The 55,790-nt window shown below is 68.5% G+C and carries 58 protein-coding genes (1 of these 58 running past the window's edge); 32 read left to right on the top strand and 26 right to left on the bottom strand.

Annotated features, from left to right (window positions below; genetic code table 11):
* Nucleotides 1-65: 65 nt before the first annotated feature.
* The 3 genes from ABZW96_RS20045 to ABZW96_RS20035 all read left to right on the top strand — a co-directional run bounded on the left by ABZW96_RS20045 (nt 66) and on the right by ABZW96_RS20035 (nt 3,053).
* Complete coding sequence (locus ABZW96_RS20045) at nt 66-1,673, top strand: carboxylesterase family protein (protein ID WP_355076595.1); 1,608 nt, start codon at nt 66-68, stop codon at nt 1,671-1,673.
* Between the two features lie 231 nt (nt 1,674-1,904).
* A complete protein-coding gene (locus ABZW96_RS20040) occupies nt 1,905-2,156 on the top strand; it encodes a S1 RNA-binding domain-containing protein (RefSeq protein WP_355076594.1) in 252 nt (83 codons plus the stop codon).
* A gap of 210 nt (nt 2,157-2,366) precedes the next feature.
* Nucleotides 2,367-3,053 (top strand): PAS and ANTAR domain-containing protein, encoded by a 687-nt coding sequence (locus tag ABZW96_RS20035; protein WP_355076592.1) that lies wholly within the window; start codon nt 2,367-2,369, stop codon nt 3,051-3,053.
* A 9-nt stretch (nt 3,054-3,062) separates the two neighbouring features.
* Here the strand turns inward: ABZW96_RS20035 and ABZW96_RS20030 are convergent, their stop codons facing one another.
* Nucleotides 3,063-4,139, bottom strand: a complete 1,077-nt coding sequence (locus ABZW96_RS20030) for a hypothetical protein (protein WP_355076591.1) — start codon at nt 4,137-4,139, stop codon at nt 3,063-3,065.
* Nucleotides 4,140-4,886: 747 nt separating this feature from the next.
* Here ABZW96_RS20030 and ABZW96_RS20025 point away from each other — a divergent pair.
* A complete protein-coding gene (locus tag ABZW96_RS20025; protein ID WP_355076589.1) occupies nt 4,887-5,045 on the top strand; it encodes a hypothetical protein in 159 nt (52 codons plus the stop codon).
* A 466-nt stretch (nt 5,046-5,511) separates the two neighbouring features.
* On the opposite strand, the gene ABZW96_RS20020 is transcribed toward ABZW96_RS20025, so the two are convergent.
* Nucleotides 5,512-6,987: an MFS transporter gene (locus ABZW96_RS20020; protein ID WP_355076587.1), complete on the bottom strand. Its 1,476-nt coding sequence runs from the start codon at nt 6,985-6,987 to the stop codon at nt 5,512-5,514.
* A gap of 113 nt (nt 6,988-7,100) precedes the next feature.
* Here ABZW96_RS20020 and ABZW96_RS20015 point away from each other — a divergent pair, with 113 nt between their 5' ends.
* Nucleotides 7,101-7,757: an EthD domain-containing protein gene (locus tag ABZW96_RS20015; RefSeq protein ID WP_355076585.1), complete on the top strand. Its 657-nt coding sequence runs from the start codon at nt 7,101-7,103 to the stop codon at nt 7,755-7,757.
* Nucleotides 7,758-7,761: 4 nt separating this feature from the next.
* Here ABZW96_RS20015 and ABZW96_RS20010 read toward each other — a convergent pair whose 3' ends face one another.
* Nucleotides 7,762-8,637, bottom strand: a complete 876-nt coding sequence (locus ABZW96_RS20010; protein WP_355076584.1) for a LysR substrate-binding domain-containing protein — start codon at nt 8,635-8,637, stop codon at nt 7,762-7,764.
* Nucleotides 8,638-8,708: 71 nt separating this feature from the next.
* Here ABZW96_RS20010 and dapA point away from each other — a divergent pair, with 71 nt between their 5' ends.
* The gene (gene dapA, locus ABZW96_RS20005; protein WP_355076582.1) at nt 8,709-9,644 is read left to right on the top strand and encodes a 4-hydroxy-tetrahydrodipicolinate synthase; all 936 of its coding nucleotides are present in this window, start codon (nt 8,709-8,711) and stop codon (nt 9,642-9,644) included.
* Nucleotides 9,641-11,179, top strand: coding sequence for a DHA2 family efflux MFS transporter permease subunit (locus tag ABZW96_RS20000; RefSeq protein ID WP_355076580.1), 1,539 nt, complete (start codon nt 9,641-9,643; stop codon nt 11,177-11,179). The genes dapA and ABZW96_RS20000 overlap by 4 nt, the downstream gene beginning before the upstream one ends.
* 75 nt (nt 11,180-11,254) lie before the next feature.
* Here ABZW96_RS20000 and ABZW96_RS19995 read toward each other — a convergent pair whose 3' ends face one another.
* Nucleotides 11,255-12,073: an alpha/beta fold hydrolase gene (locus ABZW96_RS19995; RefSeq protein ID WP_355076578.1), complete on the bottom strand. Its 819-nt coding sequence runs from the start codon at nt 12,071-12,073 to the stop codon at nt 11,255-11,257.
* A 19-nt stretch (nt 12,074-12,092) separates the two neighbouring features.
* Nucleotides 12,093-12,647: a helix-turn-helix domain-containing protein gene (locus ABZW96_RS19990; RefSeq protein WP_355076577.1), complete on the bottom strand. Its 555-nt coding sequence runs from the start codon at nt 12,645-12,647 to the stop codon at nt 12,093-12,095.
* 85 nt (nt 12,648-12,732) lie between these two features.
* Here ABZW96_RS19990 and ABZW96_RS19985 point away from each other — a divergent pair, with 85 nt between their 5' ends.
* Nucleotides 12,733-13,449, top strand: a complete 717-nt coding sequence (locus ABZW96_RS19985; RefSeq protein WP_355076575.1) for an SDR family NAD(P)-dependent oxidoreductase — start codon at nt 12,733-12,735, stop codon at nt 13,447-13,449.
* A 9-nt stretch (nt 13,450-13,458) separates the two neighbouring features.
* On the opposite strand, the gene ABZW96_RS19980 is transcribed toward ABZW96_RS19985, so the two are convergent.
* On the bottom strand, nt 13,459-13,890 hold the full coding sequence (locus ABZW96_RS19980) for an SRPBCC family protein (RefSeq protein WP_355076573.1): 432 nt from the start codon (nt 13,888-13,890) through the stop codon (nt 13,459-13,461).
* Nucleotides 13,891-14,538: 648 nt separating this feature from the next.
* On the opposite strand from ABZW96_RS19980, the gene ABZW96_RS19975 reads away from it, so the two are divergent.
* The 9 genes from ABZW96_RS19975 to ABZW96_RS19935 all read left to right on the top strand — a co-directional run bounded on the left by ABZW96_RS19975 (nt 14,539) and on the right by ABZW96_RS19935 (nt 24,125).
* Nucleotides 14,539-15,891 (top strand): sensor histidine kinase, encoded by a 1,353-nt coding sequence (locus ABZW96_RS19975; RefSeq protein ID WP_355076571.1) that lies wholly within the window; start codon nt 14,539-14,541, stop codon nt 15,889-15,891.
* Nucleotides 15,891-16,316, top strand: coding sequence for a roadblock/LC7 domain-containing protein (locus ABZW96_RS19970; protein WP_355076570.1), 426 nt, complete (start codon nt 15,891-15,893; stop codon nt 16,314-16,316). Before ABZW96_RS19975 ends, ABZW96_RS19970 begins: the two co-directional genes overlap by 1 nt.
* A gap of 73 nt (nt 16,317-16,389) precedes the next feature.
* Nucleotides 16,390-16,740, top strand: a complete 351-nt coding sequence (locus ABZW96_RS19965; protein WP_039805398.1) for a DUF742 domain-containing protein — start codon at nt 16,390-16,392, stop codon at nt 16,738-16,740.
* The gene (locus ABZW96_RS19960) at nt 16,715-17,320 is read left to right on the top strand and encodes an ATP/GTP-binding protein (RefSeq protein WP_355076568.1); all 606 of its coding nucleotides are present in this window, start codon (nt 16,715-16,717) and stop codon (nt 17,318-17,320) included. The genes ABZW96_RS19965 and ABZW96_RS19960 overlap by 26 nt, the downstream gene beginning before the upstream one ends.
* Before the next feature lie 71 nt (nt 17,321-17,391).
* Entirely contained in the window at nt 17,392-18,588 is a 1,197-nt protein-coding gene (locus ABZW96_RS19955; protein ID WP_355076712.1) for a cytochrome P450, read from the top strand.
* Between the two features lie 13 nt (nt 18,589-18,601).
* Nucleotides 18,602-19,831 (top strand): cytochrome P450, encoded by a 1,230-nt coding sequence (locus tag ABZW96_RS19950; protein ID WP_355076567.1) that lies wholly within the window; start codon nt 18,602-18,604, stop codon nt 19,829-19,831.
* A 298-nt stretch (nt 19,832-20,129) separates the two neighbouring features.
* Entirely contained in the window at nt 20,130-21,422 is a 1,293-nt protein-coding gene (locus ABZW96_RS19945) for a cytochrome P450 (protein WP_355076565.1), read from the top strand.
* A gap of 203 nt (nt 21,423-21,625) precedes the next feature.
* A complete protein-coding gene (locus ABZW96_RS19940) occupies nt 21,626-22,888 on the top strand; it encodes a cytochrome P450 (RefSeq protein ID WP_355076564.1) in 1,263 nt (420 codons plus the stop codon).
* 10 nt (nt 22,889-22,898) lie between these two features.
* Nucleotides 22,899-24,125: a cytochrome P450 gene (locus ABZW96_RS19935; RefSeq protein WP_355076562.1), complete on the top strand. Its 1,227-nt coding sequence runs from the start codon at nt 22,899-22,901 to the stop codon at nt 24,123-24,125.
* A gap of 38 nt (nt 24,126-24,163) precedes the next feature.
* Here the strand turns inward: ABZW96_RS19935 and ABZW96_RS19930 are convergent, their stop codons facing one another.
* Nucleotides 24,164-25,111 carry a hypothetical protein gene (locus ABZW96_RS19930; protein ID WP_355076560.1) on the bottom strand — a complete coding sequence of 316 codons (948 nt, stop codon included), beginning with the start codon at nt 25,109-25,111 and terminating at the stop codon, nt 24,164-24,166.
* A gap of 60 nt (nt 25,112-25,171) precedes the next feature.
* Here ABZW96_RS19930 and ABZW96_RS19925 point away from each other — a divergent pair, with 60 nt between their 5' ends.
* Nucleotides 25,172-26,500, top strand: a complete 1,329-nt coding sequence (locus ABZW96_RS19925; protein WP_355076559.1) for an MFS transporter — start codon at nt 25,172-25,174, stop codon at nt 26,498-26,500.
* A gap of 360 nt (nt 26,501-26,860) precedes the next feature.
* A complete protein-coding gene (locus ABZW96_RS19920; protein ID WP_355076557.1) occupies nt 26,861-27,361 on the top strand; it encodes a flavin reductase family protein in 501 nt (166 codons plus the stop codon).
* A 32-nt stretch (nt 27,362-27,393) separates the two neighbouring features.
* On the opposite strand, the gene ABZW96_RS19915 is transcribed toward ABZW96_RS19920, so the two are convergent.
* Complete coding sequence (locus ABZW96_RS19915; RefSeq protein WP_355076555.1) at nt 27,394-28,257, bottom strand: TIGR03619 family F420-dependent LLM class oxidoreductase; 864 nt, start codon at nt 28,255-28,257, stop codon at nt 27,394-27,396.
* Nucleotides 28,254-28,628 (bottom strand): MerR family transcriptional regulator, encoded by a 375-nt coding sequence (locus ABZW96_RS19910; protein ID WP_355076553.1) that lies wholly within the window; start codon nt 28,626-28,628, stop codon nt 28,254-28,256. The genes ABZW96_RS19915 and ABZW96_RS19910 overlap by 4 nt, the downstream gene beginning before the upstream one ends.
* A 137-nt stretch (nt 28,629-28,765) precedes the next feature.
* On the opposite strand from ABZW96_RS19910, the gene ABZW96_RS19905 reads away from it, so the two are divergent.
* Nucleotides 28,766-29,893 (top strand): acyl-CoA dehydrogenase family protein, encoded by a 1,128-nt coding sequence (locus tag ABZW96_RS19905; RefSeq protein WP_355076551.1) that lies wholly within the window; start codon nt 28,766-28,768, stop codon nt 29,891-29,893.
* 10 nt (nt 29,894-29,903) lie between these two features.
* On the opposite strand, the gene ABZW96_RS19900 is transcribed toward ABZW96_RS19905, so the two are convergent.
* Entirely contained in the window at nt 29,904-30,773 is an 870-nt protein-coding gene (locus ABZW96_RS19900) for an alpha/beta hydrolase (protein ID WP_355076549.1), read from the bottom strand.
* 64 nt (nt 30,774-30,837) lie between these two features.
* On the opposite strand from ABZW96_RS19900, the gene ABZW96_RS19895 reads away from it, so the two are divergent.
* Nucleotides 30,838-31,446: a TetR/AcrR family transcriptional regulator gene (locus tag ABZW96_RS19895; RefSeq protein WP_355076547.1), complete on the top strand. Its 609-nt coding sequence runs from the start codon at nt 30,838-30,840 to the stop codon at nt 31,444-31,446.
* On the opposite strand, the gene ABZW96_RS19890 is transcribed toward ABZW96_RS19895, so the two are convergent.
* From ABZW96_RS19890 to ABZW96_RS19875, 4 genes are all read right to left on the bottom strand, one after another.
* On the bottom strand, nt 31,447-32,508 hold the full coding sequence (locus ABZW96_RS19890; protein ID WP_355076545.1) for an NAD-dependent epimerase/dehydratase family protein: 1,062 nt from the start codon (nt 32,506-32,508) through the stop codon (nt 31,447-31,449).
* 240 nt (nt 32,509-32,748) lie between these two features.
* Nucleotides 32,749-32,991, bottom strand: coding sequence for a hypothetical protein (locus ABZW96_RS19885; RefSeq protein ID WP_355076543.1), 243 nt, complete (start codon nt 32,989-32,991; stop codon nt 32,749-32,751).
* A 42-nt stretch (nt 32,992-33,033) separates the two neighbouring features.
* Nucleotides 33,034-33,360, bottom strand: a complete 327-nt coding sequence (locus ABZW96_RS19880) for a plasmid stabilization protein (RefSeq protein ID WP_355076542.1) — start codon at nt 33,358-33,360, stop codon at nt 33,034-33,036.
* Nucleotides 33,361-33,495: 135 nt separating this feature from the next.
* Nucleotides 33,496-34,656, bottom strand: a complete 1,161-nt coding sequence (locus ABZW96_RS19875) for a lipase family protein (protein ID WP_355076540.1) — start codon at nt 34,654-34,656, stop codon at nt 33,496-33,498.
* Nucleotides 34,657-35,139: 483 nt separating this feature from the next.
* On the opposite strand from ABZW96_RS19875, the gene ABZW96_RS19870 reads away from it, so the two are divergent.
* Entirely contained in the window at nt 35,140-35,544 is a 405-nt protein-coding gene (locus tag ABZW96_RS19870) for a hypothetical protein (protein ID WP_355076538.1), read from the top strand.
* A gap of 29 nt (nt 35,545-35,573) precedes the next feature.
* Here the strand turns inward: ABZW96_RS19870 and ABZW96_RS19865 are convergent, their stop codons facing one another.
* Nucleotides 35,574-36,605: a DUF2293 domain-containing protein gene (locus ABZW96_RS19865; RefSeq protein WP_355076536.1), complete on the bottom strand. Its 1,032-nt coding sequence runs from the start codon at nt 36,603-36,605 to the stop codon at nt 35,574-35,576.
* A 176-nt stretch (nt 36,606-36,781) separates the two neighbouring features.
* Between ABZW96_RS19865 and ABZW96_RS19860 the strand changes: the two genes are divergently transcribed.
* On the top strand, nt 36,782-37,249 hold the full coding sequence (locus ABZW96_RS19860; RefSeq protein ID WP_355076534.1) for a PaaI family thioesterase: 468 nt from the start codon (nt 36,782-36,784) through the stop codon (nt 37,247-37,249).
* A gap of 61 nt (nt 37,250-37,310) precedes the next feature.
* Here ABZW96_RS19860 and ABZW96_RS19855 read toward each other — a convergent pair whose 3' ends face one another.
* Genes ABZW96_RS19855 through ABZW96_RS19830 form a run of 6 tightly spaced genes read right to left on the bottom strand, consistent with a single transcriptional unit; the run spans nt 37,311 to nt 42,319 of the window.
* Complete coding sequence (locus ABZW96_RS19855; RefSeq protein WP_355076532.1) at nt 37,311-38,153, bottom strand: acyl-ACP desaturase; 843 nt, start codon at nt 38,151-38,153, stop codon at nt 37,311-37,313.
* Nucleotides 38,154-38,169: 16 nt separating this feature from the next.
* Entirely contained in the window at nt 38,170-39,018 is an 849-nt protein-coding gene (locus ABZW96_RS19850) for a class I SAM-dependent methyltransferase (protein ID WP_355076530.1), read from the bottom strand.
* The gene (locus ABZW96_RS19845; RefSeq protein ID WP_355076528.1) at nt 39,015-39,281 is read right to left on the bottom strand and encodes an acyl carrier protein; all 267 of its coding nucleotides are present in this window, start codon (nt 39,279-39,281) and stop codon (nt 39,015-39,017) included. Before ABZW96_RS19845 ends, ABZW96_RS19850 begins: the two co-directional genes overlap by 4 nt.
* Nucleotides 39,278-39,844 (bottom strand): PaaI family thioesterase, encoded by a 567-nt coding sequence (locus tag ABZW96_RS19840; RefSeq protein WP_355076526.1) that lies wholly within the window; start codon nt 39,842-39,844, stop codon nt 39,278-39,280. The genes ABZW96_RS19845 and ABZW96_RS19840 overlap by 4 nt, the downstream gene beginning before the upstream one ends.
* 4 nt (nt 39,845-39,848) lie before the next feature.
* Nucleotides 39,849-40,637: a ferritin-like domain-containing protein gene (locus ABZW96_RS19835; protein ID WP_355076524.1), complete on the bottom strand. Its 789-nt coding sequence runs from the start codon at nt 40,635-40,637 to the stop codon at nt 39,849-39,851.
* A 23-nt stretch (nt 40,638-40,660) separates the two neighbouring features.
* Nucleotides 40,661-42,319 carry a fatty acyl-AMP ligase gene (locus ABZW96_RS19830; protein ID WP_355076522.1) on the bottom strand — a complete coding sequence of 553 codons (1,659 nt, stop codon included), beginning with the start codon at nt 42,317-42,319 and terminating at the stop codon, nt 40,661-40,663.
* A 270-nt stretch (nt 42,320-42,589) separates the two neighbouring features.
* Between ABZW96_RS19830 and ABZW96_RS19825 the strand changes: the two genes are divergently transcribed.
* The 4 genes from ABZW96_RS19825 to ABZW96_RS19810 all read left to right on the top strand — a co-directional run bounded on the left by ABZW96_RS19825 (nt 42,590) and on the right by ABZW96_RS19810 (nt 47,777).
* Nucleotides 42,590-43,828, top strand: coding sequence for a cytochrome P450 (locus tag ABZW96_RS19825; protein ID WP_355076520.1), 1,239 nt, complete (start codon nt 42,590-42,592; stop codon nt 43,826-43,828).
* On the top strand, nt 43,825-45,048 hold the full coding sequence (locus ABZW96_RS19820) for a cytochrome P450 (RefSeq protein ID WP_355076518.1): 1,224 nt from the start codon (nt 43,825-43,827) through the stop codon (nt 45,046-45,048). The genes ABZW96_RS19825 and ABZW96_RS19820 overlap by 4 nt, the downstream gene beginning before the upstream one ends.
* Nucleotides 45,045-46,445 (top strand): FAD-dependent monooxygenase, encoded by a 1,401-nt coding sequence (locus tag ABZW96_RS19815; RefSeq protein WP_355076516.1) that lies wholly within the window; start codon nt 45,045-45,047, stop codon nt 46,443-46,445. The genes ABZW96_RS19820 and ABZW96_RS19815 overlap by 4 nt, the downstream gene beginning before the upstream one ends.
* 63 nt (nt 46,446-46,508) lie before the next feature.
* Nucleotides 46,509-47,777 (top strand): cytochrome P450, encoded by a 1,269-nt coding sequence (locus ABZW96_RS19810; RefSeq protein ID WP_355076514.1) that lies wholly within the window; start codon nt 46,509-46,511, stop codon nt 47,775-47,777.
* A gap of 42 nt (nt 47,778-47,819) precedes the next feature.
* Here the strand turns inward: ABZW96_RS19810 and ABZW96_RS19805 are convergent, their stop codons facing one another.
* A complete protein-coding gene (locus tag ABZW96_RS19805; RefSeq protein ID WP_355076512.1) occupies nt 47,820-48,341 on the bottom strand; it encodes an OmpA family protein in 522 nt (173 codons plus the stop codon).
* 365 nt (nt 48,342-48,706) lie between these two features.
* On the opposite strand from ABZW96_RS19805, the gene ABZW96_RS19800 reads away from it, so the two are divergent.
* On the top strand, nt 48,707-49,582 hold the full coding sequence (locus ABZW96_RS19800) for a hypothetical protein (protein ID WP_355076511.1): 876 nt from the start codon (nt 48,707-48,709) through the stop codon (nt 49,580-49,582).
* A gap of 57 nt (nt 49,583-49,639) precedes the next feature.
* Here the strand turns inward: ABZW96_RS19800 and ABZW96_RS19795 are convergent, their stop codons facing one another.
* Nucleotides 49,640-50,038 carry an NUDIX domain-containing protein gene (locus ABZW96_RS19795; RefSeq protein ID WP_355076509.1) on the bottom strand — a complete coding sequence of 133 codons (399 nt, stop codon included), beginning with the start codon at nt 50,036-50,038 and terminating at the stop codon, nt 49,640-49,642.
* Between the two features lie 62 nt (nt 50,039-50,100).
* Complete coding sequence (locus ABZW96_RS19790) at nt 50,101-50,697, bottom strand: helix-turn-helix domain-containing protein (protein ID WP_355076507.1); 597 nt, start codon at nt 50,695-50,697, stop codon at nt 50,101-50,103.
* A gap of 229 nt (nt 50,698-50,926) precedes the next feature.
* On the opposite strand from ABZW96_RS19790, the gene ABZW96_RS19785 reads away from it, so the two are divergent.
* Nucleotides 50,927-51,919, top strand: coding sequence for an NAD-dependent epimerase/dehydratase family protein (locus ABZW96_RS19785; protein ID WP_355076505.1), 993 nt, complete (start codon nt 50,927-50,929; stop codon nt 51,917-51,919).
* A gap of 57 nt (nt 51,920-51,976) precedes the next feature.
* Here ABZW96_RS19785 and ABZW96_RS19780 read toward each other — a convergent pair whose 3' ends face one another.
* Nucleotides 51,977-52,330 (bottom strand): RidA family protein, encoded by a 354-nt coding sequence (locus ABZW96_RS19780; protein ID WP_355076710.1) that lies wholly within the window; start codon nt 52,328-52,330, stop codon nt 51,977-51,979.
* Nucleotides 52,331-52,505: 175 nt separating this feature from the next.
* Between ABZW96_RS19780 and ABZW96_RS19775 the strand changes: the two genes are divergently transcribed.
* Nucleotides 52,506-53,480, top strand: a complete 975-nt coding sequence (locus ABZW96_RS19775; protein WP_355076503.1) for a WYL domain-containing protein — start codon at nt 52,506-52,508, stop codon at nt 53,478-53,480.
* A 357-nt stretch (nt 53,481-53,837) separates the two neighbouring features.
* On the opposite strand, the gene ABZW96_RS19770 is transcribed toward ABZW96_RS19775, so the two are convergent.
* Nucleotides 53,838-55,031 carry a helix-turn-helix transcriptional regulator gene (locus tag ABZW96_RS19770; RefSeq protein WP_355076501.1) on the bottom strand — a complete coding sequence of 398 codons (1,194 nt, stop codon included), beginning with the start codon at nt 55,029-55,031 and terminating at the stop codon, nt 53,838-53,840.
* Between the two features lie 236 nt (nt 55,032-55,267).
* Between ABZW96_RS19770 and ABZW96_RS19765 the strand changes: the two genes are divergently transcribed.
* Complete coding sequence (locus ABZW96_RS19765) at nt 55,268-55,756, top strand: DNA-directed RNA polymerase subunit beta (RefSeq protein ID WP_355076499.1); 489 nt, start codon at nt 55,268-55,270, stop codon at nt 55,754-55,756.
* Nucleotides 55,749-55,790, top strand: partial view of a hypothetical protein gene (locus ABZW96_RS19760; RefSeq protein ID WP_355076497.1) — the beginning only. It continues 288 nt past the right edge of the window; only the first 42 of its 330 coding nucleotides appear in the window; the start codon lies at nt 55,749-55,751; its stop codon lies off the right edge, out of view. The genes ABZW96_RS19765 and ABZW96_RS19760 overlap by 8 nt, the downstream gene beginning before the upstream one ends.

Genomic DNA, 55,790 nt, shown 5'->3' with positions numbered 1-55,790 from the left:
GCGGTGGACGAGGCCGCCTGCCTCGCCGCCGACCGTAGCGCTCGCATCGGAGGTAGGGCACAGCCATGATTCGCTCGATCGTGCGAACCGCGACCGCTCTGACGGTCGCCGCCGGTACGTGGTTCGCGGGTGCTCCGGCGCCCGTGGTCGCGTCGCCGCCGCTGGATGTGGTGGTGACCGGCGGCGCGATCTCCGGCCGCGCCGTCGACGGGATCACCGAATACTTCGGCATCCCGTTCGCCGCGCCCACCGGGGGCGAAGCGCGGTTCGCGCCGCCGCGCCCCGTGTCGCCGTGGCCCGGCGTGCGCCCTGCGCGCGACCACGGGCCGCAGTGTCCGCAGACGGGATACCTGCCCGGCATACCGTCGCTCGCGCCTACCGGCGAAGATTGCCTGACCATCGATGTCTACGCGCCGGACGGCGACCGCGACCGCGCGCGGCCGATCATGGTGTTCTTCCACGGTGGCGGCTATCTCGACGGCTCCAACACCGAATACGACGGTCCCACCCGGATGGCCGCGGATGGCGACGTCGTCGTGGCCATCCCCAACTACCGCCTCGGACCGTTCGGCTTCCTGGCACTGCCCGAGCTCGCGGCCGAATCCGGCGGCGCCACCGGTACGGTCGCCATCCAGGATCAGCAAGCCGCGTTGCGCTGGTTGCGCGACAACGCCCACGTCTTCGGCGGCGATCCGGACAACATCACGATCTTCGGGGAGTCGGCCGGCGCCGTCAGTGTCTGCACCCACTTCGCCGCACCCGGCTCCGACGCCCTGTTCGCCAAGGCGATAATCCAGAGCGGTCCCTGTGCCCAAGCGCCCCTGGCACCGAGCGATCGTGCCGACGCTTTCGCGCGCTCGCAGCGCTATGCGGACAGCGTCGGATGCGGCGACGACGCGACCCGGCTGGCCTGCCTGCGCGCACTGCCCGTATCGAGACTCCTGGACTCGCCGATCGCCCGATCCGAGGGGGAGAATCCCATTTGGTTTCCCGCCATCGACGGCGTCGTCATCACTCGGACACTCGACGAGGGCCTGGTGGGGGATCCGAGGAAAGCGCCGATCCTCATCGGGACCACCACCGCGGAAGGTGCGTTGATCGTCGCCGAAACCGACTATGCCCGCGGCCACATCCCGGACGCGGCGAGCTACGAGCGTTTCGTGCGCCGGTCCTTCGGCGCCGACGCGGACCGCGTCCTGGCCCGATATCCGCTGGACCGATTCCCGTCACCGGCAGCAGCCCAGGTCGCGGTGATCACCGACAGCGAGCTCGCCTGTCCCACCATGTCCACCAGCCGAACGGCGCGCGATGCCGGACATCCACTGTGGCAGTACGAATTCGATCAGGCGCCGCTCGGTGCGGCCAATCCGGTTCTGCCCGGCGCCTTTCACTCCGCCGAGCTCTACTATCTGTTGACCAGATTCATGGGCGTGCCGATTCCTTGGACCGGCGCGTCCGCCGCTTTCGCCGCGCAGATGCAGCGATGGTGGACCACCTTCGCCCACACCGGTGACCCGAACGCGCCGGGTTCCCCCGAATGGCAGCCCTGGCCGGCGTCGACGGGAAACGGCCCCGATGGATCCGCTCTGCTCATGCGGGCGACCGGCAGCGTGATGACGGACGATTTCGCCGCCAGGCACGACTGCGCGTTCTGGGCGGAAATCGACCGCTGATCTATTCGCCCAAAGTCCGTGATGGACTGTGCTTTTCGTTGTTCTCCGGCTCTTGATCTTGCCGTGCCGCGTCGCGCTGGGTTATGGTCGTCGCCATGACTGCCGGGTCGGCGACACGCCGCACACAGAACGGTTACCCGGCCGCGCTGTGATCATCAGGCGGGCCAGGGGCCCGCCGCCTTCTTCGCGAATCCCATGTCACTACAGGGACGCCGGAAGGAGGTGAAACACATGTCCCATTCGGAATCACCGCAGCGCGGATGGCCGGACTTCGTCGCCGCACACGCTCGGGGCGGAGTGCTGGAGGCCACTGTCGTGCAGATCGCGCCGTTCGGCGCGTTCCTGGAGGTCGCTCCAGGAATTCACGGATTGCTGCACCGCACCGAGTGGTCCACCGAACCGCAGGTCGGTGCCACTCTGACGGTGCGCATCCTCGATATCGATACCGAGAGGCAGCGGGTCGCTCTGGCGCACGCTGAATAAGGCTCGGCACGGGCGTGCCGGGGCAGACTCCACCTGCCCCGGCACGACCCCAAGACTATCCCGGCCATGGTGACGGGCTCGCGGCGAATCGTCCGGCCGGCCCTGCCGCCGGGAATAAGATGATGTTGTCACCGCGTGCGGTGTGCGGTCGAAGTCCGCTTCGATCGCCGGGATCAGGTGAGACGCTGCAGGTAGGAGCATACTTACGCGATGAACGAATCGGGCGACTCAACCGTGGACACGGCCGAAGGCACCGTAGCCAGGGTAGTCGGTGCGGGGATCCCGCAAGCCACGGGAAGCTTCCGGTTCTGGTTCGCCGACCAGCACTGGGAGTGGTCGGACGAGGTCGCCGCGATGCACGGCTACGGACCCGACGCGGTGACGCCGACGACCGAGTTGCTGCTCGCGCACAAGCACCCCGAGGACCGGGATCACGTCGCGGAGGCGATCGAGAAGTCGGTGCGCAACGCCGAGCCGTTCTGCAGCCGTCATCGCATCATCGACACCGCGGGTGTGCCGCACCATGTGCTCGTACTGGGCGACACCATGACCGACAAGAACGGCACCGTGGTCGGCACCGCGGGCTACTACGTCGACCTGACGGCCACCATCGCCGAGGACCGCCAGGATCTGCTCGACGACACGCTGCCGCGACTCGTCGAAGCGCGCGCGCTGATCGAGCAGGCCAAAGGCGTGCTGATGCGGGTCTACCGGATCAACGCCGACCAGGCATTTCACGTCTTGCAGTGGCGCTCGCAGGAGACCAACGTCAAGCTGCGCGACCTCGCCGCCCAGCTCATCGCCGAAATCGACCGGCTGCCCCCGGCGCCGCCCGGGGTGCAGACCGCCTTCGACCACATGCTGCTCACCTTGCACGAGCGCATCCCGAAGTCGTAGGGAGCGGTCCTAGTGGTCGCGCAGCACGGCGCCGACCCCGTCGTGCAGGGCTGCCACGGCGTCGACCAGGACGATCTCGGCCCCGATCGCCAGAGCGGCCACCGGCAGCGCCTCGTCGGCGCGGCGCATCTCACCGGCCGAGCCGTTCGTGGCCGGGCCGATCAGGGGGTTCGGGGCCGACGCGGCCAGCACCAATCGGTCACCCAGCACCCCGCGATCGAGCAGTAGCCGCTCCACGGTGGCGGCGCGCAGCACGCTGGTGGTCGCGGCCAGTCCGGCCACCGCCAAGCCGTCCGGGCGCTCGATCTCGGCGGCGAAGCGCTCGAGGACCCGGCGGCGCCGCTGCGCCGCCACCCGGTGCAGAATCTCGCGGACCTCGGCGTCGAGCGCCTCGGGGTCCGAACCCGGTGTCAGCGTGCCGGTTTCGGCGTCGATGACATCCCTGCCCTTCGCATCGAACACCGCCCGAAGTTCCGCACGTGCCAAGGCTTCCCCGGCGAGCACGACGACCTCCGCGCGCACGGTATCGGCGAGCCGGTCCAGCTCGCCCGCGAACTCGCGGACGTCGCGTCGCGCCGTGTCCTCGATTCGCTGCCGGATCGTGTGGTGCGACCAGTCGTCGCGCCGAGGCTCGAGCGCCGGATGGCCGGCGCTGCGGAGGGTGTGCCTCGTTTCGCTGCCGTGGCCGTCGAGTCCGTACAACTCCGAGCCCACTCGGCCCACGAGGGCGACGACATGCGGTACTTTCTCCGCCTGCGCCTCGATCAGCGGCAGCAGGTAGGGCAGGGGCGACACGCGGACGGTCTCGATGTCGGGCGGGCTCGGTAGACGTTCGTCGGCGAGCACCTCGGTCTCGTCGGCGATGAGCAGCCTGCCGCATCGCCCCCGCGCAGGCGGGTGCAGTTCGATCGCCTGGGCGAGCAGCCTGCGGATGCGCGGCCGGGCTCCGCTGCGGTCCAGTTCGGCGTCGATCGAACGCCAGTGCAGCTCGGTGTCGCGCGCCGCGTCCTCGGTGTCGTGGGAACTGTCGAAGCAGACCGATGCGAAGGGCCCGTGCTTATGGATGATGCGGCGGAGGTCGGCCATCGGTATCACCTGGGCATCCCTGGCCGCGAAGGTCCGTGCCCGTGGTCGTCGGAAACCACCGGCGACCACTCGGTCCGTGCCGCTCGGCGCCAGGTGACTTCGTCGTGTGTGCCGACGGCTTCGGTTCGGTGCACCACAGTCGGCGGGTACCCGGGCGTGTCGAGCCGAATCAGCGAACGCAGTTGCTCGGGCGCGGCGCCTTCGTCTGGGAGCGCGCTGCCACACGAGTTGTAGCCGAGGAATTTACGAAGCTTCCGGCTTCGCGGTCGGGTGTGACGATGCGGGGAAAGCTCCGCGGCTCCGACCGGAGCAACCGCCGCCGCTACCGCGCCGCGTTCCGGAGTCGCGTACGCGCGGCCGAGGCCGATCACTGTCAGCGCGACTGACGTGGATGAAGGCGACGAGTTGGCCGCGTGTGTTTCACCACCCGGTGCTTTTTCGGTTTCGTGTAAGAAAACCGGTCGAACCCGCTATTTCCACTGTTCAGCGCCGAAAAATGTAAACAAGCGACCGCTTGGTGTCCAGATCGTAAACCGAAAAGAGCGGTTTGTTTCACGTCGGCTGTGGTAAATGTGGGGTGTATCGGATCGACAGCGCGGTCATCCGATAAAAGGGGCGAGGAACCCGCGCTGCTCGACGTTCAGCCGATTCGACGCGCTCTGTCGCGAAACTACCGGCGCGCACGGACACGAGGGCTCTCCGCAAGTATGTGTACGGCTACGTGCACCAGCGCAGAGGAACGTCATCGTGATCGAGAAACCCGAAGCGCCCGTCGCGGACGACGAAGAACGAGATCGGATCGTATGGCCCGACCCGAGCCCGCTGAGCAGTTGGTGGGCCGAAGTCATGGCGCATCGCCGGATCACCCGGCCACACGCCTCGGCCGCCGACCCGCGGCACAACTGACGAGCCGCGGGCTCGTCGGTTTCGCCGCGACGCGCAGAAGGCCGGCCGCCGCGGGCCGGCCCTCGGCGCGCAATTGCGGGCAGTGAGTTGTTCTACGACTTCCGCCCGAATGTGTGCAAGTGTTTTCCGCGACATAGCCGAAAGCGCCGCGCGCACAGGGCGATGAGGAATGTCGTTCGTGGCGTGAACAGTGGGCCGGGAGCGAGTTCACCGAAAACCCCGCGCGTTTACATGACATTCACATTTCGCGGAGTTCGAAATCGAGGACTCGCTCCGAGTTCGGCTCGACTTGCGAGGATGTAGCGACTCGTCCCATCCATGACCGCCCCGCGAATTCCGGGGCAGGTCCGACCTGCCTTCTGCATGGTCGTCACGCCGTTCCGCCGCCGCGCCGGTGGCGTTTGCGGCGAAGTGCCGTAATGGGTTTGCGGCGGGGCCATCGCGAGCGACGATCCACGGTGTCGTCCTATCCGCTCGGCGGCGGCTGGCCGGCCTCGACGCGCGCCCGCTCGGGCGTCGCGCTGAGCGGCTCGGCCAAATCCTCCAGCGACCGCCCTTCCGCACGCACCCCATACGCCAGTTCCACCAGACCGGCCGCGAACATGGCGAGCGCGCCGATGGTGAACGCCAGGGCCGTCTTCCCCGGCTCGCCGTTCGCGGTCAGCCCGGCGAACACCAACGGTCCCGCGACGCCGCCCGCGACGGTACCGATCGCGTAGAAGAAGGCGATGGCCATGGCGCGGGTCTCCATCGGGAAGATCTCGCTGACGGTCAGATACGCCGCGCTGGCGCCGCACGACGCGACGAACAGCACCGCGGTCCAGCAGGCGGTGAGCGTGGTCGCGTTCAGGTGGCCCGCCGCGAAAAGCCATGCCGTGCCAAGCAGCAGCACGGCCGAGCCGAGGTAGCTGCCCGCGATCATGGGCTTGCGCCCGATCGTGTCGAAGAACTTGCCCAGCAGCAACGGACCGAGGAAGTTGCCGAAGCAGAGGACCGCGAAGTAATAGCCGACCCGGTCGTCCGGAATGCCGAACGATCTGGACAGGATGAGCGCGTAGTTGAACGTGACGGCGTTGTAGAGGAACGCCTGACCGATGAACAGCGACAACCCGAGCACGCTGCGCCGCGGATAGTGCCGCACCATCACAGCCGCGATCTCCCGGAAGGAGATGCTGCGCCGCTGCCGAATCCGGATCCGGTGATCGGAGACGTCGGCGAGCGAGGCGCCCGTGTCGTCCCGGACGCGCGCCTCGATCGCGGTGACCGAGCGTTCCGCGTCGTCTTCGTGACCGTGGATGAACTGCCAGCGCGGACTTTCCGGCACATGTCTACGCACCAGCAGGATGATCAGGCCGAACACGGCGCCGAGCGCGAAGGTCAAGCGCCAGCCCACATTCGGCGGGAACAGATTCGTGTTCAATGCGACGATGGACAGCAACGCGCCGCCGACCGCGCCGAGCCAATAGGTGCCGTTGATGACGATGTCGATGCGTCCGCGGTACTGCTTGGGGATCAGCTCGTCGATCGCGGAGTTGATCGCCGCGTATTCGCCGCCGATGCCGAAGCCGGTGAGGAAGCGGAACAAGACGAACCACCACATCGAGAACGACAAGGCCGTCATGGCGGTCGCGAAGAGGTAGATCGCGAGCGTGATCAGGAACAGCTTCTTGCGGCCGAACCTGTCGGTCAGCCAACCGAAGAAGAGAGCGCCCGAGCCCGCGCCCGCGACGTACATCGCCGCCGCGACGCCGGAAACCTGTGCGGCCGTGATGGTCAGGCCGCTGCCCGGTTCCGAAAGCCGCGCGGCCACGCTGCCGACGACGGTCACTTCGAGCCCGTCGAGGATCCAGACGGACCCGAGCCCGATCACGATCATCCAATGCCACCGAGACCAGGGCAGGCGATCCAGCCTGGCTGGTATGTCGGTCGATATGGTTCGCACGGATCACCACCTTCGCAAGCCTGAGGGTCGGATACCCCGAGCCCGAGCGGCCAACCGCGCGGGTGGGTTAGGCTCGAACACGAGTGAAACGTGTTCTAGAAAGTGGCCTGTCGATGAAGACCATCTTTGCGCTGTGGGGCGTCGGTGACCTGCTCGCGGCGGACTTCGCGCCGCTCCTGACCGGGGCCGCCGCGGTGCAGGCGAACATCTCCGACGCGGCGGTCGAGACGGCGATGCTGCGCATCACGTCGTTCGACGAACCGGTGCGAGCCGTCGTCAGCGTCTGGTGGGCGGACGCGCCGCAGGCGGAGGCGGCCGCGCGGGTGCTGAGCACCGTGGCCGAGCGGGTGGAAGGCTGGCATGTCGAGGAGGTGACGCCGATTCCCCCGCCGGTCACCGCGGTGCTCGAGCGTGCGCCGGGCCTGTCGAACTTCGCCTTCTTGCGTAAACCGGACGACCTGTCGCATGCCGAGTGGCTGGATCGCTGGCGCAACCAGCACACCGCCGTCGCCATCGAGACCCAGGCGACCTTCGGCTACGTGCAGAACGTCGTAACCGGGCCCGCGACGGCCGGTGCGCCGGACATCGCCGGGATCGTGGAGGAGCTCTTCCCGCTCGCGGCGCTCACCGATCCGCACGCCTTCTACGGCAGCGGCGGTGACGGAGCGGAGCTGGCGCGCCGCATCGATCGGCTGATGGCCAGCGTCGCGACCTTCGGCGGCGACCGGAACTTGGATGTCGTGCCCACCAGCCGATATCGGCTGCGCTGAGGGTTCAGCGGCCGGAGCGCCCCGCCGATTCGCGCAGCGCGACGCGTGCGGCGCGCACGGCGGGATGATCGCCCGTGCCGCGCCGGTAGGCGAGGTGCGTGCGCCGTCGCATCGGCAGCGCGCCGAGGATGACGCCCGGCGGGCAATCCCGCGTACCGAATTCCGGGACCAGCGCGACACCCTGACCCGCGGCCACGAGCGCGAGGACCGTGCCGAAGTCGTCGGCGTGATGCCGGATCCTGGGCGTGAAGCCCGCCGCCTCGCAGGCCCGCATCGTCATGGTGTGGCACATTGTGCCGGGAGTGCTTGCGATCCAAGCGCTTTCGCGATGATCGGCGAGCGGTTCGGCGGTGCGCGCGGCGAGATGGACGATCTCCTCGAACAACGGCTCGCTGTGCAACGCGGGATCGGCGGGGACCGGAGCGTAGTCGTACTCCTGGATCAGCGCGACGTCCAGCGTCTCGGCGCGCAGCGCGTCGGGCGCCAGCGCCGGGTCCAATTCGGTCACACGCAATTCCAGCCGGGGATGCGCGCTGCTCAGCGCGACGAGCGCGGGGGAAAGGATGGTCCGCACCGCGGTCGGAAACGCGCCGATGCGCAAGGTTCCGGTGAGGTCGGTGCGGATCGTGGCCAGTTCGGCGGTGGCCTGCTCGAGCACCGCGAGAATCCGCTCGGTGTGCCCGACGAGCGCCACGGCCGCCGGGGTCAGCGTCACTCGCCTGCCCGTCCGCGTCAACAGTGGCACGCCCGCTTCCCGTTCCAGTGCGGCGAGTTGCTGGGAGACCGCCGAAGGGGTGTAAGCGAGGGCCTCCGCGACCGCCGCGATGGTCTCGCGGTGCGACAGTTCCCGCAGTAGGCGGAGTTTGCGGACGTCGAGCATAAGTTCAGCTTATGGTCTGCGACAGAAACGTGAACTGGATCTGATGAATTCCAGCGGCGAGGCTGATCGTCATGACGCTCGCAGGTCTTTTCGTTCCTCTGGTCACCCCGTTCACGGCCGACGGCGCACTCGCCGCGGACGCGCTGGAGCGGCTCGCCCGCCAAGTCCTCGACGACGGCGCGACCGGCCTGGTCGCGCTCGGCACGACCGGGGAGCCCGCGACTCTGACCGCCGCCGAGCGGGCGGAAGTGATCGCCGTCTGCGCGCGCGTGTGCCGGGAACGCGACGCGCCGTTGATCGTCGGCGCCGGATCGAACTCGACGGCGGCCTCCGTCGAAGCCCTCGCCGGTCTGGATCCGCGCACCACCGCGGCGCTCACCGTGGTCCCGTATTACACGCGCCCTTCCGAGGCGGGCGTGCTCGCGCATTTCCGCGAACTCGCGGCGGCCTCTCCCGTGCCGCTGATCATCTACCACATCCCCTACCGCACCGGACTTTCCCTGGGAACCGCGACACTCCTCGCGCTGGCCGACCTGCCCAACGTCATCGGCCTGAAGCATGCCGTCGGCGCCGTCGACGACGCCACCGTCACGCTGATGGCCGCCCGGCCCGCCGACTTCGCCGTACTGGCCGGCGACGACCTGTTCGCCGCGCCGCTGCTGGCCCTCGGCGCGTCCGGCGCGATCGCGGCCTCGGCCGCCGTGCACACTTCGTCGTTCGCGGCGATGGTCGCCGCGTGGCGCTCCGGTCCGGTCGATGTGGCGCGGACGCTCGGTCACCGGCTCGCGGTATTGTCGGCCGCGTTGTTCGCCGAACCCAACCCCGCGGTGATCAAAGCGGTGCTCGCGGCGCAAGGCCGCATACCGAGCCCTGCGGTACGGTTGCCTCTGCTGCCCGCGAGCGAGGCAGCGACTCGGGCCGCGTTGGTCGCGCTGGCGGAATTTCCGGCAACGGGAACCCGTAATGACTGGTATTGCGGACGTGAAGGTGCCACGCTTAAGCGGTGACACAACCTCCGGATACCCAGGCGGCTGGGCCCGACCCGGCCACCGACAAACTCGACGCGGCCGTCTTCAAGGTCGCCGGCGTCGTGGTGCTCGGCGCGATCATGTCGATTCTCGACATCACCGTCGTCAGCGTCGCGATCCCGACCTTCCAGCGCGAGTTCGACACGAGCTACGCCATCGCGGCGTGGACGATGACCGGGTACACGCTGGCGCTGGCCACCGTGATCCCGCTGACCGGATGGGCGGCCGACCGCTTCGGCACCAAGCGGCTGTACATCATGGCGCTGACCTTCTTCGTGCTCGGCTCACTGCTGTGCAGCACGGCGTGGAACATCGAATCGCTGATCGCGTTCCGCGTGATCCAGGGCCTCGGCGGCGGCATGCTGATGCCGCTCGGCATGACGATCATGACCCATGCGGCCGGTCCGCAGCGGGTCGGCCGGGTGATGGCGGTGCTCGGCGTGCCGATGCTGCTCGGCCCGATCGGCGGCCCGATCCTGGGTGGCTGGCTGATCGAGAACTTCAGCTGGCACTGGATCTTCCTGATCAACCTGCCGATCGGCGTGATCGCCTTGACGCTGGCGTTCATCGTGCTGCCCAGCGACAAGCCGGAGCCGTCCGAGTCGTTCGACTTCATCGGCATGCTGCTGGCCTCGCCCGGCCTTGCGCTGTTCCTGTTCGGCGTCTCCTCCATCCCGGAGCAGGGGACGGTGCTCGCGGCGCGGGTGCTGATCCCGGCCGCCATCGGCGCGGTGCTGATGGTCGCGTTCGTGTTCCACGCGCTGCGCACCGAGCACCCGCTGATCGATCTGCACCTGTTCCGCAACCGCGCGCTCACCTTCGCGGTGCTCACGATGGTGCTGTTCGCCATCGCGTTCTTCGGAGCGGGTCTGCTGCTGCCGACCTATTTGCAACAGGTGCGCGGTGAGTCGGCGCTGCAAGCCGGTCTGCTGATCGCGCCGCAGGGCATCGGCGCGATGCTCAGCATGCCGATCGCGGGCCGTTTCGTGGACAAGATCGGCCCGGGCAAGATCGTGCTGGTCGGCATCACGCTGATCTCGATCGGGACGGCCTACTTCGTCCAGCTCGACGCGGACAGCTCGTATCTCCCCATGATCGGCGCGCTGTTCGTGATGGGCCTCGGCATGGGCTGCACCATGATGCCGATCATGACCGCGGCGATCCAGACCCTCACCCACCAGCAGGTGGCGCGCGGGTCGACGCTGATGAACATCGTCAACCAGACCGCGGGCTCCATCGGCACGGCGACGATGTCGGTGGTGCTGACCAACCTGCTGAACAACCAGCCGCTGGCGCGCCCGGCGATCGCGGCCAACTTCGATCCCAGCTTGGCGAGCCAGCTTCCGCCGGGCGCCGTCGAAACCGGTCTGCAGCAGGCCGCGGAAGCGTTCAGCCACACCTATGTGGTGGCGCTGGTGCTGATCGTGCTCACCTTGATCCCGGCGTCCTTCCTGCCGCGGACCAAGCCGAAGAACCCGCAGGGGGCCGACGCGGCGACAGTGGTGCACGCCTAGCGGTACTCGTCCCGGGATCGCCTGCCGATCCCGGGACCTACCGCCGTAGGGGCCGGGCGGATGCCGCCGCGGCCCCTATTTCTTGCCGTGGGCAAGGCCTGCGGTGGGCCGCCGCCGCGCCTCGCGGAGGAACGCCAGGACGGCCGGGCTCGCCACCAAGCGGAATTCGTCGAAATACGCGTGCCGTGCGCCCTCGATCAGATGTAGTCGCGCGTCGGGGATGCGCTCGACCAACAGGGGAGCGTTCGCGGCGGGATTGAAGCGGTCCTCGGTGCCGTGCACCACGAGGGTGGGAACCCGTATGTCCGGCAAAACATCCCACGCATCGTGCTTGTTGCTCGCGTACAGATGCCTGCGCTTCGCGTAAACCGGCATGGCCGGGTCGCCGAGCGTGTTGTACGGGCCGGACGTGCTCGCCAGCCAGGCCGGGGTGTACATCAGTTCCAGTAGAGCCTGTCGCGCGGCGGCCGGGTCACGCTGCGCGAGCGACCTCCTGACCTCGGGACCGCGTTCGAATGCGTGCTTGCCGCCGGGGGAAGTGCAACCGAGCACCAGGGAGTGCACTCGGTCCGGATGGCGCGCGGCCAGCCATTGGGCCACCCGCCCGCCCATGGACGTGCCGTAGACGGCGGCCTGCCGCACGCCGAGGTCGTCGAGTACCGCGACCACGTCGTCGGCGAATCCCCGCGTGCTGTACACCTCGTCGGGCTTGTCGCTGTCGCCGGTGCCGCGCCAGTCGAGTGTGATGGTGCGGTGCCCGGTCTCGAAGTCCGCGCGGATGCCGTCCCACCAGTGGTGGGTGTTGGCCTGACCGGCGAGCAGGACCAGCGCGCTGCCCGTGCCCGCCACTTGATAGGCGAGGCGAACTCCGTCGGCCGCCGTTGCGTAGGGCACCTCTACGAAATCCTTTCGTTCAGCGATCGCCGCGAAGCCCGTCGAAGACGATCTCCAGGCCGCGCCGCCACGACGGCGAGCCGGTGGTCTCGCCGAGCAGCGACAGCGCCCACATCAAGTTGACGACATCCTCGTCGGTCGCGTCGGCGCGCAGCGCGCCGGCATCCCGGACGCGCGCGAGCACCGCCGACAGGTGCGACATACCGCGATGGCAGGCCTCCGCCAGTTGAGCCGCCGCAGGATGATCCCCGGTGAACGCCTCGAGCAGTCCGCGATCGGCGGTGAGCCTGTTGAGCAGGTCTTCCACGAATCCGGTGAACGCCGTCCAGGCGTCCGGTTCGGCCGCCGCCCGGGCGGCGATCTCGTCCACCGCCGCCAGCCGGGGCGGCAGAAGGGCATCGATCAGGATGTCGCGGGTGGGGAAGTGGTTGTACAGCGTCCCGATACTGACGCGGGCGCGCCGCGCGATCTCCTCCAGCGAGCCGTCGAGGCCCTGCTCGGTGAGCACTTCGGCCGCTGCCCGCAGCAGATTATCGCGATTGCGAGCGGCGTCCCGGCGCAGCGGTTTGGTCACGCGGTCATCCTACAGAACCTGAGGCACGCCTCAGATTCTGTGCTACGGTGATAAATCGAGGGGGGCCTCAAATTAAGGAGAACGCATGGCGGATCAGGGAACAGCAGTGATCGTCGGTGTCGGCCCCGGCCTCGGGATGTCGATGGCCCGGCGCTTCGGACGGGAAGGGTTCCGCGTCGCGCTGATCTCGCGCAGCGATGCACGGCACGCCGGGTACCTCGCGGACCTGGCGGAGCGTGGTGTACACGCCACCGCTCACGTCGCGGACGTCACCGACCGGTCGCGGCTCGGCGTGGTACTCGGCGACATCCACAAGGAGGGACCGATCGGAATGGTCTATTACGGACCCGGTTCCACGCAGCAGCCCGTGCCGATCACCGACATCGACGCGGCCACGGCGCGATCGGCGTTCGAGTGGGTGTGGCCCGCGGTCGACGTGGTGAGCGACGTGTTGCCGGGCATGCTCGATCGCGGGAAAGGCGCATTACTTTTCGCCGGCGGGCTCTCCAGCGTCCGCCCCATGCCCATGCTCGGCCACCTCGCCCTCGCCGCGGCGGCACTGCGCAACTACGCGCTCACCTTGAACGCGGCATTGGCCGAGCGCGGTCTCTATGCGGGCACGCTGACCATCGGCGGACTCGTCGAGCGCGGGGACATCCACGCGATGGTCACCGCCGACCCGGCGCGCTTCGGCAGCGCGGACGGCCACACTCTCGATCCGGACGACTTGGCCGATACCGCGTGGGGCATGTATCGCACCCGCGACCGCGCCGAAACGATCTTCGACGCCATCGGCGTATGACGGTGGAGGTCAGCCGTACAGGGCGATGAAGCGGTCCAGGGAACGTTCGATATCGCCCTTGACGGCGCGGGCCACACCGGATCCGATGGGGCCGAACAGCGGCGCGCCGCCGAGTTCGATGTCGACGGTGACCTCCGAACCGGAGTCCTTCGGGGCGACGAGCAGCTGCAACCCCAGTTTGGTGCCGCCTTTGCCCGCGCCGGTCAGTTGCAGGCGGCGCGGCGGCTCGGCGGCCCGCACGGTCCAGGTGACCCGGTTGCGCAGGCCCTTGACCGAGGCGATGCCGACCAGTTGGGTGCCGACGGTCAATTCGGCGGGAACCTCGCCGCGCCACGCTTCGTGCATGGTCAGCCATTTGTGGAGTTCGGCGAGGTTGGAGGTGTGCGTCCAGGCCTCCTCGGGCGAGATCGGAACGTCGACCGAGACCTTCAGCTTTGCCATGGGCGCATGGTATCCGGCTCCGGCGGTCCGGTCGGTGCGAGGCACGGCCGGTCCGGGCGGACTCCCCGCACAGCGGTGGACGCTACTTCGCGGAATCGAATTCGAGCACCCGCCAATACATTCGTTGATGCGTCAGCGAACGGCCATTCCGCCTGTTCGGCTCGGCCGCCGTGGGCGTTCGCGGCATCCGCGCCGCCACCCGCGCTTCCGGTGCTGGTCCGACGCGCGGGCCCATACGCAGGACAAATGGTCCACGGGTTGCACGGCAGCCCAACATTATTGCGCAGCTATGTCGCGATCTGCGGCACCTATCGTCCCAGTTCCGGGAATCCGGAAAGTGTCTGTGGGATCGGCAGAGAGTTCGTTGGAATGCTGCTAATGTGCGAATGGTCGGGTTCTGGTTACCGTTCGGACACGATCCGGGCGGTCGGCGATTGACATGTAATCGCCTGTCCTGCGGGCACTGTGCGGTAGGCGCTCTCGGTGAGCGCCGGTGCCGTCGTGGGATTTCCGGTACTCCGACGCGGACCCCACCGACCGGTCCGTTCATGGTCGGCAGGCGAGGGAAGGCGAGCGAAGCAGGATGGCAGTGGGCCGATTCCTCGAGACCAGTCAACGACGAAAGAACTGATGAATCAAGATATCGCCGTGGTGCTTTCATGGATCCTCGCCGTCGCTTTGGTGATCGCCGTAGCGGGGGCGTTGTACGCAGTACAGTATGCCAGGGCTCAGCGGGCCAAGCTCGAGGCTCTGGCCAGGGAACAGCGCGCGACGGAGGACACGCTCGAGCGGTTCGCCGCCACTACGCTACCCGCGGTGGCCGAGTCGATCCGCCGGTTCGAGTCCCAGGTGCCCCCGGTCGAAGTCCAGGCGGGCATGGAGAATTCGCGGCTCGCGCAGATCCTGCGGTGGATCTCCGAGCGGTATGCCGACGATCTGAGCCTGATGCGCTCGGAGACCAGGGAGCTGACCAACAACGAAGGACAGCAGGCGATCAAGGCGGCCGAGGAGGCCGCGCGCAACGAGGTCGCCTCCGCATCGCGCCAGGCGACCAGCGCTGCGGTCCGCTCGTTCGGCACCTCCGTGGTCAGCCTCGGCGCTGACGTCAGCCAGGTGGTGAGCGCCGCGCTGCGTGAGCATCGCGACGATCAGGTGTACGAAACCCTCACCCGCATCGACCACACGGTGCAGCAGATGATCCGCCAGGCGCAGTCCTACGTGATCGTCTGCGGTGGTCTGCCCGGCCGCCGCTGGCCCGCGCAGACGCTGACCGACGTGGTCGGCGGCGCCATCGGCCGTGTCCGGGAATACCTGCGGGTGCGGCCCAACCAGCTCGACCGTGTCGTGATCAGCCGCGCGGTGGAACCGCTCGTGCACACACTGGCGACCTTGCTGGACAACGCGTTGCGGTACTCGCCGCCGACTTCCTACGTGGACGTCAACTTCCAGGAGGGTCACCACGGCGTCACCGTCATCATCGATGACGCGGGCGTGCGGATGAACGCCGAGCAGATGGAGGAGGCCCGCCAGGTGCTCGCGCACGAGCGGCCCGTCGACATCCACCAGCTCGGTCCGTCGCCGAAGGTCGGCTTCCCGGGCATCGCCGCGCTGGCCCGCCGTTACGGCTTCACCGTCTACATCGACGGCCCGAACGTCTACGGCGGCATGCGCGCGATGGTCTACATCCCGGAGTCGCTGCTGGTCACCCCGCAGAACGTCCAGGAGGTCGCGCCCGTGACCGAGGCAAAACCGGAGCCGGTCACGGTTCCCGCGCAGGACGCGCCGAGCGAACAGCCCGGCGAGAACGAGCCGTCGCTGTCGGTGAGCGAGATCACCAGCGGCGGGCTACCCAAGCGGCGACGCAGGACGGTCGCACTCGCCCCGGTCGGGCCGCGCACCGAACCCGGCCTCGCTCGCCCCGAGGTCGCCGCAGCTTGGCATACCGGCTCCAAGAGCGGCCGCGCCGCCGCATCTGATGACACGGAAGGGATGACATCCTGATGGCCACACCCGTGACCGACAGCAGCAACAAACTGGGCTGGCTACTCGAAGATCTCAGCATCACGGGTGTGCGGTTCTCGGTGTTGCTGTCCGACGACGGCCTGCGGATCGCGCACTCCACGGGGATCGCCCGCGACGAGGCGGAACGCTTCGCCGCCGCGGCCTCCGGCCTGCGTTCGCTCGGTAAGGCGCTCGGCGAATTCTGCGGTGACGCCACGAACGGCGTGCGGCAGAACATCACCGAGTACGACCAGGGGATGATCCTCATCACCGCGGCAGGCGAGGGCGCGCTACTCGGCGTCGCGACCACCAACGACATCGACGTGGGCCTCGTCGCCCACCGGATGAACGAGCTGGCAGGCCGGGTCGGACGCGAGCTCGGCAGCCAGCCGCGCAGGCGCGTTGACGGCAGCGAAATGCCATGATCGAGCGCAGCGAGCGAGTCAGAGGTACTGCGCCGCTGGGCAGCACGGAGCCGAGCGAGAGCCAGGTGCCGTCATGAGCAAGCCGCGGCGCGATCCGGACCTGGTCCGGGCTTATGTGCGCACCGGAGGGCGTACGCGCCCCACTCGCGAGCTGGACCTGGTTACTTTGGTCCTGACCGCCAAAGATCCACTCCCCGGCGCGTCGCCCGATGCGCGCCGGGTCATGGCCCTGTGCAGCCGTCGGGGTGCGCTGTCGATCGCGGAGATCGCTGCGTACCTCGACCTTCCGCCGTCCGTCGTGAAGATCGTCGCGTCCGATCTCATGGACGGCGGGCACCTGGTCACCCCCACCCCGGCCGAGTCCCTGCCGGAGATCGCTCTGCTGGAGGAGGTACTCAATGGGCTCCGTGCTCTCGCCGTCTGATCGCACCGTCGATTACGTGCCGGAGACCGTGACCCGCTCGGTGAAACTGCTGGTGGCCGGCAACTTCGGTGTCGGCAAGACCACGTTCGTGAGCAGCGTCTCGGAGATCAAACCGCTGCGCACCGAGGAGACCATCACCGAAGCCAGTGTCGGCGTCGACGACATGGCGGGGCTGCCCGGCAAGTCGCAGACCACGGTCGCGATGGACTTCGGCCGCATCACGCTCAGTCCCAAACTGGCGCTCTACCTGTTCGGCACTCCGGGTCAGCAGCGTTTCGTCCCCTTGTGGGAGGAGCTGGCCCGCGGTGCGCTCGGCGCGCTCGTGCTGGTGGACACCCGCCGCATCGAGAAGTCCGACGAGGTCCTCTCGGTGCTGGAGGAGCGCGGCGTCCCGTATTCGGTCGCCGTCAACCAGTTCGAAGGCGCCCGGCCCTACCCGCTCGACGAGGTGCGCGATGCCCTCGACCTGGAACCCGGGACTCCCCTGACGTCACTGGACGCCCGGGACCGAGGCACGTGCCTGCGTTCGCTGATCACGCTAGTCGAATTCTTGTTCCACCGTTTGGAGTCTCGCATTTGACCACGTCCCAGTCCTCGACCCACCCCGGGCACCTATCCAGCGGCGCCTGCCCGGTCGCACACGGATCGCCGATCGACACCGACGGTCCCAGAATTCCGCTCTATGCTGAGGGATTCGCGGCCGACCCCCACGGGATCTACCGGGAAATGCGCAGGCGCCACGGTTCGTTGGTCCCGATCGAACTGTCGCCAGGGGTGCCCGCCACGCTGGTGATCGGCTATCAGGAAGCCGTGCGGATCCTCAACGATCCCGAGCACTTCCCCGCCGATCCGCGCATCTGGCAGAAAAACATCCCCGAGGACTCGCCCATCCGTCCGATGATGGAGTGGTACCCGAACGCGCTGCGCAACAGCGGCGCGGCGCATGCCCGCTACCGGGGTGCCTACGTCGCGAGCATCGACGCCATCGACCTGCACGAGGTGCACTCGATGGTAGAGCGCATCGCGATTCCGCTGATCAATACCTTCTGCCAGGCGGGGTCCGCCGATCTGGTGACCCAGTACGCGTTCCCGCTCGTCTTCGAAGTGCTCAACCGGATCGTCGGCTGTTCGACGGAACTGGGGCAGCGGGTCGCCACCGGCATGGCGATGCTCTTCGACACCGTCGAGGCGGCCAAGGGCATGCAGATGCTCTCCGAGGCGCTGATGGAGCTGATCCACCAGCGCCGCGCGGAGCCGGGCGACGACGTCACGTCCCGGTTGGCGCATCACCCGGCCCGCCTGAACGACGAGGAGATGCTGTCGAACCTGATCAGCCTCTACGGCGCCGGGATCGAGCCGCAGCAGAACCTGATCACCAACACCCTGCTGCTGATGCTCACCGACGACCGTTTCGGTGGCGACATGCTCGGCGGCGCGCTGTCGACGCGTGACGCGCTGGACGAGGTGTTGTTCAACGACCCCCCCATGGCGAACTTCTGTATCACCTATCCGCGCCAGCCCATCCTGATCGACAACGTCTGGTTGCCCGCGCACCAGCCGGTGCTGATCAGCCTGGCGGGGTGCAACAACGATCCGGCGATCCGCGGCGGCGACCGCATCGGTAATCGCTCGCATCTGGCGTGGGCGGTCGGCCCGCACGCCTGCCCCGCGAAGTCCGTCGCGTCCGTGGTCGTGCAAGAAGCCATCGACCAGCTGCTCGACGCTCTCCCCGAAATGCAGCTGGCCGTGCCCGCGGACGAAGTGGTCTGGCGGCCCGGCCCATTCCACCGGGCGTTGGCGGCCCTGCCGGTCGTCTTCCCCAAGTCCCCTCCGTTGAACATGGTGTAAGGAGAAGCGTCCGATGTCGCAAGAGCCGATAGTCTTGGATCTGACCGGTTCCGATATCCAAGGCGAAGCGGCGCGGCTGCGCGAGCGTGGGCCGGTGGCCCTGGTGGAACTGCCCGGCGGGGTGCCGGCGTGGTCGATCACCGATGCCGTCGTGCTCAAGAGCCTTCTGGCCGACCCGCGCGTCTCGAAGGACCCCAGGCAGCACTGGGCCGCGTTCATGAACGGCGAGATCACCGAGGAGTGGCCGCTGCACCCGTGGGTGGCGGTCGACAACATGTTCACCGCCTACGGCGCCGAGCATCGGCGGCTGCGCAAGCTGGTCGCCCCCGCGTTCACGCACCGTCGTACGGTGGCGCTTCGACCGCGCATCGAAGCGATCACCGCCGAGTTGCTCGACCAGTTGGCCGCGACCCCGCGCGGCACGGCGGTGGATCTGCGTGAGGGCTACGCGTATCCGGTGCCGATCCAGGTCATCACCGAGCTGATGGGTGTGCCCGAGCATCTGGGCCCAGGCGTGCGGAAATGTGTCGACGGATTCTTCGACACCTCGTTCGGTCCGGAGGAGGCCCAGGCCAACTACCTGGAGATGTACCGGCTCGTCAGCGAACTGGTGGCGTACCGGCGGGAGGCGCCCGGCGACGACATCACGAGCGTCCTGATCGCCAGCCGGGACGAGGAGGACGGCTCACAGCTGACCGAGAAGGAACTCGTCGACACCCTGATGCTGGTCATCAACGCCGGGCACGAGACGACGGTGAACCTGCTGGATCAGGCCATCTTCGCGTTGCTCACCCGTGCGGACCAGCGCGCCGACGTGGTGGCGGGGCGGATCCCTTGGTCGGATGTGGTGGAGGAGTCGCTGCGCTACGAGGCGCCGGTCGCGCACCTGCCGCTGCGCTACGCCGTCGAGGACATCGACATCGCCGACGTCCGTATTCCCAAGGGGGAGGCGATCCTGGCCTCCTACGTGGCGGCCAACCGCGATCCGAAGGTGCACGGTCCGAACGCCGACCAGTTCGACCTGCGGCGCTCGGTCAAGGATCATGTGGCCTTCGGTTACGGGGCGCATCATTGCCTGGGCGCGCCGCTGGCCCGGATGGAAGCCGAGATCGCCCTTCCGGCCATCTTCCGCCGCTTCCCGGACATGCGCCTCGCGGTCGATCCGTCCGAGCTGGGCACCGTGCTCAGCTTCATCTCCAACGGTCATTCCGAACTGCCGGTGTTCCTGGAGGCGACGGAGTAGGTCGGCCGGGAAGAACATCTCGATCACACCCGGCATGGGCGCTCAGCTGTCCCGCGCCGGGACTCGACAGCCCGCGTGTCCCTCGGGGATACGCGGGCGGAGGTGTTCCACCGTCGGCGTACGCGCTTGGGAACACGCACGATCGCACCGTTTCGGCACACGAGATATGCTCTGCGGCAGCGGAATTCGACGTAGTGTCGAATTCGCGACGCTCACATGGCAATTCGCTTCCCGGGCTCCGGGACGCTTGTCGTGTGCCCACCCTGCTCGTCGAACGTTCCGACTTTGGAGTCACGTTTTGACCCACCCACAGTCCTCGACATCGTCCTTCTCCACCGGCTGCCCGGTCCCGCACGGTTCACCGGTCGGCTCCGACGGACCCCGGGTCGCGTTGTACGCGGACGATTTCGCGGCGGACCCACACCAGGTCTATCGGCAGGCACGCGCGAGATACGGTTCGCTGGTGCCGGTGGAGCTGTCTCCCGGCGTGCCCGCGACGCTGGTGATCGGGTATCACACCGCGCTGCGCATTCTGAACGATCCCGACCATTTTCCTTCCGACTCGCGGACCTGGCAGCAGACCGTGCCCAGTGACTGTCCGGTCCTGCCGCTGCTCGAGTGGCGTCCGGCCGCGATTCGCAACTCCGGCCTTGTGCACGCCCGGTACCGGCAGGCCATCGTCGCGGGCATCGATGAGATCGATCAATTCGCGCTGCGCAATACGGTGGAGCAGATCGCCGCTCCGCTGATCAACACCTTCTGCGCAGACGGCTCCGCCGACCTGATCGCCCAATACGCGTTCCCTCTGGCCTTCGCCGTGATCAATGCGATGCTCGGCTGCCCGCCGGAGATCGGGCAGCAGGCGGCGATGGGACTGGCCGCGATGTTCGAAGGGGTGGATGCCGAGCGGGGCAACGCGATGTTCAACGACGCGATGGCGAACCTGGTGACGCTGAAGCGGTCCCATCCCGGCGACGACATCGTCTCCCGGATGTTGCGGCACCCGGTCGATCTCGATGACGCGGAGATGGTCCAGCAGGTGCTGATGCTGTACGGCGCGGGCATCGAGCCGCAGCAGAATCTGATCATCAACACCCTGCGACTGATGCTCACCGACGAACGTTTCGCGGGAGACTTCCTCGGTGGCAGCCTTTCGACCCGCGACGCGCTGGACGAGGTGCTGTTCACCGACCCGCCGTTGTCGAACTACTGCGTCACCTTCCCCCGTCAGCCGATCCTGATCGACGGCGTCTGGCTACCCGCCCACCAGCCGGTGGTCATCAGCATGGCCGGATGCAACAACGACCCGGCGATCCACACGGGGCGGTACACCGACAATCGCGCTCATCTCGCCTGGAGCGTCGGGCCGCACACCTGTCCGGCCCGGTCGGTGGCCTATCTGATCGCCCAGGACGCCATCGATCAGCTGCTCGACGCGCTGCCCGAGATGCGGTTGGGTGTTCCTGCCGAGCAGCTGACCTGGCGACCGGGTCCGTTCCATCGATCGCTGACCGCCCTGCCGGTCCTCTTCCCGGAATCACCGCCCCTGCCCGTCTATGTCCCGCAGCCGGAGGGGAGCGCGGCGCAGTAGCCGTGCTCCGTCCGGCAAGCCGCCGTCGCCGCGTTCCCGTCCAGAAGGAGGTTGCCGCTCAGAGGTCGTCGTGCACACAGCTGATGAGGGTGTGCGCCGGCCTGTCACCGATCCCCACGCATCACGCCGACCTTCGCCGTCGCGGCGCGCACGCGCCCGGTCGATCGCGTTCGTCGCATGTTCGTTCCTCTGGAGTTTCGTCTTTGACCACGCCACACTTCCCGCCGTCCACTTCCGCGAATGGGTGCCCCGTCTCGCACGGCTCGCCGATCGACACCAGCGGCCCTCGTTACCCGTTGTATTCGCAGGAATACGCGGAAGATCCGCACAACGCATACCGCGAAATGCGCCGCCAGTTCGGTTCGCTCGTCCCGATCGAGCTGTCGCCGGGCGTGCCCGCCACCCTTGTGATCGGCTACCACACCGCGCTGCGCATCCTCAACGATCCCGACCATTTCCCGGCCGATCCGCGGATCTGGCAGAAGGACATTCCGGGCGAGTGCCCGGTCCTGCCGATGCTGGAGTGGCGGCCGAACGCGCTGCGCAGTGCGGGCCTCGAGCATCTGCGCTACCGCCAGGCGAACGTCGCCAGCATCGCCGGGGTGGACCTGCACGCGCTGCACGGAACCGTCGAGCAGATCGCCATCCCGCTGATCAACGCCTTCTGTGAGGACGGCGCGGCGGATCTCATCAGCCAATACGCGTTCCCGCTCAGCTTCGCGGTGCTCAATGCCATGCTCGGCTGTCCGGCGGACATCGGCCAGCAGGTCGCGACCGGTATGGCCGCCATCTTCGAAGGCGTCAACGCGGACAAGGGCAACGCGATGCTCACCGACGCGCTGTTCGAACTCGTGCAGATGAAGCGCAAGGACTCCGGCGACGACATCACGTCCAGGCTGTTGCAGCATGAGGCCGGGCTGGACGACGTCGAGATGATCCACCAGCTGGTCACGCTCTACGGCGCGGGCATCGAGCCGATGCAGAACCTCATCGTCAATACCCTGCTGCTGATGCTCACCGACGAACGTTTCGCGGGAGACTTTCTCGGCGGCAGCCTCTCGACGCGCGACGCCCTCGACGAGGTGCTGTTCAACGACCCGCCGATGGCGAACTACTGCGTCAGCTTCCCGCGCCAGCCGATCCTCATCGATGATGTCTGGCTACCGGCGCACCAGCCGGTGCTGATCAGCATGGCCGGATGCAACAACGACCCGGCGATCGGCGTCGGGCAGCGCACCGACAGCCGTGCCCATCTGGCGTGGAGCGTGGGCCCGCACGCCTGTCCCGCCCGGTCGGCCGCGTACCTGGTGGTGCAGGACGCGATCGATCAGATCCTCGACGCCTTGCCCGAGATGCGGTTGGGCCTGCAGCCCGGTCAGTTGAGCTGGCGGCCGGGACCGTTCCACCGTGCGCTGGTGTCCCTGCCGGTCGTCTTTCCGAAATCCCCTCCACTGACCGTCTTCTAAGGAGTCATCGATGGACACACAACCCCTGGTCCTCGACCCGCTGGGTGCCGACATTCAGGGTGAGTCCGCCCGTATTCGTGCGCGCGGGCCGGTGACCCCGGTCGAATTGCCGGGCGGCGTGCGAGCGTGGTCGGTCACCGACGCCGACGTGCTCAAGCGGTTGCTGGCCGATCCCCGGGTGTCGAAGGACGGCAAGCAGCACTGGCCCGCGTTGATCAACGGCGAGATACCCCAGGACTGGCCGTTGTTGCCGTGGGTCGCGGTGAACAACATGTTCACCGCGTACGGTGCCGACCACCGCAGGCTGCGCAAACTCGTCGCGCCCGCCTTCACGCACCGCCGCACCCAAGCGATGCGCCCGATGGTCGAGCAGATCACGACGGACCTGCTCGGCGCGCTCGCCGCGACGCCGGCGGGCGAAGCGGTCGATCTCAGGGAAGGTTTCGCCTACCCGCTGCCGATCCAGGTCATCAGCGCGCTGATGGGCGTTCCGGAATACCTGAACGCCGGTCTGCGCACATGCGTCGACGGCATCTTCGATACGTCGCTCGGGCCCGAGGAGTCCCAGGCGAACTACATGGAGATGTACCGGATCCTGGGTGAGCTCGTCGCCTATCGGCGGGAGACACCCGGTGACGACATGACCAGCCTGCTGATCTCGCACCGGGACGAGGAGGACGGCTCGCAGCTGACCGAGCAGGAGTTGATCGACACGTTGTTGCTTGTCATCAGCGCGGGGCACGAGACCACGGTCAACCTGCTCGATCAGGCCGTCTTCGCGCTGCTGACCCACCCGGACCAGCGTGCCGAGGTGACCGAGGGGCGTGCGGCCTGGTCCGATCTGATCGAGGAGGCGCTGCGGTACGAGGCGCCGGTGGCGCACCTGCCGCTGCGCTTCGCCGCCGACGACATCGAGATCGACGGCCTGCGCATCGCCAAGGGCGAACCGATTCTCGCCTCCTACGCCGGGGCCAATCGCGATCCGAAACTGCACGGCCCCACCGCGAGCGAGTTCGACGTGCGGCGAGCGAGCAAGGAACATCTGGCCTTCGGCTACGGGGCCCATCACTGCTTGGGCGCACCCCTGGCGCGGCTGGAAGCCGAGGTCGCCCTGCCCGCGCTCTTCCGGCGCTTCCCGAACCTGCGTCTGGCGGCCGATCCCGCCGAGCTCGGGAGCGTGTCCAGTTTCATCTCCAACGGGCACGCCAGGCTGCCGGTGTATCTGGCGGCGGACTAGGGGCTGACCCGCGCCTCCGGTCGCTGCCGGGGCGCGGGTCAGCGCAATGCTTCGACCAGGCCGGACTTGCGTGCCTTCGCGAGTCCGCGCCGGGCGAGAAAACCGTTGCCGAGCAACAGGATCGTCTTGTTCGGCGGCGCTTTGAACCCGGACGCGGTGTGCGGCGCGTACACCGCCTCGGTGCCGGAAACCTCGAGCCAGCCGGTGTTCTGCCGCGATTCCAAGCCGATCAACTGGAACCGATACTCGTGGGCCAGCATCCCGGCGCGGCGTCCGCCTTGCGGCAGGCCCGCCGGGACGGTCAACCGCACACCGTCGGCGCTCGACCCCGTCACCTGCACCGGGACGACCGCCGGGTAGCCGTCGGCCTGCCGGTAGCCGAGCAGCCGGTGCGGCAGCTTCGTCGCCTGGGCCGCGGTCCGGGCGACGTCCACCCGGGGGCCCGTCCCCTTCGCCGGAGGCTGCTGTGTCGCTGGTTCGACAGAAGGCGCTGCGGCACCGAGGATCTCGGGCGTGCCCGCCGCGTCGAGGTCCGGCCATACGACGATGCGGTCGACGGTCACGGTCACGACCACTCGATCGGCGTAGTAGGCGCGCAGCCACCGGTCCCAGAACACACCGCGCCGCGGTGCGCCCAGGTAGGGCGTGGCCTGGGCGCCGAGGCGGTCCAGCGCCTCCTGGTCGGGCGTCGGGTCGAACGCCGCGGTGCCCTGCACCAGCACGAATCGCGAGTTGTCCCGGCTTCCGATGCCGTGCTCGCGCGCGTGATACGCCAGCGCCACTTTGGGTTCCCGCTTCATTCGCTCCAGCTTGCGTCCGAACCCGAGTGAAGTCGTAAACCCCACCGTGCCCGCGGCCCGGTCGCGCAGCCCGATCGGCGACACCGCCGACACCACCGCGCCGCCCGCGGGCGTCACATACGCTGCGGCGCACGTCAGATCGCCGCCGAGAACGTCGTCCACCTCGTCCGGCCAGGTAACCGCCATGGGACGGATTTTACTGCGCCGCCCTTGACGACGCGGCCGTCCGGAGCCGAGAGTGCGCAGATGGTTTCCACCGCCGAGGCGGCAGACACGACGCTGCGCAAGGTCACGATTCGCCTGCTGCCCTTTCTCGGGCTGCTGTACTTCGTCAACTATCTGGACCGGGTGAACATCGGGTTCGCCGGGCCGAGCGGCATGAAGACCGAGCTCGGGCTCACCGAGACCGCGTTCGGATTCGCCTCCGGCATCTTCTTCGTCGGATACCTGCTGCTGGAGGTGCCGAGCAACCTGGCGCTGCACCGGTTCGGCGCCCGGCGCTGGATCGCCCGGATCATGGCCACCTGGGGGCTGGTGGCCACGGCGATGGCCTTCGTACCCGACGCCACCGTGCTGTATCTCCTGCGGTTCCTGCTGGGTGTGGTGGAGGCGGGCTTCTTTCCCGGCATCCTGCTCTATCTGACCTATTGGTACCCGCAGGCGCAACGGGCGCGAATCGTCGCGTTGTTCATGACCGCGGTGCCCATGTCCACCGCGTTGGGCGCGACGGTGTCCAGCTTGATCATTCGATACGGCGACGGCGTCTTCGGGCTCAGCGGTTGGCGTTTCATGTTCTTGGTCGAGGGGTTGCCCGCCGTCGCGCTGGCGGTGGCGACCTGGTTCTATCTGACCGACCGTCCCGAGCAGGCGGGCTGGCTGGCCTCCGCCGAACGTGAATGGCTGATTCGCGAACTCGCCGCGGAGCAGGCCACGTTGCGGCGCGCGGAGCACTGGACGGTGCGTCGTGCGCTGACCCATCCGCGGGTGCTCGGCCTCGCCTTCGTCTACGGCGGCATCGTCTACGGCCTGTATGCGCTGGGATTCTTCCTGCCGACGATCATCGACGGCTTCCAGCAGCAATACGGAACGCACTATTCGGTGGTGCAGCGCGGACTGATCAATGGGGTGCCCTACCTCGTCGGGGCTGTGGTGATGGTGTGGTGGGGCAGGCACGGCGACCGGACCGGTGAGCGGGCTCGGCACGTCGCCCTGCCCGCGCTGCTGGGCGGTCTCGCCATCCCGGTGGCGCTGTATCTCGGCGATCCGTTCGCCGCGATGATCGCGGTCACGGTGTGCGCGGTGGGCGTGCTCGCGGCGCTGCCGACGTTCTGGGCCCTGCCCGGCACCTTCCTGTCCGGCGCGGCGGCGGCGGGCGGCATCGCGTTGATCAACTCGGTCGGCAACGTCAGCGGTTTCGTCGCGCCGTACGTCACCGGTGGGCTGAAGGACGTGACCGGCAGCCAGCGCGCCGGGCTCTGGGTGGTGGGATTGTGCATGATCGCCGCCGCGGCGGGCGTCATGACGCTGCGGCGGCGAACCGGCGACGCTGCCGTCGAGCGGAACGCGGATCTGTGATCCTCGGCCTGCCCATGGCCTCGCTCGCCGCCGAGTCCGTGGCACGATCCGTGCCGCCGAACCGCGGCCGCCGAGGTGAGGGCCAGGCCGTATGCAGAGATGCGCTCGCAATGTGGCGACCGCCACCATGCGTTTTCAGTGTCAGCACGGAAGTCGTTGTGGTGGACTATCATCCACGGCAATGTAGATCGGAAAGGGCTGATCTACCGGGCCGTCGTACGGGCGTCTCACCCTTGTCGGCGTCGGCGTCTCAGACGACTTGCCGCCGCGGTTGTAGGGTGAGCGCTGCTCGTTCCGGCATGTTTGCGCGACGATCGCGCGGGCATCCGGGGAAGACGCCGCATCACGCTGGGAGGACCGATGGCTACCGAAGACCGGACCGCAGTGTTCGACGCGGTGGTCGCGGCGGCGGACTATCCCGTGCTGCTGGTCACCGTGCAGGCGGACGGCCGGCGCGCCGGTTGTCTCGTCGGCTTCGCGACGCAGGTCAGCATCGAGCCGCGCCGGTTCCTGATCGGCCTGTCCAAGAAGAACTACACCTATCGGGTCGCGCAGCACGCCGACCGGCTCGCGGTGCATTTGCTCGGCAGCGAACAAGTCTCCCTCGCACGGCTTTTCGGCGGTGAGACCGGCGACGACATCGACAAGTTCGTGCACTGCGACTGGCGCCCGGGTCCGGGCGGCATCCCGGTGCTCAGCACGGTGCCCAGCTGGTTCGTCGCTCGTATCCGCGACCGCTACGACCTCGGTGATCACGTCGGGATGCTGCTGGAACCCGAGGACGGCGCCGTGCTGCGGCCCACCGCGGAGACGCTGCATTACCACTCGGTAGCGGATCTGGTTGCGGGCCATACCGTCTGAGTTGGTTCGGGACCGCCGCCCGGGCGCGAAAGCTATTTCAGTGCGTTCGCAAGTTCGAATCGTTCGGCGAAGGCGGACAACTCGTCTCTGGCTTGCTCAGGGTCCCCTGTGCTTGCGCTCACCACGATGCGCGTGACACCCTGTTCGGCCAGTCCCTCGACCCGCTCGACCGGCATGTCGATAGATCCCCAGCGCGTGTACTCGAACGCGCCGGGATCCCGGCCCGCCGCAGCGGCCGCGGTATGGGCGATCTCCAGCTGGGCGGCGCGTTCGGTGGGCCCGAGCACCCCGCCCGGGAAGTAACCGTCGCCGCGGGAACCGGCGCGCCGCGCCGCGGCGCGGCGCGATCCACCGACATGGATCGGCAGGTCGCCGCCGAGGGGTTTCGGATAACTGCACAGGTTCTCGAACCGGAAGAACTCGCCTTCGAAGCTCACCCCGTTCGCGCCGCCGGACCACAGCAGTCGCAGCACATCGATGGCCTCGTCGGCGCGGCGGCCTCGGGAGGCGAAATCGACGCCGACGGCCTGTGCCTCCCCGGGCAGGGTTCCCACCCCCACGGTGAGCAGGCGCATCCGTCCCTTGGACAGCACGTCGATCGTCGCGAGGCGTTTGGCCAGCACCACCGGATGGTGGTAGGGCAATAGCAGCACCGCGGTGCCGAGCAGGATCCGCTCGGTCGCCGCGGCCACGAAGCTCAGCGCGTCGAGGGGGTCGGCGAACGGCACCGAGGGCGTGATCTCCATCGGTCCGACCGCGGCGCCCGGGTACAGCGCGACGTGCTCGGGCAGGTAGATCGCTTCGAATCCGCAGCGCTCGGCGTGCTGGGCGTAGGCGATCAACCGGTCCGGGTCGACGCCGAAGAAGGGAGTGCTGTAGCTGACCGCGAACCTCACCGCGGCTCCTCGATCCGGTCGAACTCGCAGGCCGCCGCGAGCCGCTCGTGCAGCTGACCCCGTACTCGCTCCAGCCGCGCCAGGTACGAATCGACCTCGGACAGCTTGCGCCGCAAGGTGGACACCGAGTCCGGGCAGACGTCTCCGGAGCCGTTGCCCGCCCGCAGGCAGGCGACGAACGGACGGATGTCGTCGAGATCGAAGCCCGCGCCGAGCAGTTCGCGGATCTGCGCCACGATCAGCACCTCCGCGTCGTCGTACGAGCGGTAACCGTTGGCGGCGCGGTGCGGCCGCACCAAACCGTGCTCCTCGTAGTAACGCAAGGCGCGCGTGCTGGTGCCCGCCCGCTCCGCCAGTTCGCCGATGCGCATCCGTCCTCCTTGTCTCCGCTACCGCCACGCTAAACCTTCTCGTCGACGTCAAGGCAAGTCGGCGCGGGCTGCGTACCCTCGGGGGAGATCAGCCGACGAGCTTTGCTCGCCGATTCCCCTCGACCAGAGAGCATTTCGTGACGAATGCGCATTTCATCGTTCCGGTCCGCGACGGCGAGCGGGAATTGCTCGACCGGGTCGCCGACTTGGCGACCGGATTCGCGGCCGTGGCGGCCGACTACGACGAGCGCGCCGAGCTCGCCGTCGAGCATCTGGACGCGTTGCACGAGGCCGGCGCGGATGACGCGGTGCTGCCCGAATCGTCCGGTGGCGCGGGCCTGAGCTACCTTGGCCTCGGTCGTCTCGTCAGAATCCTGGCTCGAGCCGATCCGTCCACCGCGACGATCTGGACCATGCACGCGGGGGCGGGCGTCGCCCTCGCGGAATTCACCGGCGAGAGTTCGGGATCGTTCTTCGCCGACGAGCTGCGGGCGGGTAAGCGCTTCGCGAACGCGTTGTCCGAACCGGCGAGCGGAAACCGCTTCCTCCAGCCGCAGCACGTCGCCGAGCCGACCGCGGGCGGGTGGTTGCTGAGCGGGGCGAAGCGGTTCGTCTCCGGCAGCGAGATCGCCGATTATCTGCTGGTCAACGCGCTCGTGGCGGGGGAACCCGCTTTCTTCGGCGTGGTCCCCGACGAAACGGTATCGATCGTCCCGATCTGGGACACTCTCGGCCTGCGCGCCACCCGCAGCCAGCTGCTCGCGTTCGACGACACCGTGCTGCGTGCCGAGTACCGCGGCCGCGCGCCGCGTCCGGGAGATTTCGCGGTGATCCCGGCCGGGCTTCCCGCGATTTCGCTCGGCATCGCCGATGCCGCGCTGGACGCGCTGGTGGAACACGCGCGCACCAGGGAAATTCTCGGCAAGCCCTTGGCGCACCAGCAGTGGGTGCAGTACGAGGTCGCGGACGCGCAAACCCGGCTCGCCGCCGCGCACGCGCTCTACGAACAGGCATTGTGGCAGGCCGACCATGGGATCGCGCTGTTCTTCGACAACCTGTCCCGAGCCAAGTACCTCGCGAACAAGGTGGCGGTCGACGTGGCGCAGCTCGGCGTTCGGGTCGGCGGCGGCTCGGGGTATCTGAAGCGGTCGCCGATCCAACGTCATCTGCGCGATGCCCAGGCCGGCCAGCTCATGGCGTATTCGACGGAGGTGATCGCCGGGGTGATCGGGCGGGGTGTCCTCGGCGTGCCGGACGAAGCGTGACTCGCGGGCGCTAGCGCGGCGAGCGCTTGTCGCGCCCCGGTGCGGTGTGGTTGTCGAGCAGGAACGCCGACATCGCCTCGGCTACGGCGGCGGGCTGGTCGAGCATGGACAGTACGTACGCGTCATCGATTTCGACCAGCCGGGCCGCGGGAATGAGTTCCGCGAGCCGGGGGCCGTGCTCGCGCGGCATCACCTTGCCCGCCGAAGACCACAGGATCAGGGCGTCTCCACGGAAGTCGCGCAGCGCTTCGGTATGGGCGATCAATTCTCGTTTCGGGAACGCCGACTTGGTGTAGGCGAGCAGGTCCCGCCGGATCCGTGCGTCGCGCAGCCCCGGCTCGGTCCAGCCGCGCACCAGCGCATCGGGCAATGGGCGCCGCGCCATCCAGCCGAACAGCAACGGCGAGCGGCGCAGCCACCGAACGCGCAACTGCCGCAGCGCCAGCGAGATGCCGCCCGGGAGGTGAGTGGCGACGGTGGCCATCTTGCCCGGCAGGCCGGGCGGGAAGTTGTCGAACGCCTCGCACGGCAGCACGATCAGCCTGCCGACGCGTTCGTCCAGTCCGTAGGCGGTGAGGAACAGCGCACCGCCCCAATCGCTGTGAACGAGCGTGACCTCGCGCAGGTCGAGTGCGGCGAGGAAGTCGGCGATCAGGTGGTTCAGGCCGCGCAAACTCAGGTCGACGCCGGGGCCCAGCGGCAGGGGATGGGCGCCGAGCGGCAGGTCCGGCAACAGGTACCGGAAGCCTTCGGGGAGGGCGTCGATCACCTCGTCCCAGACCGTGTGGTTCATCAGCAGGCCGTGCAGCAGGACGACCGGAGGTCCCTCGCCGCGCTCGACGTAGTGCACCCGTCCCGCGGGCAGTTCGATCACAGGCATGTCCGCCTCCATTCGAGCGATCACTCTAGAGTGTTTGCTCTAGTCTGGAAGGGTGACCGAGAAAATGTCAACCAGCACCCGGGAGCGCCTCGTCACCGCGATGGCCGAGTTGATGCGCACGCAGGGCTATGCGGGTACCAGCGTCAAGCAACTCACCGTCGCCGCTCAGGCTCCGATGGGGTCGCTCTATCACCACTTTCCCGAGGGCAAACCGCAGATCGCCGCCGCGGCGCTGCGCACGTCCGGGGCCGCGTACATCCAGTTGCTCCCGCTGCTGCTCGACGCACACGACGACTTGCGCGAAGCGATACCCGCCGCCTTCGCGGCGGCCGCCGAACAGATCGAGCGGACCGGCTGGATCAACATGTGCCCGGTCGGCACCGTCGCGGGTGAGATCGCCGACAGCGAACCCGCGCTGCGCGACGTCGCCGCCGAAGTCATCGCCTCCTGGATCGACGAGGGCACCGACTACTTCGTCCGCCGCGGCCTGTCCACGGCGGACGCTCGCGATCTCATCCTCGCCGTTCTCACGAGCCTCGAGGGCGCTTTCGTCCTCAGCCGCACGCTGCGCTCGACGGAACCATTGCACGCGGCCGGCCGGTCCACGAGTGCCCGTATCGAACAGGTACTGGCCGGGGCGCGCGGTCAGCGCGCCGCGCACTCGGCCGAGTGACTAGCCGACGCCGATTTCGCGGCCACCGACTCCCGAGGTGAACTCCTTCCAGCGCCATGGCCCGCCCGCGTCGCTGGCCAGCGGCGGGGTGTCTTCCCCCGCGCCCGCCCGCAACCCGGAGATCAGGTGCCGGAGTGCGTCGACGGCGGTGAACCGAGGAGTCCAGCCCAGCTCCGCCCGCGCGCGGCCGGTGTCCATGATCGGCAGGTGCATCACCCCGTCCAACAGGTCCGGCGTGGCGGGCAGTGTCCGCGCGTGCCAGCCCATCGCGAGTGCGGCGCGGATCACCGAGGGCGGAACGGACACCACCCGGGCATCGAAGACCGCGGCCAGCCAGGAGCGATCGATCACCGGCTCCGCGGCCAGGTTGAACGGGCCACGGGCATCGGTCGCGATCGCGAGCGCGTACGCGCGTCCGACGTCGGCGCTGTGCACCGCCTGGAACCGCAGGCCGCGCGGAATCGGCAGGATCGGCGGGAGGCCCGGCCGCATCAGGCGGTTCGGCAACAGCGGACCGGCGAACAGACGCCGTTGCTGACTGGCGGTGTGCCTGCGGAAGATGAACGCCGGACGCATGCGAACCACGCGGCGATCCGGATTCTCGGCCTCGAACCGATCGAGCAGCCTTTCGACGTAAGCCTTCTCCCGCATGTAAGCGGCGGGTGGCCAGCCGTCGGTCGGCCAGCTCTCCGGCACCGGCTCGTCGCTCTGGCACGGGGAGTAGGCGCCGACGGAGGAGGCGTAGACCAACGCGGGGACCTGCGCCGCGGCGACGGCGCGCAGCACGCGTTCCGTGCCGCCGACATTGGCGCGCCACGTGACCATGGGCTGATGGGTGGGCTGGAACAGCCATGCCAGATGCACGACCACGTCGGCTCCGTGGAAATGGGACTCCAGGTCGTCGGTTCGCACATCCGCGCGCACCCACTCCACACCCGGGCGCGGGATGCCCGGCACGCGCCGCGCGATCCCCACGATCGAACTGACTCCCGCTTCGGCCGACAGTGTCTCCAGCACGCTCGTTCCGACGTTTCCGGTGGCACCGACCACGACGACGCGCATATCTGCTCCTTGGCTCGGTGACGAGGTTCGAGAGCGACTTACCCAGGATGTCGGCGACGACACCGCGGTAGACCGGTGAATCGGATTCTTCCCGGCCAGGCCCGGCGACCGCCGGGTGCGGTAGCCCGAAGGCGCGGCCAGGACCGCGTCACGACGGGCCGGTGCGCATCCGGACGACCTGCGAACCAGCGGCGGACGGGAACCCACTCGGGCTCCCGTCCGCCGCTCGTCTGCTAAACGTCACATATTCGATTGGGCGAGACGGTTGGCAAGCAGTTCCTTACCCATCCGGCCGCCCTTGCGGCTGTCGGCCTGCGCCTTGCGGAAGAACTCCACCAGCTCGGTGTCTCCGGCGCGTTCCGCGTCCTGGATGAACGTGTCCAGACGCAGTGCGTTCTCGAGGGACGCCTCGACGAACCAGATCAGGTTGTAGTCCTTGTCCCTGGTGCCGGTGATGGTGCCCGTTTCCTGCTGCTTGGTCATCTCCACTCCTTTCGCTTCTTCGTCGCCGAGCCGCGCGTCGCGTCAGTCCCGTCCGAGCGCGTGCGCCAGCTCCTTCTTCGTCATCTTCGAGCGGCCTTCGACATTGCGCTTCTTGGCCTCGTTGTACAGCTGGTCACGGGTCGGCCCTTGGGCGCCGCTGTGCGAACGCTGACCACCGCGCTGCTGCGGGGACTTGTCGTCGGTCGACGTCTTGCTCGCGGTCTTGGATTGTCCGGACTGGGCACGGTTCTTGTTAACCGTGCGAGCGGCGATCTCCTTCGCGCGCCCGGTGCTCGCGCCCCGGGATTTCGCCGAGTCCGCGATGTGCTCGTACTGGCGTTCCTGCTTGTCGGTCCAAGCCTTCGGCATGTCATCACCTCCTGTATCTGCGGTCTACCCCGGGAATCTCCGCGCAATCCGGATCGGGTCCGAATCGTCCGCCGGGCCCGGCCATCCGAAGCTTCCGAGAGCGCGACCGCTACTCCGGGAGGTGGTGAGCTGACGTCAGCAGGTGCTGGGCGCGGGCTCGCCGCGAACCCGGCCTTGGAGCCACGGCAGCACCGAGGGGGCGCCGAGGACCGCTGCGGTCAGATGCTCCACGTCGGCCACGCGCAGTGTCTGCACGGGCACCCCGGCCGAGCACCAATGGCGATTGGTGTTGTCGATGGCATCGATCGGAATCAGCCCATCGCTAGGTGAATGCCATTCGAAAATGGGGATTTCCGGGGCGCTCGGGTAGAGCTCCACACTGTTCTCCTCGACCACCGACCATGCGGCCGGAGTGTCGAAGACCGACGTGGAGGTCACATAGTCGCGCGCGCTGCCGTTCACGCCCGCGGCGAGGATGTCGTTGGTGCAGCTGTTGGCCATCTGGTCGCGAAGCGCCAGACCGCGCTCGTTGAGTGATTGGCTGGTCGGCACACGGTCCGGGTACTCCCGTTCCAGGCCGATCGCCGTCGCCATGGCCAGGCCGAACGCCGGATGCGGTTCGAAACCCAACGCTTTGGCCATCGTCACCAGGTTCATCGGGGCACCGCCGATGGCCGCGCCCGCGAGCCGCAGGTCGGGCGCGTAGGTAGGTTGCAGCTCGGCCGCCCATGCCGTGGCGAGACCGCCGCCGGAGTAACCGGCCAGCGCGGTCGGACTGCTCTGCAAGCCGAGTTCGGGTAGCTGTTTGGCCGCGCGGATACCGTCCAACGTGATCTGGCCGCCCAAACGCCCGGCGCCGAGCGCGAACTGCGGTCCGAGATGGTCCGGCAGCGCTACCGTCCAGCCCTGCGCCAGCATGACGTTCAACATCGGCGTCGTCAGCGACAGGTTCGGATCGTTGTGGTAGAGCAGGTGCGACACCGCGCAGTGCGTGCCGAGCGAGTTGATGAAGTGCTGGTACGACAGCAGCGGCATGCCGGGCCGCTGGCCGAGGGGGGTGAGGATCGTTGTCGTCGCCGAGATCGGCGCGCCCCGCGAATTCGTGGACCGGAACTCGACCAACCGGACGGTGGCGCCGGGGAACAGCGGAAGCGGTGGCAAGACGCGCGCGTCGAGTATGTCACCGGGACGGTGCGCCGCCAGATCGGCGGGCGCGGCGTAGAACGGGTCCGGATCGGGCTGCGGATAGAGCGGGTCCGCGGTTGCCGCCGTCCCGAGCAGAAGAGTGACTGCCATTCCGCAGCACGCGCCGATGGCACGGGCGGAACCGATGCGTTTACTGCCGAGCAAACGAAGAAACGGACGAGTCACGACCTTGACCTCCAGGGGTAGTTCGCCGCATTCGCCGAACAGTGGCGGGCATAAGAGTGCATCGTCGGCAAACTATCAGCAACCTGAAGTGGTGAGTTCGTGAATGCGCGAAAAATCCACTGGCCTCGAAGATAACTGGCGATTTTGGGGCGCTTCATTGTGGGTATCGTGATGCATAGCAACTGAACAGCCACTACTGGGAGAATCCCAGGGTCCGAAGCGGAGACCGCACATCCGCGCTGGGCATCCGATCCGCCGTCGGCCATGGCCGCGAACGTCCGGCGGTGTCCGTTCGTTTGTCACTTCGCGACCGAACGCATCCCGACGAGGGGTTGCGATGCGGGGCGAGCACGGCTTGGCTGGATCACATACACAGCGACGAGGTGCAGGGCGCAGGAAGGAGCGGTCATGGCCAAGACAGCAACCGAGAAGGTCCGCGAGTCCGGTTCCGAATCACCGGAGAAGGCACGTTCCGCGCCGCCCACCGAGACCGAAGCGCCGACCGGCTCCGACACCGCGACCGCAGAGCGCGGCGGGGTGCGTGTCCCGGTTCCGACGCTCGGGATGCGGATGGCGCGAGTTCCGCTGCCGCCCGGGCCGCGCAGCGTGGCGACCGGTGTTTCCTCGGCGACCACGGCGGTGCTCAATCGAGTACCGGACCGGGAGTCGTTGCTCTATTTCGGCGGGCTCGGGGCGGCGGCGGTCACCGGACTGGTCTCGTGGCCGGTCGCCGGAGCGATCGGCGTCGGCGTCTGGGTGGCCGAGCATGCCCGTCGTTCGCCGGTGCCTGCGGGAGACGGGGCCGAAAAATGACCTGACACGCGATGCCACCTAGCGCCGCCTCAACCGCGCCAGCTTTCGAGGACGCGGTCGACGGTGGGCCGGATACGAGCCCTGGCCTCCGAGCGGGAGATGCCGGTCATGAGGAGATGGTCGTAGTCGGTGTCGCGGTGGCGGATGGAAGCTATCACGGCGAGGGTGAGCGCTTCGGCGGACAGGAGTTTGGCGGCGGCGGTGCGGCCTACGCGGCCGCTGCCGCGGGCGGCGGCGTGTTCGGCGATCTCGGTGGCGCGGTCGGCGGGGCAGCGGGGGAACAGCCGCCGGATCTCGTCGGACATTCGGGCGCGGTATTCGACGTCCTCGGCGGCGCGGCGCACACGGTCGCGGTCGCGGCGGCGGGAACGGGCCTCTTCGTCGGCCAGGCATTGCTGTTCGGCGCGGGTGAGGGCGGCTTCCTCGACGAGGATGCCCAGCCGTTCGTAGCGTTTGCGCCGCCGGTTGAAGCGGACGACCACGGCGGCGAGGGTGCTCTCCTTCTTGGCGCGCCGGCTCAACGCCGCGTTCCCGGCCGGCAGGAACTCCAGATGATCCAGGTCCGAACAGGTGAGGCACAGCGGCCCGGCCGCGGAGGTGATCAGATACGAGCCGCTCTCGGCGCATTCCGCGCACGTCCAAGGTTCGGCGGCCTCGACCACCGTCAGATCCGGGGCCCGGTTCTGGCGCTGGACGACCTGCTCGCGCCGCGCCGGGCTGAGCTCCGCCGAGAGCCAGTGCACCCGGAACACCGTGTCGTCGCCGTCGTCGACGAACCGCAACGCCTCGCGGTCGCGGCCGCTCGACAGATACGCCGCTGTGCTCGCGTTCAGCCCGTGCTCGCGGGCCCACTCGCCCAGCAGATCCGCCGCTTCGAGCATTCGTCGCCCGTCCACCGCCGTGACCTGCTCCAGCGACGGCGCCTGCCCCTGTCGCCAGCGATCGACCTGGCCGGACCGCACCCACCCCAGAACGGCGAACACATCGACCGCCGACACGTATTTGCGCTGGGCCAGCGCCGCTTCCGCAGCCTCGACCACCCGTCGCCGCAGCTTGGACACGAGTTCGAACCCTAGCGCACGCCGCGATGGGCGCAGGACGGTGCCGATGCGGCGGATTCGCTGCGAAAAAGTGTCCTATCACCCGATCGAATGTCGGTATGCAAGCGGATGCCGTCGGGTGGCGTTCATCGGGCGCTGGTCGAATAGCGGGGCAACGTTCGCAGGGAGGAAGAGCCATGACCAGCATCGACACTCACGCCAACGGAACCGTCGCGTCCCGTGTCACCGAACTGACCACGGTTTTCGAGCGGGGACTTCGCGAGAACCTAGGCGTCGGCGCGTCTCTGGGCATTCGACTGGAGACCGCGGGCGACGGCTACACCCGGTACTACCTCGACCCGAACCCGGCCACGATCAACGCGATGTTCACCGTGCACGGCGGTGTGCTGGCCACGTTGATGGACACGGCGATGGGCAGCGCCGTCTTCACCGAACTCGGTGACGGCGTGGCCTACACGACATTGGAGTTGAAGGTGAACTTCATCCGGTCGGTGACTCTGGACGGTTCCCGGCTGACCTGCGAGGCCAACGCCGTGCACGTCGGGCGGCGCACCGCGACGGCGGAGGGCCGGATCACCGACGCGAACGGCAAGCTGATCGCGCACGGTTCGACCACGATCCTGGTCTTGCAGCCCGAACACTGAGCGCAGCGGACGGCCCGGCTCCCGGAACACGATCGGGAGCCGGGCCGTCCGGTGTCGAAGCTCAGGCCAGTGACCGGCATTCGTCGATGAAGCGCACCAATTCGTCGAGGCGGTCGCTGCGGGCGTCCACCGCGCGGTCGATCACCTTCACCAGGTGCTCGTAGGCCTCGGTGTGGTCGTAGGAGGCCACGTCGGCGATCTTCAGCGCCCACCGCCAGTAGCCGCGCATGGTGTCGGCCAAGGGCATGCGGAAGGTGGCGATCACCTCCCGGATCGGCTCCGCGGCGGCGTCGCCGTGCACCCGCAGGTAGCGGCCGACCACGTCGGCCATGAAACTGAAATGCCGCGCCTCGTCGCGCGACAGCCGCGCCAGCACCGCCCCGAGCACCGGATCGTTCACCACCTCGCGCAGGTGCTGGTAGTACATCTGCGTCGCCTTCTCCTGCACCAGCGCGTAGGCGAAGAACTGCACCGGATGCCGGTAGGGCAGGTCGAACGGTTTCTGCCCCTCGATCGCCAGCTCGGCGCGCAGGGCGCCGCGCTCGGCCATCCCGGACGCCACCTGGTAGCGGCTCAGCGCGCGTGCGTGGGTGTCCTCCTCCAGCGCCCAGCGGACCGTGAAGTGGTAGAGCTCGCGGTTGTGCGCGAACGCGTCCCGGTCGACGGTGTCGTCCACCGGGAAATAGCGGTGGTAGACGTCGAAGTAGCCGGGCAGATGGTCCTCGATGAGGGTGACGAACTGGACCGCGGACCGCTGGCCTTCGGTGAGGCGGCCCGCGTCGGCGCGGGACCAGTCGAAGGCGGTCTCCACGTCCCAGGCGCGCGTGGCGGGCGAGGCCGCGAGGAAACCGTCGACGGCCGCGACCACTTCGTCGACGGGAATCAGCGCCGATTCGATGTTCATCTGTCGCTCCTGCGGCTCAGCGGGCGTTACGGCAGGTCAGCGCGTAATGCTTGGTGGTGTAACCCCATCCGGCGTTCGCGATCTCCAGGTAGTGCCGCAGCTTCGCGGCCAAGCCGGGCCCGTGCGCGTCGATGCGTTCGGCGGCGGCGTCGACGTTCGCGATCCAGTCGTCGATGGTGCGGCGGTAGTGCTCGGTGAGGTCGTCCACCGCGATGACGGACAAACCCGCGTCCTCGGCGGCGGTGACCAGGTCGGAGAGCGGACGCAGATCGCCCCACCCGAAGATGTCCGCGCGCACGAACTCGGTTCCGGCCTTGGCGTCGAACGCCGTGCGCGCGGACGCGTTGCGGAAGCAGCTCTCCGACACGTACAGCGTGCCGCCGCGCCGCAGCACCCCGCGGGCGCGGCGGAAGACCGCGCCGAGATCGGGCATGTGCACGATCGAGCCGAGCAGCGTCACGGCGTCGAAACCGCGCGGCGGCAGTTCCATCCGCTCGAAGTGGCCGACCCGGGTGTGCACCCGATCCGCGAGACCGCGGGCGCGGGCCTGCTCGGCGATGTACTCGTGCTGGCGTGGCGCCGGGCTGACACCCGTTGTCTCGCAGCCGAATTCCGCCGCCATGAACAGGATCAGCGAGCCCCAGCCGCAGCCCACATCGAGGAGGCGTTCGCCGCCGGTCAGCCCGAGCCGGTCGGCCACGAACCGCAGTTTGCGCCGCTGCGCCTGCTCGAGGGTGTCGGACTCGGATTCGTAGAGCGCCGAGCTGTATTTGCGCAGCGGGTCGAGGAATTGGCCGAAGATGTCGGGGTCGAGGTCGTAGTGCTGGTTGGTGTCGGCGGTGACCGGCTGGTCGGTGACGGTCACGCCGCCGCCTCGCGCAGCGCCTTGCCGACCACGGTGACGACGTCGTTCAACGAGGAAAGGCCGAAAACGTCCTGGTCCTCGAGTTCGATGTCGTAGGTGCGCTCGATCTTGGCGACCATGCGCAGCACGCGCACCGAGTCGACGCCGGCAATGCCGCGCAGGTCCAGGTCGGGGCGCAGCTCGGTCTCGGGGATGCCGGTCTCGGCGGTGGCGATGCCGGTGACCGTGCGCAGGATGTCGTCGGCGGTGTGGGTGGTGGTCATGACTCGACTCCGTTCGGGGCGAGGGCGGTGCCGGTGGACAGTGCGTGGGAGAGCGCGGCGACCTCGTCGTCGCCGAGGGTGAGCTGATGGCGCACGTCGTCGAGCGCGAACGGCTGGTAGGCCGCGGTGGAGCCGGCGCACACGAGGCCGTCGGCGTCGCGGATCTCCGCGGACGCCCGGATCGGGCGGTCTCCTTCGTCGCCGGGCAGCGTTGCGACGCAGTGGTATTCGCGTCCGACGAGTAGCGGGGTGAGGAACCGGGTGCGCTGGGTGACGGTGAACGCCGGGTGGTGGCGCGCCAGGACGATGAGATTGCCCATCACCTCGTCGCAGATCACGCCGATCAACCCGCCGTGCACGACGCCCGGGTAGGACTCGAACTCGCGCCCGAGCCGGAACCGGGCCTGCAACCCGTCCGGATGCGGGGTGAACCGCAGGCGAAGGCCGGTCATGTTGTGCGGCGAGCAGCCGAAGCAGCGGTAGTCCGGGATCACCGACCAGGGCACCCGGACGGTGTCCACTCCGCCGTGGCCGGTGTCGTCGAAAGCGCTGTCGCGGTCCATGGCGCTAGGCGATCGCGTCGGCCAGGGCCCGGCGAACCTTGGCGTTGCTGGACAGGTCGAGTCCGGTCATGCCTGCGAAGGTGCGCCGGACCTTGTCGTGCAGGACATCCAGCTCGCCCTCGGCGGCGACCTGCTCGAGGAACAGGTCGAAGCCGGTGTCGATGGTCTCGTGGTCGCCGAGTTCGCTGATCCCGGCCTTGAACGTGCTGACCGGGTGCTTGATCTTGGCCTCCGAGCTGTACACGTAGAGGGTCTCCAGCACCGACGGCAGCTCCTCGGGCCGCCGCCGCAGCCGCTCGGTGGCGTAGTGGATGAACTCGCGCGCGTGGCCCGCCTCATCGCGACTGGCGTTGAGCAGCAATCCCTTCAGCACGGGCTCCTCCACCCAGTTCGCCACCGCCCGGTAGATGTGGTTGACGGTGAGCTCGGAGATGATGTTGGTGGCCAGGGTCGCCGACGGAGTGGTGCCCGGCGCGTACGGCTCGCGCATCGAGTCGACGGCCTTGTCGTCCACGCGCTCGCCGAGCGCGTTCAGCCAGGAGCGGAACGCGTAGTGGTGCTGCACTTCCTGGTAGCCCAACACCACCGCGAACGTGGAGAAGTCGTAGTCGTCGACGAACTCGTTCAGGAATCCGTGCACCGCGGCGATGACGTTGGACTCGCCCATCGTCGCGCTCTTGGCCAGGGTGATGTACTCGGGACGGACCAGGGTCGCGTCGACGGCGTCGAGATCGAGGTCGGCCAGCTTCCAATGCAGGCGCTCGTAGTGGCGGAAGACGTCATAGCTGTGCACGAAAGGCTCCGGTTCGGTCGGGATTACCTGCGATGGGTGATGAGATCGCGGGCGGCGAGCCGCTGGAGCTTGCCGCTGCTGGTACGGGGAATGCTGCGCGGCGCGACCAGGTGGACCTGGACCGCGGCCAGGCCGAGTTCGGCGGAGACCCGGGCGCGGATCGCCTCGGTCAGCGCGTCGGCGTCGGCTCCGGTGCGCTCGGATTCGGCGATCAGCGCGATCACGTCCGCGCCGTGCGGGTCGATCGCCGCCGTGCACCGGCCCTTGTACACGCCGTCGAGGTCGCGTACCGCCGCCTCGACGTCCTGGGCGTAGTAGTTCACGCCGCGCACCGTGATCATGTCCTTGCACCGGCCGGTGACGAAAAGCTCGCCGTCCCTCAGGTAGCCGAGGTCGCCGGTGCGCAGCCAGCGGTCGGCGAACAGACCGGACACGCGCGCGGGGTCGGCGGTGAGATATCCGCCGGTGACCGCGTCGCCCTGGATGAGGATCTCGCCCACCTTGCCGTCGGGCAGGTCACGGTGCCGGTCGGGGTCGACCACGCGCACCCGCATACGCGGTACCGGCGAGCCCACTCCGGCCACCGGCCGAGCACCCGAGGCGTCCGGTGGAACGCGCTGTGCGATCGCGCCATCCGACAGTGCGGCGCGATCCACCCACTCGAAGACGGGCGCGCGGCCCAGCGGCGGGAAGGTGACCGCGAGGGTCGCTTCGGCCATGCCGTAGACGCCGAACATCGTCGCCGGTCGGAATCCGGCGGGGGCGAAGCGCTCGCAGAACGCGACGACGACATCTCGGGAGATCGGTTCCGATCCGTTGAACGCGATCCGCCAGCGGCTCAAGTCGTAGTCGCGCACCCGCTCGGCGGGCACGGCGGCCAGCAGCGCCTCGTAGCCGAAATTGGGCATCGCGGTGATGGTGGTTCCGCTGGCGGCGAAGTCGGCGAGCCAGCGGGCCGGGTCCTTGACGAACGACAGCGGGGACCACACGTGGGCGGGGATGCCGCGCAGAATCGCCGAGAGCGTGCCGAACAGGCCCATGTCGTGGAACAGCGGAAGCCAGAACCCGCCCTGATCGTCCAGGCTCAGATCGATGCCGGTGCGGATCGATGCCAGGCCGCTGAGGACGTTGTGGTGGGTCAGGCGAACGCCTTTGGGTGTCGCGGTGCTGCCGGAGGTGAACTGGATGACGGCCGGATCGTCGCTCGACAGCTCGGGAAGAGCGTCGGCCGTCGCAGTGTCCTCCGCGAGAAGTGCTGCGGTGTCGATCAATTCGACATCCAGCGTGTCGCCGAGCAGTGCCGCCAGGTCGGCGAAGCGATGCGACACCAGAATTGTGCGCATGCCCGCCGCCGCGACGATGGCGGCGAGCTTCTGCGGGTAGCCGCTCGCCGCGCGGGCGCCTGCGGGCAGCGGAAGGGGAGTCGCGGCGCCGCCCGCCGCCGTCACACCGAACAGGCAGGTGAGGAACTCGGGAGCATTCGGACTCAGGATGCCCACCGGTTCGCCGCGCCGCACCTCGCGCCGCAGCAGCGCCGCCGCCGCGACCAGCGACCGCCGGTGCAGCTCGGCGTAGTCCACCGTTTCCGGCAGCGACCAGAACGTGGCGGCCACCGCGGGATGGGCGGCGGCGATCTCGGCGAGGCGACCGTGCAGGGTCCCGGCCGAATCCGCGGAATTCATGTCCGCCACGGAAACAGCGAATTGTGACGGCGCATTGAACTCGTTATGAATTGACGTCGGCGATAAACAAGGCCGATCATCCGATCGCACTGCGCGATAAAGTATTTCGGCTATGGCCCGATAGGAACGGGTAATCGCCGCCACACCGCGCCGGTGCCGCGCACCACGATGGACGAGAAATTCTCTCCCGCGTCCCGGAATTGTCCGCAGCGATCCGGCGGATGCTATGCCCTTTTCCGCGCCGCGTCCATTTCTACCCAGGAGTCGCCGGTGAGTTCCGACCAATCCGCGGTCGAGGAATCGACCCCGGTTCAGCTGGCGGTCGTCGAGAGCGTCGCCGCGCACATGCGGCACAACCCGTACGGCAGTTACGACGTACTGCGCGCGGCGGCCCCGTTCGTGCCGGGCCCGCACGACACCCACCTGGTGACCCGCCACCACGAGGCGCAGGCGATCATGCAGGACCCGCGCTGGAGCCACGCCGAGGAACCGGAACTGCTGCACGGTGACAGCGAGGTCGAACTGCCCGGCTCGTTCCTCTGGATGGAACCGCCGGAGCACACCCGCCTGCGCGGACTGGTGAGCAAGGCGTTCACCGCGCGCACCGTCAGCGGTATGCGCGAGCGCGCGGAGCGTTTGGTCGAGGACCTGATGGCGAAGATGCTCGCCGAGCGGGACGTCGACCTGCTCGAGGCGCTGGCCTATCCGCTGCCGCTGACCATGGTGTGCGAACTGCTCGGCGTGCCGCCCGAGGCGCACGAGCACGTGCGGGAGATCTCGGCGGGCATCGCGCGCGGCCTCGACCCCGACGTGCTGCTGTCGAAACAGGAGCTGGACGCGCGCACCGCCGCCGTGCACGCCTTTCTCGAATTCTTCGGCGACCTGGTCGAACAGCGCCGCCGCACTCCACGCGCCGACTTGATCACCGCGCTGGTGCAAGCCGACGACGCGGGCGCGCGCCTGACGCGCACCGAATTGCTCGGCACGCTGCTGATCCTCGTCGTCGCCGGGCACGAGACCACGGTCAACCTGATCGGCAACGGCGTGCTGGCGCTCATCCGCAATCCCGAGCAGTTCGAGCGGTTGCGCGGCTACCCCGAGCTGTCCGAGCCCGCGGTGGACGAGGTGTTGCGCTACGACGCTCCGGTGCATCTGACCACACGCACCGCGCACGACGAGATCACGGTCTCCGGAAGGACTTTCGCGCCGGGCGAGGCGGTGATCGTGCTGCTGGCGTCGGCGAACCGCGATCCCGCGGCATTCGCGCGGGCCGACGAGTTCGACATCGCGCGGTATGCGCGCGGGCGAAAGGCCGAGCGGCACTTGTCCTTCGGGCTCGGCCTGCACTACTGCCTCGGCGCGCCGCTGGCCCGGCTGGAGATGAGCGTGGTGCTACGGGCGATCGCCGACCGGGTCGCGTCCATGTCCCTGCTCGAGGAACCGCTGTACCGGCCGAACGTGGTCGTGCGCGGCATGTCGCAACTGCGTGTCCGGATGGAGGCCCGATGAACACCGTTACGCCCGCCGAAGTCACCTTCGACGCCTTCGATCCGAGCGAGCGCGCCGACCCGTATCCGGCCTACCGGCGGGTGCGGGACGCGGCGGCGCTCTTCCCGTTCGCGTTCGGCGATGTGCCGGTCACGCTGGTCACCCGTTACGAGGAGTGCGCCGCGATTCTGACCGGCGCGGACTGGGGGCACGGCTACGCGGCGGGCATCAGTCCGTTCCGGGACACCACGGCGGCGATTCCCGGTTCCTTCGTCCGGATGGATCCGCCCGAGCACGGCCGCTACCGCAAGCTCGTCGCGAAGGCGTTCACCCCGCGGCTGATGGCCGAGATGGCCCCGGTCGCCGGGCAGGTCGTGCGGGAGATCGTGGACGCGGCGCTCGTCCGCGGCGAACTCGACGTGCTCGACGGCCTGGCGGTGCCGCTGGCGGTGGCGATGGTGCCGGTCCGGTTGCTCGGCGCCGACCCGGCCGACGCCGCGAAGTTCCGGGAGTGGCAGCTGGCCATCGCGCGCGGCAGCGACCCCGATTCGCTGCTCGGGCCGCAGGATGTGGCGGCCCGCACCGCCGCGGCCGTGGAGTGCATGGGCTACTTCGCCCGGCTGGTCCAGCGCAAGAAGGAGAATCCGACGCCGGACCTGCTGAGCGCGCTGGTTGCCGCGAGTGCGGACAGCGACCAGCTCACCGAGCCGGAGGTGATCGGCATTGCCCTGCTCACCCTGGTGGCGGGGATGGAGACCTCGATCAACCTCATCGGCAACGGCATGCTCGCGCTGCTGCGCAGCCCGGACCAGCTCGCCCTGCTGCGCGACCAGCCCGACCTCATCGCGCCCGCGCTGGACGAGATGCTCCGCTACGACGCGCCCACCCAGTTCACCATTCGCGTAGCGCTGGCCGACACCGTGGTCGGCGGACACCGGTTCCGCAGGGGCGACGGAGTCGTGGTGCTCACGGCGTCGGCCAGCCGGGACGACCGGGTCTATCCGGACGCCGACCGCTTCGATGTCACCCGCTACGCCGGAAACCATCCCGCGCGCAAGCATCTCGGCTTCAGCCTCGGCATCCACTACTGCGTGGGCGCGCCGCTGGCGCGGATCGAGGCCGAAGCCGCGGTCGGCGCGCTGCTCGCGCGGGCTCCGAAACTGGCGCCCGCGACCGACGCGATCGAGTACCGGCCGAGCTTGATCCACCGCGGCATCGTGTCGCTGCCGGTGACGTTGTGAACGGGGCACGGCACGCCGTCGTGCTCGGCGCGGGCGTCGCCGGGCTGCTGGCGGCGCGGGTTCTGGCCGACCACTTCGCGCGGGTCACGGTGTTCGAGCGCGACGGCTTCGACGTCGAGGGCATGCGCAAAGGCGTTCCGCAGGCACGACACCTGCACGGCCTGCTGGATGGTGGCCGCACCGTCATCGAGGAACTGCTGCCCGGATTCACCGACGAGATGACCGCGCGCGGCGCTACCCGCGCCGAAGCGCTGGTCGCGACCAGGTGGCACGTGGGCGGGCTGCGGGCCGCGCCGGCCGCCACCGGGCTCACCTCGCTGATCGCGACCCGGCCTCTGCTGGAATCGTTATTGCGGGAACGGATATCGCGGCTTTCTCAGGTGCGGCTCGTGGCGGGAACCGCGCGCGGCCTGATCGGTGACCGGCACGGCGTGCGCGCCGTGTCGGTGTCGGGTGATTCCGGCGTCGAGACGCATGGCACCGACCTCGTGGTCGACGCGACCGGACGCGGCACGCGAGCGCCGGTGTGGCTCACCGCGCTCGGCGCCGAGCCGCCCGCAGAGCAGCGGCTGGAGGTGGATCTGGGCTACTCCTCGCGGTTCTACCGCCGCCTCGAAGGCCAGCTCGACGGGCACGCCTCGGTGATCATCTCGACCGGGGCCAACGGCCGCGGCGGCGGCGCGGTGCGGGTGGAAGACGACCGCTGGCACGTCACGCTGGCCGGGATACTCGGTGACCACCCGCCCACCGACCCCGACGGCTTCACCCGGTTCGCCGCCTCCCTCGCCGCGCCGGACATCCTCGATTTGATCACCCGCTCCGAACCGGTCGGCGACGCGGTGCCGCACCGCTTCCGCGCTCCGGTGCGCAGGGCCTACCGGCGCCGTGCCGCGGTGCCCCATGGCTTCCTACTGCTCGGCGACGCGCTGTGCAGCTTCAACCCGCTCTACGCCCAGGGCATGGCGGTCGCCGCCCAGCAGGCCGCGGCACTGCGCGCGTGCCTGCGCTCCGGCGGACCCACGCCCGATCTCCCCGCGAGGTTCTACGCGGCGGCGGACAAGGCGCTCGACGTCGCCTGGCAACTGTCGGCCGGCGCGGATCTGGCGCATCCGGGGGTGGTGGGGCCGCGCACGGTGCGCACGCGGCTCACCAACGCCTATGTGGCCCGCGTGCATCGCGCAGCCCACGTCGACCCGCATGTGTCCAGGACCTTTCTGCGAGTGGCGAACCTGGTCGAACCGCCGACGGCACTGCTGCACCCCGCGATGGCGGGACGAGTACTGCTGCGCGGCGGCGCCCGCGCGGCCGCACCGAACATCCGCCCCACCGGTCCCGGACCCCTTCGCGCATCGGGTCCGTCGCCGGACCCGCGGCCGTCCATCCCTTCCGATCGCTGACCCATTTCGACTACCGGCAGCATCGACCGGCGTCGGTGCTCCGCACAGGAGGAACCACTCGACATGGACTCGTCAACCGCTGGTACGGCTGTCGCGGAACAGGATTCCGCCGTCCAGACCGCCCTGATCCAGCTCTTCGGCCCCGAAGGCAGACCGGATCCCTACCGCCCGGCCCGGGTGCTGCGCGAGGCGGGCCGCCTGCACCAGACCCCCTTGGGCCACTACGTGCTCACCCGCTACGAGGACTGCGCCGCCGTCCTGTCGACCACCGCGTGGAGCCACGCGGAGGAGGCGGCGATGATGCATCCGACGGTGTCGCCGGAGGACGCGCCCGAGGAGTTGCCCACCTCGTTCCTGTGGATGGAGCCGCCGGACCACACCCGGTTGCGCAACCTCGTGACCAAGGGCTTCACCCCGCGCATGGTGACCAGGCTGCGTCCGCGAATCCAGGAACTCACCGAGCAACTGGTCGACAAGGCCATGGAGGCAGGCGAATTCGACCTCGTCGAGATGATCGCCTACCCGCTGCCGCTGATCATCGCGTGCGAGCTGATCGGGGTGCCGCCGGAGGCCTACGACCAGGTCCACCAGTGGTCGCAGGATTTGGCGCGTGGCTTCGACCACGATCACACGCTGCCGGAGGAGGCGCTGAAGGCGCGCAGCGCGGCCTCGCGTGGATTCATGGGCTACTTCCGCGAGTTGCTGAACCAGCGCCGCCGCGACCCGAAGGACGACCTGCTCAGCGCGCTGTCCCAGGTGGAGGATCGCGGGGACGTGCTCACCGAACAGGAGCTGCTCGCCACCTGCATCACCACGTTCGTGGCCGGGCACGAGACCACGGCCAACCTGATCGGCACCGGTTCGTTGCAGCTGATGCGCAACCCAGAGGCGATCGATACGCTGCGCAAGCGACCGGAACTGGTCGCCTCGGCGCCCGACGAACTCTTGCGCCTGGAACCGTCGGTCCAGATCACCACGCGTGCCGCGACCCGCCCGATCACGCTGGCCGGGCACGACTTCGAGCCGGGCGAAGGCGTGGTGGTGCTGATCAATTCGGCCAATCGCGACGACGCGGCCTACGCCGACGCCGATCGCATCGACGTCGCCCGGTACGCGGACCCGATGAACCCGGCCAAGAAGCATCTCGGCTTCAGCCTGGGGATCCACTACTGCCTCGGCGCGCCGCTGGCGCTGCTGGAGATGGAAGTGCTGCTGGAGGTGCTGTTGCGGAAGGTTCGCGACATCGAGGCGCTGTCGGACACGCCGCCGTACAAGCCGAATGTCGTGATACGCGGGTTGGCGGCGCTGCCGACTCGTTTCACCGCCGTGTGAGCCCGGCGCCATCGGGCCGGACCCGGCCCGATGGCAATACGGTCAGCTGCCGACCACCTCGATCTTCGCTTCGTCGACCTTGATGTTCTGGTCGGTCGGGTTGCCCTGGGGTTTCACGGTGATGCGCGACTTCTCGACGCCCGCGGACTCGAGTTCCGCCGCGATGTTGTCGCCCCTGGCCTTGGCGACGGATTTGGCGGTGGCGGGGTTCTCGTCCTCGGCGTAGGTCGTGATCTCCACCTTGGCGTCGTTGCCTTTCAACGGGACCGCCACCACTTTGATGGTGGCGACGTCCGTCCCGCTGAGGTCGGAGCTGCCGCTGTCGAAGGTGATCGGCGCGGCGGCCAGCGCCGCGTTGATCGCGTCCTGGATCACCTGCTGCGCGGTGTTCAGGCCCGAACGCACTGCCGAGGACGCGGTCGCGGCCAGGCTGCTGCGCAGGGGGTGGGTCTGCTCGGTCGTCGTCGCCGAAGAATTCGAGCCGTCGTCGGACCCGCACGCCGCGGTCACGAGCAGCGCGACGGCCACAGCGGCGATTCCACTGACGCTTTTCTTGGAAATCATCTGCCTACTCCTGTTTCGGTGGAGAAATCCCGTATGCGCCATTCGGTGCGATGCGTGGAATTGCCCGGGAACAGGCCCGCACGCATACGTCTGTCCAATGCTGTCGGTGCACTCGATCCTTGCACAGGCACGCGGCCCCGGAGTGCCGTTTCGCGGGTCGCCGCATTTCCCGGTCACGAGCGGCGCAATTGTTGCCGGAATGTGCGCGAGTCGCCATGAGCGCGGCGTAGCGTCGATTCGGCGAAATGCGGGAGTTCTCCCGGCCGGGCGACGACCGGTTCGGGAGGGGCCGGACGTCGAGACGAAGCGGACCAGTCGCACGAATCGGCCCTTCGCGGCCGGATGAGCAGAGGAAGTGAATCGCGGTGCGGTCGGTGAAGTTGTCCGTGGCATTGGCCCGGGAAGTCTCGCTGGCACGGAGCCGGGCAGCGACCGGATGGCTGCGCGGAACGCCCCAGGGCCGCACCGTGCGCCGGATGATCGATGGCTTGGCGGAGGTCCAGATCGTCGATCGGTCGATGGTGCTCGCTGCGCAGATCTTCACCTCGGTGCTGCCGGTGATCATCGCCGCGTCCGTCTTCAGCGGGTGGCATGCGGCGGCGGAGACGATCAACGACCAGTTCGGGTTCGATTCCGGCTCGCTGGGCGCCGAAACCGGCGCGAGTTCGGACGATCCGACGCTGGCGGCCTTCGGCGTGGTCGGACTGCTCATGGTCGTGCTCGGCGGGACCTCGTTCGCGCGCGCGCTCGCTCGCGTCTACGCGGCGGTATGGAAGGTGCCGACCCTTGGCCCCCGCGATGCGTGGCGCTGGCTCGCCGCGCTGCTCGCCGTCGCGATCGCGGTGGCGCTGGTGGGGCAGACCAGGGAGCTCACGCGAATCCGGTACGCGGGTGGACCGCTCGCCCTGGCGGGTGAGCTGGTCGTCTGGGCTTGCGTCTGGACGGTCGCGCCTTTCCTGCTCACGAAGGGAGCGCTGACCGGGCGGCCGTTGTGGGTGTCCGGAGTGCTCACTGCGGCCGGTCTGACCGCGATGCACGCGGTGGGGCGGGTGGTGCTGCCGCGAACCACGGCGAACGCCGAAGCGCACTTCGGTCCGCTCGGCCTGGCCTTCACCACGGTCAGTTGGCTTTTCGTCCTGTCGATGGTGATCGTGGGCGCGGCGGCGGTCGTCAAGGCGCTCGCTCTGGACGAGACCGCTGTCGGTCGTTTTCTGCGCGGTCCGCAGCAGAACGGCGCGTGATGCGGCAGGCAGCTCGCTCTTCCCGAAAACCTCTGTGTATCAGGCCTTCTCGGTGAGTTACCAGTCGACCTCGCCGAGTTCGTGCAGCCTGCGGAAGACCAGCATCGAGCCGGGCGCGACGTGGTCCATGGCGGCGTACTCGCGCACGGTGAAGTAGCGCAGTTCGGCGATCTCGCTGGTGGGTCGCGGCTCCCCGTCGAGTTCCGCGGTGAAACAGGTCATGTGCAGCTGGGTGCCAGGGGAGTGCCCGTACGCCTCGGCCCGGAACACGCCGAGTTCGTCGTAGGCGACGACGCCGACGCCGAGTTCTTCGCGCACCTCGCGGTGCAATGCCGCCTCGGGCGTCTCGCCCGGGTCGATCTTGCCGCCGGCCATGTAGAAGACGTCCTTGCCCACCGAGCGCGCCTGCAGCAGGCGGCGATCCCGGACATGGGCCAGCGCGGCGGTGCGAATCACCGGCCCACTGTACTGAGCGGACCGAACGCGACGTCAACCGGATTTCCGGCGGTTCGTGCCGCTCAGTGCTCGAGCACGGCGCGGTGCAGGAGCTCGCCGATGCGCCGGTGGATCAGCGCGGTGTCGTCACCGTCGGCGACGAACTCCAGGAACAGCGCCGCACCGGCCGCCAGCGCGATGACGGCCCTGGCATCCAGTTCGGATCGCGCACGCGATTCGGTGTCGCCCGCGGCGAACAGCGCGGCCGCGGGGGTGCTGAATCCGGCCCACAGCCGGTCGCGCAATTGCCGATCGCGATCGAGCGCGGTCAGCAGGCCGGGCACGGCCGCGCGAACATCGTCCCGCGCGAACAGTTCCCGGCTGCCGCGCAGCACCCACTCGATCCATCCCTTCCGATCGGTTCCCTCGAACGGGCCCAGATCCGGCGTCTCACCGAGGACGGCGTGCAGCACCAGTTCGGCCTTCGATTGCCAGCGGCGACCGATGGACGCCCGGCCGACCCCCGCGCGTGCCGCCACCGCCCGCACGCTCAACTCGTCCCAACCCACCTCGACCAGCATCTCCCGCACGGTCGCCAGCACGCGCTGCTCGACCGACTCGTCCCGGGGCCGGCCCGCGCTCCGGGTCGCCGACTGCGAATCCTGCGCCGTTTCGCCCATGCCGCTTCCTGACCTCCATTACGATGCCACTGGCATCGAATTTGTACCGATGCTTCCGATGTGCGGCCATTGTCGCGTGTGCCGTGGGCGCGGCGGCGGTGGACCGGACGGCGGAACCCGTGGTGACGAAGGAATGAGATGGGCGGACCGAAAGACATACCGGCTGATACCGGCTCGGCGGCCCGAGCGGCGAGCGCGTGTACGACCGGAAGCGACGAGGGGTAGCCGTATGCGAATCGCGGTCACCGGCGGCACCGGCTATCTCGGTGCGCACACCGTTTCCGCACTATTGCGGGACGGGCATCAGGTCGTTCTGCTGGTCCATCCGAGTGAGTCCCTCGCCGCGGTGGTCGGCATGTTCGACGCCAGGCCGGACATGCTCTCCGTGCTGCCCGGTGACATCAGGGACACGCAGACCGTGGAGAAGTTGCTCGTCGGATGCGACGCCGTTCTGCACGCGGCAGGCGTGGTCGGCACCGACAACCGGCGCGAGCAGTTGATGTGGGAAGTCAACGCGGACGCCACTGCGATGGTGCTCGCCCGAGCGACGGCGCTCGGGCTGGACCCGATCGTGCACGTGGCCAGCTACAGCGCACTGTTTCCCAGCCCCGATCCGGTCATCACGCCGGACAGCCCCACCGCGCCGGGTCGCAGCGCCTACGGCCGTACCAAGTCGGCCGCCGATCGGATCGCGCGGGCGTTGCAGGCCACCGGCGCTCCGGTGGTGATCACCTATCCGTCCAGCGTCGTCGGCCCCGGTCTCGGGGCGCAGGCCGGGATCACCTCCGACGGTTGGGGCGCCATCCTGCGAGCCCGCGTCGCTCCGCGAATCCGGGGCGGGATGCAGATGATCGACGTCCGGGACGTAGCCGCCGTGCACGCCGCCGTCATGCGCCCCGGTCTCGGACCGAGGCGCTATCTGTGCGGCGGTCACCTGGTGGCCTTCGACGAGATCGTCGATATTTTGGAAAGCGCTGCCGGGCAACGGATCCGCCGGATACCGGTGCCGAAGGCCGCCCTGCTGGGAATCGGACGGCTCACCGACGCCGCCGCCCGATTCCTCCCGATCAGCGCGGGCCTCAGCTACGAGGCGGCGTGGTTGCTGACCACCGCCACGCCGACCGACGACTCCCGCACGCTGGCCGATCTCGACCTGCGCTGGCGGCCCATCCGGGACGCCATCATCGAATCCGTGCGCCGCGAAACCGATTCCCACACCTGATGCGGCACGGGCCGGTCGGACCAGTTCCCGGCGGTCAAGTGCACGCCGGAGGCGGCATCACGCGACGGCGGTTCCCTCGAGCTCGACCAACTGGCGCGGTATCGCCAGCCGTGTGACCCCGAGCATCGTGGTGGTCGGTGCCACCCCGAAAGCACCCAATCTCGACGCCAGTACACCGTAGTGCTGGAAAAGCAGATCGACGTCGGTGGTGTAGACGTTGAGCCGGACGAGGTTCGCGAGAGACATGTCGGCCTCGCCCAGCACGACCTCCAGGTTGTCCAGGCTCAGCGCCAACTGCCCCGCCATGTCACCGTCATGCTGGGGCTTGCCGTCGCCGCTCATCGCGGTCTGCCCGGAGCAGTACAGGGTCCGGGTGTGGCCGCAGACGAGCTCGCCCTGGTTGAATCCCATCTCCACCGACCACGTCACCGGGTTGACTGCCGTTCGTTCGACTACCACATCAGCTCCCATTCGATTTCGAAGTACGTACGTCCTGTCGGCCCGGTAGCCGCTGTCCATGACGCCGTGGTGCTGAGCCTCCCAGCGAATCACGACATCCTGTGTCGTGTATTCGTTAGAGTTTCGTATGCGCGCCGACCGGTTGGTCTCGCTGGTGCTACTGCTGCGCCAGCGCGGTCGGCTGACTGCGACCGAGCTGGCCGACGAGCTGGAGGTGTCGACCCGCACCGTGTTGCGCGACATCGAGGCGCTGTCCGCGGCCGGTGTCCCGGTCTACGCCGAACGCGGCCGACACGGCGGTTACGCTTTGTTACCCGGGTTTCGGACCGAGCTCACCGGGCTGAACCACGACGAGGCGCTTGCCCTGCTGATCGCCGGATCACGTCGCGGCGCGCAGGCATTCGGCCTCGGCTCGGCGCTTGCTTCGGCGATGCTCAAGGTGATCGATGCGCTACCCGAAAGCTATCGGGACACCGCGGCTGACGTGGCCGAGCGATTGCTCGTCGACCCGCAGACCGATCTGCTGTCGCGTCGGCTGATCGCTGAGGAAGTGCCCTACACCATATCGGCGGAGATCCGGCGCGCGGTGTTCGCCGGACACAAGCTGCGCATCCACTACGCGGCCGTGGACCGGACCCCGAAGTGGCGCACGGTGGACCCGATCGGCCTGGTCATCGTTCGCGACCAGGGTTACCTGCTGGCCACCAGATCTGGCGCGGACCGCACCTACCGGCTGTCGCGGGTGCTGGCTGCGAAGGAACTCTCCGAACCGGCACAGCGACCGGGCCGGGTCGACCTGGACCGGGCGTGGCAGGAACGCAGCACGCGGTTTCGGACCGGCGGAGACCGAATCGCCGTGCTGGTACGGGTGAACCCAGCCCGGCGGGAGGAACTGGTGAGCACCGCACTGGCCGTCCGCGCCGAGGAAACCGACACAAACGGCTGGCTGCGGCTGGAGGTGATCTTCCAAGACTCGCGACACGCCGAATGGGCGCTGTGGCAGCTCACCACAGACGCGGAAGCACTGGCCCCGCAGTCGTTGCGCACTTCCCTTCGCCACCGCGCCGCCGCGATCGCCACCTACTACGGGGAGTCATCTTGAGAGTCGTCGCCTGCTGACGTCACCTCGGTGAGTATCGCGATCCGCTCGCCGCAGGCACGGGCGACCGCCGTCGGCCCACTGTCGGCAGACCGACGTCCTTCGGCGTGATCTGGCCCTAGGGGTGCGGAGGAAGTGGCGCAGCTGGGCGCGCCGGGACAGATGTGCGGGCCGTAGCTGAAAGCCAAGTGCCGGTTGGCCGTCGAGCGGGAGAAGTCGAAGTCTTCGGCGTCCTCTTCCTTGGTCATCGGCGATGCCCAACCGCCGCTCGCCACTTCGGCGAGCGCGGCGGCGGCGCGGCGGGGCTGACGTTGTCGTGGAACATCGGGGTCTCGATGTACCCGGGACTCACCAACCGCTTCAGTATGGGACCTGCACGAAGTCCGCCAGTTCGCGGACCTCTGCGGTCAGCGTCCTCCGCTTCTCGATCATTCCTGCGAGGATGTCACGCGCAAACCGTTGTTTCACAAGCCATTCCGGCAGCTCCCGCCGGATCTGCTGAAGCACGGCGAGCGCTTCCGGGTACTGCCGCATAGCCGCGTGTGCTGCCGCAATGTCGAGCCGATGACGCTGCCACGGCCACGGCAGGGGGTACTTCGTCCCCGCCAGTTGCGCACCGATCGCCAGCGCCACTTGCGGTTTGTCGACGACCATCGCGTTCTCTGCCGCCAACATCTGCACGGTGACCGGGCCGAATGCGTGCAGCAGGCCGTCTTTGGAGTCGTGTTCACCGTGACGGATCGCCATCCCGGCTACGCGGGCGAACGCGAGCGCGTCTTCTGCCTCGCCAGGCCGGTTGTCACGTATCGCCGCTGTGGAGACACGTTGCAACATCAGTCCCCAACCGGCGAGGTCTTCCCGTGATGCCTTCGAGATCCGGCGCGGTTCGAGATCGTCCGCCCACTTAGTTGCAACCTCGCGCGCCTTGGCCAGATCGCCTTTGCGAATCCAGCGCCAGCAATCCGCATCTGCCAACGGCGCAGCAGCACGAAGGTCGGGGGCATCATCGAGTGCCAAGGCGATGGCGTGGTCTGCGGCGTCGAACTGCCAGGTCAGGCACATTTGCCATGCCACCATCTGGCGAATCCGTGATCGTAGTCTGCGTGCATCGGTGGTACCCGAATCCGCAGCAGAAACCAGGTAATCCGCGTCGCGCAACATCGGTACGAGCCGAGGAGCGAGTTCTGTGAACCGACCACCACGGAATAGCGGCTTGACCTCAGCGAATGTCGCACTGACACCGGCGACGGTCGGCGGCTCGCTGAACTCATCAGCCGGGTAGATACCAGCCAGCGCCTGACGGACCTCGGCCCACAACTCGACATCTGTCACGTCTGGATCGGCCGCATCCGGCTTGACGATCAACGCAGATGTTTCGACTCGCAGTGCACTCGCCAGCCGACGCGCCGTCTCAGTTCTCGTCGATTCCTGACCACCCTGCTCCAGAAGCCTGACCAGCTGAACCGATACACCGGAACGTTCTGCAAGCTCCGCCTGAGTGAGCCCACGCCGTTTACGAATACTGCGCAGGCGGTCCCCTAGTTGTGCGCCCATATGCCAACGGTACGTGGGCTCAATTGATTTCGAGAGATTTCCGAATTAGTAGTTTGCAACGCCGCTGCTCACTACTGCCATTGTGGCCATTGAGCCGAGCGCTGACGCTGAATAGGCCCCGACGCCGGGTGCTGCCGGTTCTTCATCCCAACCCTGCCGGTTGCCGGATTACGAGTAGCCTGCGGTTGGCCTCGGCGTCGGGTGCAAGCCAATCGTTCGAGCGAGGGGAGACGCTTGTGAACTCACAGCAACAGCCTGAGGACACACCGTTGTTGGTATGCGATTTCTATCGGCGAGTGTGCGACCTGCCTGCCGAAGTCCATCCGCCGCACCTGGGGCGCATCACGCTACGCGCGGGCCGGGTGTGCGGCGTGATGATGCCTGCGTTCATCGGCTCGGAAGTAAAAGCGTGGATGCACCGCACGGGCCAGCAATCCGGGCCGGTACTGACGCATCCGCGTTCGCAGCGGTGGACTTTCCTCACCGGGCCGGATCTGCCGGAGGACATTCGGTTGTTCGCGGAGATGTCGCGGTTGGGTGTGTCGATCCTGCGTGCAGGCGAGATCGCGTTGCCCGGTCCGGGTCAGCGGCCAGGTTTGTTCCGGGCGTGGGTGCACCCGCCCCGCGATGCCTACCGGCCATCCGGCCGGGTTGTGGTCGAGGCGATCCGGGGATGCGTCGCCGAGCGTGTGCGGCATCGAGGGCGGGTGATGGCGTATGCCTGAACACACCAACACTGTGGTGCCGCACGGGTGCGCT

Origin of the sequence: Nocardia sp. NPDC004168 (assembly GCF_040610355.1) — a bacterium.
Taxonomy (GTDB): Bacteria; Actinomycetota; Actinomycetes; order Mycobacteriales; family Mycobacteriaceae; genus Nocardia; species Nocardia sichangensis.
Note: the sequence above shows the minus strand (reverse complement) of the source record. Positions and strands in the feature narration are given on the sequence as shown.

Bases quoted from the DNA above. Each gene is read 5' to 3' on its own strand.
- ABZW96_RS19840 (WP_355076526.1), bottom strand. From the start codon at position 39,844: ATGGACCGCGACAGCGCTTTCGACGACACCGGCCACGGCGGAGTGGAC.
- ABZW96_RS19885 (WP_355076543.1), bottom strand. From the start codon at position 32,991: ATGACCAAGCAGCAGGAAACGGGCACCATCACCGGCACCAGGGACAAG.
- ABZW96_RS19985 (WP_355076575.1), top strand. From the start codon at position 12,733: ATGGCGGATCAGGGAACAGCAGTGATCGTCGGTGTCGGCCCCGGCCTC.
- ABZW96_RS19830 (WP_355076522.1), bottom strand. From the start codon at position 42,319: ATGAATTCCGCGGATTCGGCCGGGACCCTGCACGGTCGCCTCGCCGAG.
- ABZW96_RS19900 (WP_355076549.1), bottom strand. From the start codon at position 30,773: ATGCCTGTGATCGAACTGCCCGCGGGACGGGTGCACTACGTCGAGCGC.
- ABZW96_RS19870 (WP_355076538.1), top strand. From the start codon at position 35,140: ATGGCCAAGACAGCAACCGAGAAGGTCCGCGAGTCCGGTTCCGAATCA.
- ABZW96_RS19970 (WP_355076570.1), top strand. From the start codon at position 15,891: ATGGCCACACCCGTGACCGACAGCAGCAACAAACTGGGCTGGCTACTC.
- ABZW96_RS19925 (WP_355076559.1), top strand. From the start codon at position 25,172: ATGGTTTCCACCGCCGAGGCGGCAGACACGACGCTGCGCAAGGTCACG.
- ABZW96_RS19775 (WP_355076503.1), top strand. From the start codon at position 52,506: ATGCGCGCCGACCGGTTGGTCTCGCTGGTGCTACTGCTGCGCCAGCGC.
- ABZW96_RS19880 (WP_355076542.1), bottom strand. From the start codon at position 33,360: ATGCCGAAGGCTTGGACCGACAAGCAGGAACGCCAGTACGAGCACATC.
- ABZW96_RS19965 (WP_039805398.1), top strand. From the start codon at position 16,390: ATGAGCAAGCCGCGGCGCGATCCGGACCTGGTCCGGGCTTATGTGCGC.
- ABZW96_RS20015 (WP_355076585.1), top strand. From the start codon at position 7,101: ATGAAGACCATCTTTGCGCTGTGGGGCGTCGGTGACCTGCTCGCGGCG.
- ABZW96_RS20040 (WP_355076594.1), top strand. From the start codon at position 1,905: ATGTCCCATTCGGAATCACCGCAGCGCGGATGGCCGGACTTCGTCGCC.
- ABZW96_RS19845 (WP_355076528.1), bottom strand. From the start codon at position 39,281: ATGACCACCACCCACACCGCCGACGACATCCTGCGCACGGTCACCGGC.
- ABZW96_RS19895 (WP_355076547.1), top strand. From the start codon at position 30,838: ATGTCAACCAGCACCCGGGAGCGCCTCGTCACCGCGATGGCCGAGTTG.
- ABZW96_RS19790 (WP_355076507.1), bottom strand. From the start codon at position 50,697: ATGGGCGAAACGGCGCAGGATTCGCAGTCGGCGACCCGGAGCGCGGGC.
- ABZW96_RS19785 (WP_355076505.1), top strand. From the start codon at position 50,927: ATGCGAATCGCGGTCACCGGCGGCACCGGCTATCTCGGTGCGCACACC.
- dapA (WP_355076582.1), top strand. From the start codon at position 8,709: ATGACGCTCGCAGGTCTTTTCGTTCCTCTGGTCACCCCGTTCACGGCC.
- ABZW96_RS19820 (WP_355076518.1), top strand. From the start codon at position 43,825: ATGAACACCGTTACGCCCGCCGAAGTCACCTTCGACGCCTTCGATCCG.
- ABZW96_RS19935 (WP_355076562.1), top strand. From the start codon at position 22,899: ATGGACACACAACCCCTGGTCCTCGACCCGCTGGGTGCCGACATTCAG.
- ABZW96_RS19910 (WP_355076553.1), bottom strand. From the start codon at position 28,628: ATGCGCATCGGCGAACTGGCGGAGCGGGCGGGCACCAGCACGCGCGCC.
- ABZW96_RS20010 (WP_355076584.1), bottom strand. From the start codon at position 8,637: ATGCTCGACGTCCGCAAACTCCGCCTACTGCGGGAACTGTCGCACCGC.
- ABZW96_RS19920 (WP_355076557.1), top strand. From the start codon at position 26,861: ATGGCTACCGAAGACCGGACCGCAGTGTTCGACGCGGTGGTCGCGGCG.
- ABZW96_RS19770 (WP_355076501.1), bottom strand. From the start codon at position 55,031: ATGGGCGCACAACTAGGGGACCGCCTGCGCAGTATTCGTAAACGGCGT.
- ABZW96_RS19805 (WP_355076512.1), bottom strand. From the start codon at position 48,341: ATGATTTCCAAGAAAAGCGTCAGTGGAATCGCCGCTGTGGCCGTCGCG.
- ABZW96_RS19960 (WP_355076568.1), top strand. From the start codon at position 16,715: ATGGGCTCCGTGCTCTCGCCGTCTGATCGCACCGTCGATTACGTGCCG.
- ABZW96_RS19855 (WP_355076532.1), bottom strand. From the start codon at position 38,153: ATGAACATCGAATCGGCGCTGATTCCCGTCGACGAAGTGGTCGCGGCC.
- ABZW96_RS20030 (WP_355076591.1), bottom strand. From the start codon at position 4,139: ATGGCCGACCTCCGCCGCATCATCCATAAGCACGGGCCCTTCGCATCG.
- ABZW96_RS19930 (WP_355076560.1), bottom strand. From the start codon at position 25,111: ATGGCGGTTACCTGGCCGGACGAGGTGGACGACGTTCTCGGCGGCGAT.
- ABZW96_RS19980 (WP_355076573.1), bottom strand. From the start codon at position 13,890: ATGGCAAAGCTGAAGGTCTCGGTCGACGTTCCGATCTCGCCCGAGGAG.
- ABZW96_RS19810 (WP_355076514.1), top strand. From the start codon at position 46,509: ATGGACTCGTCAACCGCTGGTACGGCTGTCGCGGAACAGGATTCCGCC.
- ABZW96_RS19780 (WP_355076710.1), bottom strand. From the start codon at position 52,330: ATGGGATTCAACCAGGGCGAGCTCGTCTGCGGCCACACCCGGACCCTG.
- ABZW96_RS19950 (WP_355076567.1), top strand. From the start codon at position 18,602: ATGTCGCAAGAGCCGATAGTCTTGGATCTGACCGGTTCCGATATCCAA.
- ABZW96_RS19890 (WP_355076545.1), bottom strand. From the start codon at position 32,508: ATGCGCGTCGTCGTGGTCGGTGCCACCGGAAACGTCGGAACGAGCGTG.
- ABZW96_RS20045 (WP_355076595.1), top strand. From the start codon at position 66: ATGATTCGCTCGATCGTGCGAACCGCGACCGCTCTGACGGTCGCCGCC.
- ABZW96_RS19860 (WP_355076534.1), top strand. From the start codon at position 36,782: ATGACCAGCATCGACACTCACGCCAACGGAACCGTCGCGTCCCGTGTC.
- ABZW96_RS20035 (WP_355076592.1), top strand. From the start codon at position 2,367: ATGAACGAATCGGGCGACTCAACCGTGGACACGGCCGAAGGCACCGTA.
- ABZW96_RS19875 (WP_355076540.1), bottom strand. From the start codon at position 34,656: ATGGCAGTCACTCTTCTGCTCGGGACGGCGGCAACCGCGGACCCGCTC.